The organism is Streptosporangium sp. NPDC001681, assembly GCF_040298085.1.
Classification (GTDB): domain Bacteria; phylum Actinomycetota; class Actinomycetes; order Streptosporangiales; family Streptosporangiaceae; genus Streptosporangium.
The window spans coordinates 1-48,371 of the sequence record NZ_JBEOZN010000021.1 but is presented as its reverse complement, the minus strand read 5'-3'; the positions used below and the strand labels follow the sequence as shown (position 1 = coordinate 48,371).

At 69.0% G+C, this 48,371-nt stretch carries 44 protein-coding genes and 1 pseudogene; 24 read left to right on the top strand and 21 right to left on the bottom strand.

The window, feature by feature from the left end; translation table 11 throughout:
• Positions 1 to 244: 244 nt before the first annotated feature.
• On the top strand, positions 245 to 487 hold the full coding sequence (locus ABT130_RS12770; RefSeq protein ID WP_350955307.1) for a winged helix-turn-helix domain-containing protein: 243 nt from the start codon (positions 245 to 247) through the stop codon (positions 485 to 487).
• Here ABT130_RS12770 and ABT130_RS12765 read toward each other — a convergent pair.
• Complete coding sequence (locus ABT130_RS12765; protein WP_350955305.1) at positions 447 to 926, bottom strand: winged helix-turn-helix transcriptional regulator; 480 nt, start codon at positions 924 to 926, stop codon at positions 447 to 449. The two genes, ABT130_RS12770 and ABT130_RS12765, sit on opposite strands and share 41 nt — an antisense overlap.
• Before the next feature lie 94 nt (positions 927 to 1,020).
• Between ABT130_RS12765 and ABT130_RS12760 the strand changes: the two genes are divergently transcribed.
• A complete protein-coding gene (locus ABT130_RS12760) occupies positions 1,021 to 2,265 on the top strand; it encodes an MFS transporter (RefSeq protein ID WP_350955303.1) in 1,245 nt (414 codons plus the stop codon).
• 758 nt (positions 2,266 to 3,023) lie between these two features.
• Positions 3,024 to 4,457, top strand: coding sequence for a WD40 repeat domain-containing protein (locus ABT130_RS12750; RefSeq protein ID WP_350955301.1), 1,434 nt, complete (start codon positions 3,024 to 3,026; stop codon positions 4,455 to 4,457).
• Between the two features lie 814 nt (positions 4,458 to 5,271).
• On the opposite strand, the gene ABT130_RS12745 is transcribed toward ABT130_RS12750, so the two are convergent.
• Entirely contained in the window at positions 5,272 to 5,859 is a 588-nt protein-coding gene (locus ABT130_RS12745; protein ID WP_350927908.1) for a TetR/AcrR family transcriptional regulator, read from the bottom strand.
• A 73-nt stretch (positions 5,860 to 5,932) separates the two neighbouring features.
• Here ABT130_RS12745 and ABT130_RS12740 point away from each other — a divergent pair, with 73 nt between their 5' ends.
• Both ABT130_RS12740 and ABT130_RS12735 read left to right on the top strand, forming a co-directional pair.
• On the top strand, positions 5,933 to 6,769 hold the full coding sequence (locus ABT130_RS12740; RefSeq protein ID WP_350955299.1) for an SDR family oxidoreductase: 837 nt from the start codon (positions 5,933 to 5,935) through the stop codon (positions 6,767 to 6,769).
• A 35-nt stretch (positions 6,770 to 6,804) separates the two neighbouring features.
• Positions 6,805 to 7,758, top strand: a complete 954-nt coding sequence (locus ABT130_RS12735) for an alpha/beta hydrolase (RefSeq protein ID WP_350955297.1) — start codon at positions 6,805 to 6,807, stop codon at positions 7,756 to 7,758.
• Between the two features lie 115 nt (positions 7,759 to 7,873).
• Here ABT130_RS12735 and ABT130_RS12730 read toward each other — a convergent pair whose 3' ends face one another.
• Entirely contained in the window at positions 7,874 to 9,502 is a 1,629-nt protein-coding gene (locus ABT130_RS12730) for an AMP-binding protein (protein ID WP_350927902.1), read from the bottom strand.
• Positions 9,503 to 9,594: 92 nt separating this feature from the next.
• Here ABT130_RS12730 and ABT130_RS12725 point away from each other — a divergent pair, with 92 nt between their 5' ends.
• Positions 9,595 to 10,455, top strand: a complete 861-nt coding sequence (locus ABT130_RS12725; RefSeq protein WP_350955295.1) for a LuxR C-terminal-related transcriptional regulator — start codon at positions 9,595 to 9,597, stop codon at positions 10,453 to 10,455.
• A gap of 195 nt (positions 10,456 to 10,650) precedes the next feature.
• Here ABT130_RS12725 and ABT130_RS12720 read toward each other — a convergent pair whose 3' ends face one another.
• Positions 10,651 to 12,657 carry a CocE/NonD family hydrolase gene (locus ABT130_RS12720; RefSeq protein ID WP_350927898.1) on the bottom strand — a complete coding sequence of 669 codons (2,007 nt, stop codon included), beginning with the start codon at positions 12,655 to 12,657 and terminating at the stop codon, positions 10,651 to 10,653.
• Between the two features lie 271 nt (positions 12,658 to 12,928).
• A pseudogene (locus tag ABT130_RS12715) lies at positions 12,929 to 13,922 on the bottom strand (IS5 family transposase).
• A 146-nt stretch (positions 13,923 to 14,068) separates the two neighbouring features.
• Here ABT130_RS12715 and ABT130_RS12710 point away from each other — a divergent pair.
• Positions 14,069 to 14,431, top strand: coding sequence for a tyrosine-type recombinase/integrase (locus tag ABT130_RS12710; protein WP_350955293.1), 363 nt, complete (start codon positions 14,069 to 14,071; stop codon positions 14,429 to 14,431).
• Between the two features lie 4 nt (positions 14,432 to 14,435).
• Here ABT130_RS12710 and glnA read toward each other — a convergent pair whose 3' ends face one another.
• Together glnA and ABT130_RS12700 are read right to left on the bottom strand one after the other, a co-directional pair.
• Positions 14,436 to 15,860, bottom strand: coding sequence for a type I glutamate--ammonia ligase (gene glnA, locus ABT130_RS12705; RefSeq protein WP_350927894.1), 1,425 nt, complete (start codon positions 15,858 to 15,860; stop codon positions 14,436 to 14,438).
• 170 nt (positions 15,861 to 16,030) lie between these two features.
• The gene (locus ABT130_RS12700; protein ID WP_350955291.1) at positions 16,031 to 17,053 is read right to left on the bottom strand and encodes a hypothetical protein; all 1,023 of its coding nucleotides are present in this window, start codon (positions 17,051 to 17,053) and stop codon (positions 16,031 to 16,033) included.
• 123 nt (positions 17,054 to 17,176) lie between these two features.
• Here ABT130_RS12700 and ABT130_RS12695 point away from each other — a divergent pair, with 123 nt between their 5' ends.
• The 4 genes from ABT130_RS12695 (at position 17,177) to ABT130_RS12680 (ending at position 20,318) form a co-directional block, all read left to right on the top strand.
• The gene (locus tag ABT130_RS12695; RefSeq protein ID WP_350955289.1) at positions 17,177 to 17,638 is read left to right on the top strand and encodes an RDD family protein; all 462 of its coding nucleotides are present in this window, start codon (positions 17,177 to 17,179) and stop codon (positions 17,636 to 17,638) included.
• A 99-nt stretch (positions 17,639 to 17,737) separates the two neighbouring features.
• On the top strand, positions 17,738 to 18,775 hold the full coding sequence (locus tag ABT130_RS12690) for an RNA polymerase subunit sigma-70 (protein WP_350927888.1): 1,038 nt from the start codon (positions 17,738 to 17,740) through the stop codon (positions 18,773 to 18,775).
• On the top strand, positions 18,772 to 19,074 hold the full coding sequence (locus tag ABT130_RS12685) for a cupin domain-containing protein (protein WP_350955287.1): 303 nt from the start codon (positions 18,772 to 18,774) through the stop codon (positions 19,072 to 19,074). The genes ABT130_RS12690 and ABT130_RS12685 overlap by 4 nt, the downstream gene beginning before the upstream one ends.
• Before the next feature lie 116 nt (positions 19,075 to 19,190).
• On the top strand, positions 19,191 to 20,318 hold the full coding sequence (locus ABT130_RS12680) for a serine hydrolase domain-containing protein (protein WP_350955285.1): 1,128 nt from the start codon (positions 19,191 to 19,193) through the stop codon (positions 20,316 to 20,318).
• A gap of 150 nt (positions 20,319 to 20,468) precedes the next feature.
• Here the strand turns inward: ABT130_RS12680 and ABT130_RS12675 are convergent, their stop codons facing one another.
• The 9 genes from ABT130_RS12675 to ABT130_RS12635 all read right to left on the bottom strand — a co-directional run bounded on the left by ABT130_RS12675 (position 20,469) and on the right by ABT130_RS12635 (position 30,853).
• Positions 20,469 to 21,263: a class I SAM-dependent methyltransferase gene (locus ABT130_RS12675; RefSeq protein WP_350955283.1), complete on the bottom strand. Its 795-nt coding sequence runs from the start codon at positions 21,261 to 21,263 to the stop codon at positions 20,469 to 20,471.
• A complete protein-coding gene (locus ABT130_RS12670) occupies positions 21,263 to 21,943 on the bottom strand; it encodes a DUF4191 domain-containing protein (RefSeq protein ID WP_350927880.1) in 681 nt (226 codons plus the stop codon). Before ABT130_RS12670 ends, ABT130_RS12675 begins: the two co-directional genes overlap by 1 nt.
• Before the next feature lie 506 nt (positions 21,944 to 22,449).
• Positions 22,450 to 23,379, bottom strand: a complete 930-nt coding sequence (gene lipA, locus ABT130_RS12665; protein ID WP_350927878.1) for a lipoyl synthase — start codon at positions 23,377 to 23,379, stop codon at positions 22,450 to 22,452.
• Positions 23,380 to 23,496: 117 nt separating this feature from the next.
• Complete coding sequence (gene lipB / locus ABT130_RS12660; protein WP_350927876.1) at positions 23,497 to 24,174, bottom strand: lipoyl(octanoyl) transferase LipB; 678 nt, start codon at positions 24,172 to 24,174, stop codon at positions 23,497 to 23,499.
• Between the two features lie 28 nt (positions 24,175 to 24,202).
• The gene (locus ABT130_RS12655) at positions 24,203 to 24,940 is read right to left on the bottom strand and encodes a Type 1 glutamine amidotransferase-like domain-containing protein (protein WP_350955281.1); all 738 of its coding nucleotides are present in this window, start codon (positions 24,938 to 24,940) and stop codon (positions 24,203 to 24,205) included.
• A gap of 38 nt (positions 24,941 to 24,978) precedes the next feature.
• On the bottom strand, positions 24,979 to 25,875 hold the full coding sequence (locus ABT130_RS12650) for a TIGR01777 family oxidoreductase (RefSeq protein WP_350955279.1): 897 nt from the start codon (positions 25,873 to 25,875) through the stop codon (positions 24,979 to 24,981).
• A 371-nt stretch (positions 25,876 to 26,246) separates the two neighbouring features.
• Positions 26,247 to 27,695 carry a 2-oxoglutarate dehydrogenase, E2 component, dihydrolipoamide succinyltransferase gene (sucB, locus tag ABT130_RS12645; protein WP_350955277.1) on the bottom strand — a complete coding sequence of 483 codons (1,449 nt, stop codon included), beginning with the start codon at positions 27,693 to 27,695 and terminating at the stop codon, positions 26,247 to 26,249.
• 36 nt (positions 27,696 to 27,731) lie between these two features.
• On the bottom strand, positions 27,732 to 29,111 hold the full coding sequence (gene lpdA, locus ABT130_RS12640) for a dihydrolipoyl dehydrogenase (RefSeq protein ID WP_350955275.1): 1,380 nt from the start codon (positions 29,109 to 29,111) through the stop codon (positions 27,732 to 27,734).
• Between the two features lie 197 nt (positions 29,112 to 29,308).
• Positions 29,309 to 30,853: a leucyl aminopeptidase gene (locus ABT130_RS12635; RefSeq protein ID WP_350955274.1), complete on the bottom strand. Its 1,545-nt coding sequence runs from the start codon at positions 30,851 to 30,853 to the stop codon at positions 29,309 to 29,311.
• Positions 30,854 to 30,943: 90 nt separating this feature from the next.
• Between ABT130_RS12635 and ABT130_RS12630 the strand changes: the two genes are divergently transcribed.
• Genes ABT130_RS12630 through ABT130_RS12620 form a run of 3 tightly spaced genes read left to right on the top strand, consistent with a single transcriptional unit; the run spans position 30,944 to position 33,302 of the window.
• On the top strand, positions 30,944 to 31,291 hold the full coding sequence (locus ABT130_RS12630; protein ID WP_350927863.1) for a GntR family transcriptional regulator: 348 nt from the start codon (positions 30,944 to 30,946) through the stop codon (positions 31,289 to 31,291).
• 37 nt (positions 31,292 to 31,328) lie between these two features.
• A complete protein-coding gene (locus ABT130_RS12625; protein ID WP_350955272.1) occupies positions 31,329 to 32,324 on the top strand; it encodes an SdpI family protein in 996 nt (331 codons plus the stop codon).
• Between the two features lie 54 nt (positions 32,325 to 32,378).
• A complete protein-coding gene (locus tag ABT130_RS12620; RefSeq protein ID WP_350955270.1) occupies positions 32,379 to 33,302 on the top strand; it encodes a CPBP family intramembrane glutamic endopeptidase in 924 nt (307 codons plus the stop codon).
• A gap of 147 nt (positions 33,303 to 33,449) precedes the next feature.
• Here ABT130_RS12620 and ABT130_RS12615 read toward each other — a convergent pair whose 3' ends face one another.
• The gene (locus ABT130_RS12615; protein ID WP_350955268.1) at positions 33,450 to 34,403 is read right to left on the bottom strand and encodes an adenosylcobinamide-GDP ribazoletransferase; all 954 of its coding nucleotides are present in this window, start codon (positions 34,401 to 34,403) and stop codon (positions 33,450 to 33,452) included.
• Positions 34,404 to 34,654: 251 nt separating this feature from the next.
• Positions 34,655 to 35,686: a bifunctional adenosylcobinamide kinase/adenosylcobinamide-phosphate guanylyltransferase gene (locus tag ABT130_RS12610; RefSeq protein ID WP_350955266.1), complete on the bottom strand. Its 1,032-nt coding sequence runs from the start codon at positions 35,684 to 35,686 to the stop codon at positions 34,655 to 34,657.
• Positions 35,687 to 35,895: 209 nt separating this feature from the next.
• Between ABT130_RS12610 and ABT130_RS12605 the strand changes: the two genes are divergently transcribed.
• A complete protein-coding gene (locus ABT130_RS12605; RefSeq protein ID WP_030910294.1) occupies positions 35,896 to 36,102 on the top strand; it encodes a hypothetical protein in 207 nt (68 codons plus the stop codon).
• 144 nt (positions 36,103 to 36,246) lie between these two features.
• Here the strand turns inward: ABT130_RS12605 and ABT130_RS12600 are convergent, their stop codons facing one another.
• The gene (locus ABT130_RS12600) at positions 36,247 to 37,245 is read right to left on the bottom strand and encodes an aldo/keto reductase family protein (RefSeq protein WP_350955264.1); all 999 of its coding nucleotides are present in this window, start codon (positions 37,243 to 37,245) and stop codon (positions 36,247 to 36,249) included.
• 44 nt (positions 37,246 to 37,289) lie between these two features.
• Here ABT130_RS12600 and ABT130_RS12595 point away from each other — a divergent pair, with 44 nt between their 5' ends.
• Positions 37,290 to 38,573, top strand: coding sequence for an SMI1/KNR4 family protein (locus tag ABT130_RS12595; RefSeq protein WP_350955262.1), 1,284 nt, complete (start codon positions 37,290 to 37,292; stop codon positions 38,571 to 38,573).
• A 163-nt stretch (positions 38,574 to 38,736) separates the two neighbouring features.
• Here the strand turns inward: ABT130_RS12595 and ABT130_RS12590 are convergent, their stop codons facing one another.
• Entirely contained in the window at positions 38,737 to 39,345 is a 609-nt protein-coding gene (locus tag ABT130_RS12590; RefSeq protein ID WP_350955260.1) for a DUF3043 domain-containing protein, read from the bottom strand.
• A 147-nt stretch (positions 39,346 to 39,492) separates the two neighbouring features.
• On the opposite strand from ABT130_RS12590, the gene ABT130_RS12585 reads away from it, so the two are divergent.
• From ABT130_RS12585 to ABT130_RS12555, 7 genes are all read left to right on the top strand, one after another.
• Positions 39,493 to 40,314 carry a PspA/IM30 family protein gene (locus ABT130_RS12585; RefSeq protein WP_350955258.1) on the top strand — a complete coding sequence of 274 codons (822 nt, stop codon included), beginning with the start codon at positions 39,493 to 39,495 and terminating at the stop codon, positions 40,312 to 40,314.
• Entirely contained in the window at positions 40,311 to 40,589 is a 279-nt protein-coding gene (gene pspAA / locus ABT130_RS12580) for a PspA-associated protein PspAA (RefSeq protein ID WP_343982922.1), read from the top strand. Before ABT130_RS12585 ends, pspAA begins: the two co-directional genes overlap by 4 nt.
• 9 nt (positions 40,590 to 40,598) lie before the next feature.
• A complete protein-coding gene (htpX, locus tag ABT130_RS12575; RefSeq protein ID WP_350955256.1) occupies positions 40,599 to 41,501 on the top strand; it encodes a zinc metalloprotease HtpX in 903 nt (300 codons plus the stop codon).
• A gap of 62 nt (positions 41,502 to 41,563) precedes the next feature.
• A complete protein-coding gene (gene pspAB / locus ABT130_RS12570; protein ID WP_350955254.1) occupies positions 41,564 to 42,139 on the top strand; it encodes a PspA-associated protein PspAB in 576 nt (191 codons plus the stop codon).
• Positions 42,140 to 42,353: 214 nt separating this feature from the next.
• Positions 42,354 to 44,792, top strand: a complete 2,439-nt coding sequence (locus ABT130_RS12565; protein WP_350955252.1) for a serine/threonine protein kinase — start codon at positions 42,354 to 42,356, stop codon at positions 44,790 to 44,792.
• A gap of 1 nt (position 44,793) precedes the next feature.
• Positions 44,794 to 45,546 carry a maleylpyruvate isomerase family mycothiol-dependent enzyme gene (locus ABT130_RS12560; protein ID WP_350955249.1) on the top strand — a complete coding sequence of 251 codons (753 nt, stop codon included), beginning with the start codon at positions 44,794 to 44,796 and terminating at the stop codon, positions 45,544 to 45,546.
• 100 nt (positions 45,547 to 45,646) lie between these two features.
• Positions 45,647 to 46,360 carry an SIMPL domain-containing protein gene (locus ABT130_RS12555; protein ID WP_350955247.1) on the top strand — a complete coding sequence of 238 codons (714 nt, stop codon included), beginning with the start codon at positions 45,647 to 45,649 and terminating at the stop codon, positions 46,358 to 46,360.
• 104 nt (positions 46,361 to 46,464) lie between these two features.
• Here ABT130_RS12555 and nadA read toward each other — a convergent pair whose 3' ends face one another.
• Positions 46,465 to 47,619: a quinolinate synthase NadA gene (nadA, locus tag ABT130_RS12550; RefSeq protein ID WP_350955245.1), complete on the bottom strand. Its 1,155-nt coding sequence runs from the start codon at positions 47,617 to 47,619 to the stop codon at positions 46,465 to 46,467.
• A 210-nt stretch (positions 47,620 to 47,829) separates the two neighbouring features.
• Here nadA and ABT130_RS12545 point away from each other — a divergent pair, with 210 nt between their 5' ends.
• Entirely contained in the window at positions 47,830 to 48,183 is a 354-nt protein-coding gene (locus ABT130_RS12545) for a HesB/IscA family protein (protein ID WP_030910261.1), read from the top strand.
• The last annotated feature ends 188 nt before the right edge of the window (positions 48,184 to 48,371 follow it).

Sequence of the window (48,371 nt, the reverse complement as noted above, 5' to 3'; positions counted from 1 at the left end):
GCGCGGGAGCGTCGTGAAGCACTGCGGCTTCGGGCGGCGGACATGTTCTCCGGAGGAATCAAACAGCCACGGGTGGCCCAGCTGCTGGGCGTGACGCGTAAGTCCGCCTGTGAGTGGCACCGGGCCTGGCTGAAGGGCGACAAGGCCGCGCCGGTCTCCAAGGGTGCCGCCGGGATCGGCTGCAAGCTCACCGAGGCGCAACCGATGCGGCTGGAGGTGTTCTTGGACGAGGGCGCGATCATGCATGGATGGGACGATCAGCGCTGGACGAGCGCGCGTCGCCGCCCTGATCGCCGAGAGGTTCCACATCCGCTACACGCCGCGTGGGGTGGGCTACCCGATGGAGCGGCTGGGGTGGCCGTTCCAGTCGCCGCCTGGTCGGCGTTATGGCGGTAAGAAGTGGGGCCAGATGGTCGGGGCCGTCGTGCCACGATTGCGGCAGAAGGCTACTCGGACCTTGTCCCGGTCGGCGTTCTGGGCTGATTGACTTTGTTGACGGTGGTGTCCTCGGGGTCGAGTCGTCGCCCATCTGCGGAGCGGACCTCTAGTGCGCGCAGGGGCAGCCCGCGCCGGCGGTCGATCATCTCCGAATGCGGTTCATCGGGCTCGAAGAAGTGTCCTTCGCCCCACTGCCGCAGCGCCACGATGACGGGGAAGAGGTCTTTGCCCTTCGGCGTCAGAACGTACTCGTGGTAGGAACTGCCGTCGGAGGCCGGGACGACGTCCAGGATGCCGCCGGCGACCAAGACGCGCAGACGCGTGGTGAGGATGTTCTTGGCGACGCCGAGGCTGCGTTGGAACTCTCCGAAGCGGCGGCTGCCGTCAAACGCGTCCCGCACGATCAACAAGGACCACCAGTCGCCGATCGCGTCGACTGATCGAGCGACGGGACAGTCGCTGTCATTGAAACGCGTCCGCCTGACCATGACACCCTCCACATTTACATCGGTTGCAACATGCTACCAGAACGACTATCGTCCACCTGGTAGCAAGATGAAACCAATTTCCGAAGGGCGCCGAGTGGCCGGTAACGACGAGATCACGACACCGAGGACTGCGGGCACGAACGAGGGGACTCCCGGCTTCGCGCTGCCCCGAGGCGTCACCCTGCTCTTCGCCATCGCCTGTGGGACCGCGGTGGCCAACGTCTACTTCGCGCAGCCCCTCCTGGTGACACTGGGCCGTGACTTCGCGATCAGCCCGGCGACACTCGGCGCCGTCGTCACCCTCACACAACTTGGTTACGGGCTGGGACTGTTCTTCATCGTGCCGCTGGGCGACCTGGTCGACCGCAGGCGCCTCATCGTGATGCAGCTGCTCCTACTGGCGGCGGCGCTGATGGTGGTCGGCACCGCCGCCATCGCGGCGCTCCTGCTTGCGGGTATGGCCGCTGTGGGACTCCTCGCGGTGGTGGCCCAGACGTTGGTGGCCTTCGCTGCTTCGCTCGCCCCACCGGCGCAACGCGGACGCGTCGTCGGCCTCGTGACCAGCGGTGTGGTCACCGGCATCCTGCTTGCCCGCACCGTATCCGGCCTCCTGGCCGACCTCGCCGGCTGGCGCTCCGTCTACCTCACCTCGGCGGCCCTCACCTGCGTGCTCGCCCTGGCACTGCACCATGCTCTGCCGTCCCGTGACACCGCTGCACCGTCCATGCACTACGGACAGCTCTTGCGCTCCACGCTCTCCCTGTTCGCACAGGAGCGCCTCCTTCGGCTCCGTGCCCTGCTCGCCCTGCTCATCTTCGCCGCCTTCAGCACCCTGTGGAGCTGCATCGCGCTGCCGCTGAGCGCGCCTCCGCTGTCCCTGTCCCACACGGTGATCGGCGCGTTCGGACTGGTGGGAGCCGCAGGCGCCCTGGCTGCGACCGCAGCCGGCCGCCTAAACGATCGTGGGCTCTCCCAGCGGACCACCGGTATCGGCCTGGCCCTGCTCGTCGCCTCGTGGCTACCTCTGACCTTCGCCCGACAGTCACTATGGGCACTGGTGGTCGGCGTGATCGTCCTCGACCTCGCCGTGCAGGCGGTCCACGTCACCAACCAGAGCCTGATCTACACACTTCGCCCGGACGCGGGCAGCCGACTGATCGGCGGCTACATGGTCTTCTACTCGCTCGGCAGCGCCTTCGGAGCCATCGCCTCGACCGCTCTCTATGCGGCGGCCGACTGGGGTGCCGTGTGCGCACTGGGGGCCGCGATCAGCTGCCTCGCGCTCCTGCTATGGGCGGGCACCCGACCCTGTACCCCGACCTCGGCCGCTGCCGACTGAACAGACCGGCCGCGGCCCCCGGTGATATGCATCATCGGTGCCGCCGAGGACGCCCACTTCCCCTTGCCCCTGACACGCTGCTGCGCTCGACGTGCCACGCCACGTGGTGACGTACCTCGCCCGTCTGCTCGCGGCCCACCGCCGGCGGCTCGGAACGCCCAAGGGTTCCTGGGTCCTGGGGCCGTTCCAGCCGGCAGTACCGGTGCTGCGCTGGTTTCACGAACGCCGGCTGTGTCCACTGCCTTGCCCGCGACGCGGGCATCTTCCAGGCCACCGGCTACCGCTATCTCCACGAAGGCATCGATGTGCTCGCCGACCAGGCTCTGGACCTGCACGAAGTCCTGGACCGCTGCCAGCGTGAGGGGATGACACACCTCAATAACCGGGACGGCGGTAAGGCCGAAGATAGATGAATGAGCCCTTTTCATCCCGGGTAGCGGTCGTCTTCGACGGCCTGCAGAACAAGGATCGCTTGCAGGATCATGGTGGCGCGATTAGGGCAGCAACGGAGTCGGACCAGTACTGAGCTGATCCGGCCGCAAAGCGCCCCGATATCGTCCGGGCCTTCTTCGTCGACCCGCACCTGGCCTACATCGGCCAATAATGCCAATAGTCCCAAAACTTATGATCGGCTCAGTATGACTGCGCGATCAGCGCCTTGACCCGCCAGTACGGCCTCGGGGACTGCAGCCCGCATTACGAGCGCGTCATCCGGAAAGAGTACGCACCGCTGTGAGCCGGATGGTTTGGAGGCCGAAGTGAATGACCTGCCAGAAGCCCGCCAAGTGGATCCGCGCGGCGGCGCCCGCTGGAGAATGTCCGCGATCGTGCTTGCCGTGCTCCTGGCCGTCTGCCTGGTCGTCGCGGGACTCGCGTGGAAGCGTGAGCACGACAGGGCCTTGGCTCAGGAGCGCGTCGCGCTGGCTCATGGGCTCGCGCTGCACGCCTCGGACCTGCGCGACACCGACCCCGTCACGGCCCGGAAACTCGGCGTGGCCGCAGTCAAGATCCACTCTGATGGGCAGACCCGGGCGGGGCTGATCGACACGCTGGTCTGGTGGCGCGGCAGGGAGCTCACTCCGGACGCCTCCAGCGAGGTGGTGCTGAGCGGCGACGGGCGGGTCGCCCTGACCGGTGACATCGGCAGCGACGAGGTGAGCGTGTGGGATCTCACGACCTGGCTCGATCCCAAGATCGTCGAGAAATCCGATCGGGTCGCCGCGTTGAAAGTCCACAAGGAGGGCGTGGATGCGGTGGCGCTGTCCTTCGACGGACGGACCGCGCTGACCGGCGACGACGGCGCCACGATCGTGTGGGATCTCACCGATCCGGCCAAGCCGATCCGGGTGGCCACGTTGGCGGGCGAGAGGAAGGCCGACAGCGTGCGAGCGCTGGCGTTGTCGCGCGACGGCCGTACGGCGGTGATCGGCGACGACGCCGGCAACGTGATCGTGTGGAATCTGACCGACAGGTCTCGTTCAGCGCGCCTGTCGGTGACGAGAGCGCACAACTCCTCCGTTCGCGACCTCGGACTCAGCGCGGACGGCGGGATCGCCGTCACCGTGGACAACGATGGGGCGGCTACGGTCTGGGACCTCGCCGACCCCTCGCGTCCGGTCAAGTCGGCCGACCTGACCCCTTCCGCGAAGTCCGCGGCGGTGATGAGCACGGACGGGCGCGTCGTCCTCGTCGGGAACAGTCATCGGGCCGAGGCCGGGCCCGGGCATCAGGTCGAGGTCTGGAACCTCGACGACCGGTCGCGTCCGGCTCGCACGGCGATGTTCGAGGTGCCTCTCGGTTACATGTATGACATGGCCTTGACCCCTGACAGGAAGACCGCCCTGCTCGCCGGACCGAGCGATTCCGCGATGCTCTGGGACCTCTCCAACCCGTCCGGGCCGACCCGGTCGGCCGCGTTGAAGGGATACGCGCGGGAGATCTACTCCGTGGCTCTCGGCGCCGATGGCGGCGTGGCCCTGGCGGCCGGTCCCGGCGGGGTCTCCCTGTGGGATCTCAGCGACCTGGCCGAAGTCGTCGCCGACCCGGAGGAGGCGGCTTGCCACGGTTACAGCAGCGCGGCGCTCAGCAAGGCGGACTGGGCCCGCTACACGGGCGGCGCGGACTGGTCGGACTACGCGGTGGAGGGCATGGACGTCCTTGTCGTCTGCTTCATCAACCCGGACCCCACATGATGACGCCCTTGCCGGGGAGCGCGCGGTAGCGGAGGGCCTTCCCCGGCCACGGGCGGCCGGGGTCACGCATCTGCGCGCACTTCGTGCCATCGGGGGAGGAGCACATGCGAAAGGCCGTCGAGCGTGCCCTCCCGGGAGGGACGGTCGACGGCCTTTCGCGAGACGACTGAGTGTCCTGACCGGTGTTTACCCAGGTCAGAAGCTCAGTAGCTCAGACGTCGTAGATCTGATTGGCTATCCACTCTGACCTGCGAACGCAAGATCGGCTGACCATGAGTATTCGAGGGAATGTTTCACTCTTCGTGGCAAGCATTCTCTGCGTGGCCGGGTGTGCTCGGCAGGCGCACTGGTACGGCATCGAGTCCGCTGCCGTCGCGCCTGACGGGCGCACCATCACCGCCACGATCGTCGTCGGCGCGCCTGGCTCTGACGGGAAGTCGTGCCGGGAGGTCACCGACACCGATGTGGCGGAGTCAGCTGACGAGGTGGTGATCGGCATCGAGGTTCGTAACAACTGCGAACCCATCTTCCCGTGGGAGAAGGCGCCGATGCAGAAGGGCATGGGATACCCGCTGAACGTTCAGCTTCATCTGACGAAACCCCTGGCGGGGCGACGTCTTGTAGATCGAGCAAATCACCGGGAGCTGTCGCCTCCCCCCCGCAGGGCGACGACGAAGGGCCAGACCTTCAGCTCCTGCACAGCACCGCATCCAGCGAGGTCTCCTACACCGCGACCTCACCTTCTGTGCTCGTGGCGCACTTAAAACTCAAGCTAGACGATGGTGGCGACGTCGAACGCTTGTATGGCCACTACTCACGGTGACGCCACGCCGTTCAGTACGACGTCCAGCAGGCCAGTGGCGCGCGCCGCGGTATTGGGATCGCGGGCGAGGACGATGAAGAGGTTGACGCTCAGAAGAACGTCGGCGGCCGCGGCGATGTCGGCGTCGCGACGCACTTGGCCGTCATCCGCGGCGGACAGCAGTCGCTCGATCAGCGCGTGACGACTGATGCTCGTGAACTGGTTGTACAACCGGTGAGAGGCTTCATCGTCCGCTGAGACTGCAGCAGCGAGAGCGCGGACGAGGGCGACCGATTCGGTCGCCTGCATCGCTTCGATGAACTGTCGGAGCCACTCGGTCAGGTCGGCGCGAAGGTCGCCCGTGTTGAGCAGCAATACCTGGGGCAGAGGCATCGTGCCGTCGAGCGCCGCCTCGGCGACGATGGCCGCTTTCGACGGCCACCATCGGTAGAGGGTCTGCTTTCCCACGCCGGCTCGGGCCGCGATCCCTTCCATCGAGAGCGCCTCGTAGCCCCCGATCGACATGAGATCCCCAGCCGCTTCGAGCACGGCGCGGCGTGCTTGCTCGCTCCGTGGGCGTCCGGGACGCGCGTTGGTCATTACACGATCGTATCGATTGGCGCTATCCTCAATTTCGAGACGCACGTCTCGTTAGATGCGAAGGAGGAGGAACATGCCCGATGTTCTCGTGGTGATCGGTATCGGCGGGATGAGTGAAGCGATTGCCCGCCGACTCGGATCGGGTAAGCAGGTCGTGCTCGCGGACTTCAACGAGGAGACGTTGGACCGGGTTGCCGCAACCCTTCGAGCGGACGGCTTCGCCGTCGACGCCCTACAGGTGGATGTCTCATCGAAGCCGTCCGTCCGCGCGCTCGCCGAGGCCGCAGCGGCACTGGGCGATGTCCGGCAAGTGGCTCACACGGCGGGCCTGTCCCCCGTGCAAGCCCCGGCCGATGCGATCTTGCACGTCGACCTGGCCGGCGTCGCCTTCAGCCTCGACGCGTTCGGCGATGTCGTCGCCGATGGTGGCGCAGGTGTGGTGATCGCGAGTATGGCAGGCACGATGGCGGCAGGCCATCTGCCGACGGAGATGGAGGCTGCGCTGGCGCACACACCGTCCGATGACCTTCTCGCTCTGCCCTTCCTACAGGCCGGAGCCGTGCCGGATGCCGGCGCTGCGTACGGGATCGCGAAACGCGCCAACCAGTTGCGCGTCCAGGCGGCGAGTCTCGCCTGGGGTACGCGTGGCGCGCGGGTGAACAGCATCAGCCCGGGTGTCATCTCGACACCGATGGGCCAGGCCGAACTCGACGGCACATCCGGCGCAGCGATGCGGGCAATGGTCGACGGCTCCGGAACCAAGCGCCTCGGGACCCCGAGTGACATCGCGGAGGCCGCGTCATTCCTTCTCGGGTCCAGTTCGTCATTCATCACGGGTACCGACCTTCTGGTGGACGGTGGCGTGGTCGCCGCAGTCCGCTCCGGCGCCATCGCACTCCCGACCGCCTGAAATTTGCACCGCGCATCGATCCCGAGGAGTCAACGATGCCTTTCTCTTTCAACCCGGACCTCATGCCGGTGTTCGCCGCATCGGCCGCGACCGGGGCAGAACCAGTCCACGCCGCACGCGACGACGTCGCTGCCCTTCGCGCGATCGGGGAAGCCGGCCTCACCATGATCCGCAGCACGCAGGATCCGCACGCGGAGGTCGCGCGCACCGACATCTCCCTGCGCACGTTCGACGGCGAGCTGATCGGGGCCCGCTGGTACACGCCCGCGACTCCGAGCGCCAACCCGGGAGGCAGCGTCGTCTACCTGCACGGCGGCGGCATGATCATTGGCTCGGTCGAGTTGTATGACGGCACCGTCGCCGCCTACGTTGCTGACAGCGGCGTGCCCATGCTCGCGATCGGCTACCGGGTCGCTCCGGAACACCCCCATCCCGCACCGGTCGAAGACGCATTCGCCGGACTGGTCTGGCTGCGCGACCACGCCGGGGAGCTCGGTATCGATGCCGACCGCATCGCGGTGATGGGCGACAGCGGGGGCGGGGGCGTCGGTGCCGGTCTCGTTCTCCTGGCCAGGGATCGCGGCGTGGCGGTCGCACGGCAAATCCTCATCTACCCGATGATCGACGATCGCAACACAGTTCCGGATCCGCACCTGGTCCCGTTCGCGGGGTGGAGCTACGACGACAACTACACGGGATGGCACGCACTCCTCGGCGACGCGGTCGGGGGTCCCGACACTCCCGCCACGGCCGCCGCAGCGCGAGCACACGACCTGGCGGGACTGCCTGCCTCCTATCTCGAGGTCGGCGAGCTCGACATCTTCCGCGACGAAACCATCGAGTACGCTCGGCGTCTCGCCAACGCAGGCACGTCGGTCGAGCTGCACGTCCACCCAGGATGCCCGCACGGCTTCGACACGATCGCACCCGACGTCGCCGTCGTGCAGCGGTCCCGTGCGGACCGCATCCGCGTGCTTTCGAGCTTCTAGTCCGCACCCGATGAAACGCGCAAGTGTCTACGTCCAGGTGTCCGCGTTGATCCTGACCGCGAACCCGCCGGATACCTGGCCCTCTACGACTTCCATTTCCAGGTCGGGTGATGAGTCAGCGCGAGGGCACGTCGGACCGCGCACGCAGGCTTGCCTTGGTGACCTTCCCTGTCGCGGTCCGCGGCAGTTGGTCGAGAAAGACCACATGGTCGGGAACCTTGAACCCGGCGATACTGGCACGCGCGTGATTTCGTATGGCCTCCTCGTCGGCATCGTGCCCTGGCCGAAGAAGGACATATGCCTTGGGCCGCTCGCCCCATTTCTCGCTGGAATACCCCACAACCGCCACATCCAGGACAGCAGGATGCGAGCTGATGGCGTTCTCGACCTCGACCGTCGAGATGTTCTCCCCACCCGAGATGATGATGTCCTTGGCGCGATCCTTGATCTCCAGGTAGCCGTCGGCGTGCATCACACCAAGGTCACCGGTGTGGAACCAGCCCCCAGCGAATGCGGCCTCCGTCGCCTCAGGGTCATTGAAGTAGCCAAGCATGACATTGTTCCCCCGAAGGACGACTTCGCCGATGGTGACGCCGTCTCGCGGAGTATCGACCAAGTTCTCATCCACCACTCGCGCCAGATCTGCCTGAACCATCGCCACACCCTGCCGCGCGACCTTCTTCGCCCTGAGTTGCGGGGTCAGCAGATCCCACTCTTCTTGATACTCGCAAACCGTGTACGGCCCGTACACCTCAGTCAGACCGTAAACGTGCACCACCTGGATTCGCAGCGACTCCAGTTGCTCCAACAGCGTCGGTGTCGGTGGGGCGCCGGCAACGGTGAGCCGGAGATCTCGTTCGATCGTGTGGGCTTCCGGTGCGTCGGCGATGGTGCTGCAGACGGTTGGCGAGCCACACAGGTGCGTTGCACCCAGTTCATCGATAGCCCGCCAGATCGGGCCAGACTGCACGGCGCGCAGGCATACGTGTGTTCCCGCTGCCGCGGTCACGGCCCAAGCCATGCACCATCCGTTGCAGTGGAACAGGGGCAGTGTCCACAGGAACACCGAAGCCGAGGTGAGGCCAGTGTGATGGGCCTCGCCCAGGGCATTCAGGTAGGCGCCGCGGTGGGTATACATCACACCCTTGGGAGCGCCGGTCGTGCCCGACGTGTAGTTGATCGAGATCACCGACTGTTCATCATCGACATCCCACAGGAGATCGGTACCGGCATTCGGAGAGGTCACGCCCCGTTCAACGAAAGAGTCGAAGGAAACTTGCCCATATTGGAGTCCACTCTCGGCGAGGCCGAACTCCGGATCCGGGATCTCAACGATCTGTGTGAGCGATGGCAGTTCGGCTGCGTACTCAGCGACGGATCCGGCCAACTGGGCATCGACAAAGAGCACGGCCGCCGCCGAGTGGCTCAGGATCACCTGCACCTCGGTCGCCGCCAGGCGCGAGTTGATCGCAACGAGAACTCCTCCTGCCAGAGGCACCGCGAAATGGGCAATGAGGAGTTCTGGAATGTTGGGGGCGAGGAACGCGACGCGGTCGCCTGGGCGTATCTCTGCGCGAATCGCACGAGCCAAGCGTTCGGTCTCGCGGAGAAAATCGCAATAGCGATATATTCGCCGTCCGTAGATGATGGCATGCTTTTGTGGATACACCTCGGCCGCACGGCGGAGGAAGCCGAGTGGCGTGAGTGGTGTGTAGTTCGCGTGATGTGCGGATGGCGACGTCATTGTGGTCTCCTTGCGTTCTTCCAGCTTCGCGGGATATCAACCACGCTAGGTGAACGCAGTGGTTGCCGCCACCATCCAAAGGAGGTAGGCGAATGTTGCCTTTGACTGCGGACATCGATTACGAGATGCGTCTTTTGGCGCGCGCCGTCACGGCGATGAAGTCGAGAGCTCAATTTGTCGTGGCCTTTGGTGGCATCACTGCAGATGGGCGGGCGCCGCTTTCTTCCTACGCTGGCACTGTTGGAACCAGCGTGCACGGACTTGTGATCGAACCCTGCGAGGGTCTCGGCGGGCAAGCCCTCCAGACTCGCAAGCCGGTGTCCGCAATCGACTACCAGCGAACAAGATCGATCACGCGTCGGTACGAGCGAGAGGTGAACGCCGAGGGAATCGTGACGCTGATGGCGATTCCTGTTCTTGTTGAGGGCGAGGTCCGCGCCGTGCTCTATGGTGGCCATCGGGTCGCCACCCAGTTGGGGAATGACACCGTGAGCTCCGCGATGAAGATTGCCCGGAATCTGAGTTGGGAGATGTCGGTCCACGACGAGGTGAAGCGACGTGTTGAGGCCGCGCAAGGCGAGCGCGTCACCGGCATCGCGCCGTCGGCGGACACCTCGAGTCGAGTACGTGAGATCCGCGAGCAGTATGCGGAACTGAGGGCGATCGCTCAATCGATCGATGACGCCGAACTCCGGCTGCGCATCGAGCAGGTCGGTGCTGTACTGATTGGCCGGCCTGAAAGGCGAGATGAGGCCTTGCCTCGCTTGACGCCGCGAGAGGTCGACGTGCTCGCGATTGTGGCGCTCGGGCAACGTAATGCGCAGGTGGCGCATCGCCTCGACCTCGAGGAGAGCACGGTGAAGGCGTATCTCGCATCGGCAATGCGAAAGCTGGGAGCGAGCAGCCGGTTCGACGCAGTCTTGAAGGCTCGCTCCATACACGCCATTCCCTAGCTGGCTTGCCGAGGGCAGCAAGCGAAGGGCGTGAGTGCGCTGGTCGACTTGACCGCAAGCGTCCACTTGAGTGCGGGAGTCAGCGCGCATCCATTCGGCGGGCGCACTCGCGCTGCGAGCAACAGGCGGCGTGTGGTCGCCGGCTGCCGGATCCTCGGCATTTCACCACCTGGTCGCCCCTTGCCTGTGACCGGCTCAACTGTGGGGGATGACGGGAATGATCAGCCGCGAGGGATGAGCGAGGTCGTGGAAGACTTGCTGCGTCGCTACCACCGGTATTGTCGAATCGTTGAAGGAATTCGCACCCATATTGTTGTTGGGCAGGAAGAGCGGAAAGTTGCTCGACGAAACCTGCAGACGAATGGAATGGCCGGGCTGGAAGAAGTAGCTGGTCGGCGACAGCTCGATGGTCAATCTTTGTACAGAACCCGGTTCAACCAGACCTGGCTGATCCTCGCGAAATCTCAGCCGCGTGACTCCGTCGCAGACGTTGGTCGACGAACCATCGGTGCTAACGTCGGTCATCTTTGCCGTGAAATCCGTGTCAACCGCGGATGTCGAGGCAAACAATTCGACCGCGACCGGGCCTGTCACCTCGACACCATCAACGAATGGTGCGCTGGTGAATACCAGGACATCCCCTCGTGACTCGACCTCCGCCTGGTCGACGATGCCCGGGGTTGAGACGATGCCGAGAAACGTGCCGCCCGCGGAAGGGACCGGATCTGCGGGGTCATATTGGAACGTGTCGGGGACGACATCCGTCGAGGGGCTGTCGACGAGGCGCCCACCCCCGCGCACGGAGTTCGCCGGGGCCTCGGATGTCAGGTAGAGATTGGTCCAGTTGGTTCGCGCGAGGGGCCACTCCCACTCATCCCGCCAGATGTTGGCGCGCTGAATGTAGATACTGATCGGCGCCTCGGATTCGACGCCGTTCGACTCTCCCTTGAGATAGCGGTCGAACCACCGCGTCGTCAGGTCCACCTCGGGCGAGTACGACATCTCCCCGATGGCGAGCGTGTCGTGCACTCCCGCGAGAGGAGGCACCCACTCACCGACGGGTGCAGCAGACCCCATGTGCGTGAACGGCGAGATCACAATGCGCTGAGGTGCAGAACTGTTCTTCCGTGCGGTCACAAAGTTCCGCAGCGCTCCCCGGATGAACAAGTCGTGCCAGCCGATTGTATGGAGACCCGGCACATCCAGCGTCCTCGTCGCGTCCTCGTAGTCGACCAGGGTCCAGAACGGGTCCGACGGGTCATCGTGGGCCGCCCATCGAGTCAGCCATGGCAGGTGTTCCCCGAGCAGCGCCGCTGTCTCAGCGGGGCGGCCGGCCAAGTCGATGAACGCAGTTGCTTGCGCAGCCATGGCGTTCGCCATCGCAACGAACACCTCCATTCGCCGGTCATCGTCGCCGTCTGAAAAGCTCATGAGTTCGGCTACGAGGTCAGCGGAGCCTGGATTTGTCAATTCGAGGAGGGCTGGATCGCTGACTGCTCGGCCGGTCCTCTTCAGCTGATCTGGAAGGATCTGGTTGGCCGCCCAGCCCAAGAGGACATCCGGCTGGACGATCCCTCGCCCGTAATAGCCGAAGCCGTCGAATACGCGCCCCGTCGACCCTGCGAAGATTGCCTTCACCGCAGGGTGGTGGTTCGCGGCCGCGAGCCACGTGGTCATGCCCAGCGCGGAGGTACCGGTCAATCCGACGGCGCCGTTCGACCAGGGCTGCGCGATGAGCCATTCGATCGTGTCCCACGCATCCGCACGATCGTTCTCCGCGAGGGCGAAGATGCCGTCTGAGTCGTGAGAGCCACGGACGTCCTGTATAAGGATCGCGTATCCGGCCTTCGCCGTTGTGAAGCCGAGCTCGTCCAAGGGGGTGAGGCCGCCGCGCGCGCCGTAGGGTGTGCGCATGATGAGCGCAGGCCGAGGCTCGACATCCGCGGGATAGAAGATCAGACTGGCCAATTCGACGCCGTCCCGCATGGGCACACGCAGATACTGCCTCACGACGTCGTCCTGCGTCGTCTCCTCAACGACGCGCGCAGGCCGACCCGAGGGACCGACGACGTCAACATTCGGGTTGAGATCGGTCATGATGTTCTCCTCTTCGTCGAAGACTTGCGTTCTCCTGTGCGGCCGAGTCTGGCGCCGAAAGAACCGGGAGAATACCGACGAAAGGAGGTAGGCCGTCTTGAGCATGCTGACTCCAACAGTGGACGCCGCGTACGCTGAGACGCTCCGCGGCCGGGGCGCCCTGCGAGCTTGACGTCGTTCCCGGCGCCCCACATGCATTCGAGCAGCTCGCCGACGAATTGCCCTTCTCACATTCCTACCTACTCCGCATCGTCGGCTCGCTCGGCCCGCACCCTGATACATAGGGCGGTCCAGCTCACTGTTCTGGGGTCAGGCATCCGTCGATGACGAAGTCTGCGCCTGCGACGCGGCTAGGGCCTGTACGGACTTCGGATCTTCAAACGGGTTGAAGGCTTCGGATCCACAAGATGGCCCCGCGTAGATGAAGGCCGGAGAGGTAGCTCTGGGGGGTCTTGTCAAAAGCGGAAGGCCAGCCCGCGCCATTCTTTGATCCGGTTGATGCAGCGTTCGGCCGTGTTGCGCTGCTTGTAGAGATCTGGATCATGGCTGACCGGGCAGCCACCGCGCGAGCCGCGTTTCTTGCGGTTGGCCGCCTGATCGGTCTTCTCCGGGATGACGGCCTTGATGCGGCGCCGGCGCAGATAGGTGCGGTTGCCGCAGGAGGAATAGGCCTTGTCGGCGGCCACCGCGCCCGGGCGGGTGCGCGGGCGTCCGACGGGCAGGCGGATCTTGATACGGGCCAGGACGGCGCGGAACTGCGGGCTGTCGCCGGCTTGGCCTGGGGTGAGGATGTAGGACAGCGGACGGCATCGCCGGTCGGCCGACAGATGGACCTTGCTGGTCAGCCCGCCCCGCGAGCGGCCCAGCCTGGCCACCTTCAGCCGAATCCGGCGCCGCAGTCGTAACCGCCGGCGTTCGCCCTGATCCCCGTCTTCGTCTCCACCTTCGCCGGGGCTGCCGTCTTGGGGGTTTTGCCCCTTTGGCGCAGCCCCTTTTCCTGTTCGGCGGCCTCTTCCAGCGCCGTGACCAAGTTCGCCGTCCAGGGCCATCCCGGCGGCGTGGTGGTGGGCACGGGCCGTGGTGGAGTCCACGCTGACCAGGTCGAGGTCGGCCTGCCCGCGGGCCGCGGCCTCGGCGATCACGGCCTGCATCAGATGCTCGAAGACGCCCGTCGTGGCCCATGAGCGGAATCTGTCGTAGACGGTGGACCACGGCCCGTACTCGGCGGGCAGATCCCGCCACGGGCTGCCGGTGCGAAACCGCCACATCACGGCGTTGAACCGCTGCCGCAGGTCCGGGATCGGGCCTCGCTCACCCAGGTGAGGCTCGATCAAGGACCATTCCTCGTCGGTGAGGTCTCCACGCGCCATGGCGATGGCCTACCAGGATTGCGGGCCATGCGCAGGCGAATCCCTCTGATCTCAACTCCGTACAGGCCCTAGACCGGCCCCCCACGCGGCACCACCCGCGTCTCACACCTGACCCGACTCGCCACCGATCTCGGCCTGGCCGCCTGATGCGAATCGGCCAACAGAGTCTCGAAGGCGCGGGAGTCATCCCGGTCTGTGAGACGGGCACGCGTCGATGGACCGAGAGCAGGGAGGAGGGGTTTCACGCCCTGCGGCACCATTTCGCGAGCGTTCTCCTGGCGGACGGCGTCGATATCCGCAGCCTCGCCGAGTTCCTCGGCCACGAGGACCCCGGGTTCACACTGCGGACCTACACGCACTTCATGCCGTCGGGGGAGGTAGCGCATGCGAAAGGCCGTCGAGCGTGCCCTCGGCGGAGGGACGGTCAACGGCCTTTCACAAGAGACCTGAGTGCCCTGTATGTGCCCTGGCGGTTCAACCGTCAGCGTTTACGCAGGTCACAGCCTTAACCGATCAGACGTCGTAGTAGAGCTCGAACTCGTGCGGGTGGGGGCGCAGGCGGATCGGGTCGATCTCGTTCTCCCGCTTGTAGGAGATCCAGGTCTCGATCAGGTCCGGCGTGAACACGCCGCCCTCAAGCAGGTACTCGTGGTCGGCCTCCAGGGCCGCGAGCACGTCCGTCAGCGAGCCGGGGACCTGCGGGATGTTACGGGCCTCCTCGGGGGGAAGCTCGTAGAGGTCCTTGTCGACCGGCTCGACCGGCTCGATCTTGTTGCGGATGCCGTCGATGCCGGCCATGAGCTGGGCGGCGAAGGCGAAGTACGGGTTGCACGACGGGTCCGGGACACGGAACTCGATGCGCTTGGCCTTCGGGTTGGAACCCGTGATCGGGATGCGGATGCACGCCGAGCGGTTGCGCTGGGAGTAGACCAGGTTGACCGGGGCCTCGTAGCCGGGCACCAGGCGGTGGTAGGAGTTCACCGTCGGGTTGGTGAAGGCCAGCAGCGACGGGGCGTGCTTGAGCAGGCCGCCGATGTAGTAGCGGGCGGTGTCGGACAGGCCCGCGTAGCCGACCTCGTCGTAGAAGAGCGGCGCGCCGTCCTTCCAGAGCGACTGGTGGCAGTGCATGCCGGAGCCGTTGTCACCGAAGATCGGCTTGGGCATGAAGGTGACCGTGTGGCCGTGCTCCAGGGCCGTGCTCTTGACGATGTACTTGTACAGCATCAGGGTGTCGGCGGCCTTGAGCAGCGTGTTGAACCGGAAGTCGATCTCCGCCTGGCCGGCCGTGCCCACCTCGTGGTGCTGCATCTCGACGTCGATGCCCGCGTCGATAAGGCGGCGCACCATCTCCGAGCGCAGGTCGGTGAAGTGGTCCATCGGCGGGACCGGGAAGTAGCCGCCCTTGAAGCGCGGCTTGTAACCGAGGTTGCCGCCGTCCTGGGCCTTGCCGCTGTTCCAGGCGCCCTCGATCGAGTCGATGTAGTAGTAACTCGCGTGCGCGTTGGTCTCGAACCGCACGTCGTCGAAGATGTAGAACTCGGCCTCGGGGCCGAAGTAGACCGTGTCGGCGATGCCGGTGCCCTTCAGGTACTCCTCCGCCTTGCGGGCGACGTTGCGCGGATCGCGGCTGTAGGCCTCGCCCGTCAGCGGGTCGTGCACGAAGAAGTTGATGTTGAGCGTCTTGTGCTGCCGGAACGGGTCGAGCACGGCCGTGGACGGGTCGGGCAGCAGCAGCATGTCCGACTCGTGGATGGCCTGGAAACCGCGGATCGACGAGCCGTCGAACATGAGACCGTCGGTGAAGACGCCGGCTCCGAAGTTCTCCGAAGGGAACGTGAAGTGGTGCGTCGTCCCCGGCAGGTCGGTGAACCTGACATCGACGAACTGCACCCCTTCGTCCTTGATGAACTTCAGGACGTCGTCGGCGGAGTTGAACACGCGAACCTCCCATGGGGCACGGGCTATCAGAGCGAAAGTATGCCTGCGCCGTTACCGCCCCGTGTCTCGTTTGTTTCACTCGTGTTAAGCGAAAGTCGCCTTCACGCTAGTTCTCGGACCCCGCCTGGGCAGGTATACCGAGCCTTCCTTTGCCCGGTTTTGCCGGATTTTCACGTGTCCGACTCCAGCACCCTGCACTCCTCCGAGGGCTCCTCCTCAAGCGAGTAGGGGTCCACGGGCGGGCCGTCGGGTTTTACTTCGTCGGGGGGCGAGTCCGGGTAGAACGGGTGTACGAAGGCGTCGTCGACGTCGCATCGGGCCGGGGCGACACGCCCGCCGTTCCAGCCGCTGACCCAGAAGCGCAGCCGGCCGCCGTCCCGCCACGCGTCCAGCGCGCCGATGTTGTGCGAGACGAGCCTGGTCAGGGTGTCCGGCCGGCCCGGCCGCTGGATCGCGTACACGAACAGGTAGTTGACCTTGATCCGGACACCCCTGAGACCGTTCTCCCTGAAGGTCGACAGCCGGGCTTTGCCGTGAACCTTGACGGTCTCGCCGACGAGTTCGGCGCTCTTCGGGGCCAGGCTGAGCACCCACCTCCGGCTGTAGTACCCGCGCTTTTCGTCGGGGCGCTTGAGCCCGTTGACGAACGGCTCGCGCTGCTCGGGGTCCAGCAGCCGGATCAGCTTGTTCGGCCTGCCGCCCAGCAGCACCTTCCGGTCCAGGTGTGAGGCCGCCAGGAGCTCTTTCGTGTGCCGCAGGGCCGCGGACACCTCCTTGCGGCTCAGTCCGCCGAGCGCCCGAGGCTCCGGCATGACCAGTCCCTTGGCGCCGTTGGCGTACTTCTGGGCGGGTGAGCCGTCGAAGGGGGAGACCTTCACCGGCTTCACCGGCGCCTTCTCGGTGGCCTCGGTCGTCGGGCCCGCGAGCGGCCCGGCGTCGGAGCCCGCGAACCCCGCGAAGACCGAGGCGCGGATCCGCGCGACGGCGTCGGGCCGGTAGACGACGAATCCCCCGGCCGCCGCCACCAGGACGGCCACCGCGACCGCGGCCCACCGCCGCCTGCGGCGACGCCTGAGGCGGGGCTGCCGTGCCCACTCCTGTTCGGCGATCTTGGTCATCCGCTTGCGTTCCCGCACGCTGATCTGAGCCGTGAGCGTCTTGAACCGCTCGTCGATGTCGTCGTTGTCAGGCACGGGGGCTCCGGGGGGAATGTGCTTGTTGAGATGCCGACACATATGATCTACGGCTTTCGCCCTGTATTGCCAGCCGGTCCGGGCGAGTACGGGGGCGGTACCCGGGGCGGCTACCGTTGGGGCATGAGCAGCAAGCAGCCGCGTTGGACCCAGACCTGGCTCGGTGGCGTCAGGTCGGCCGGAGTCGACCTCGGGTATCCGGGGGAGCGGCTCGGGCTGCCCGCGGAGGGCAGCGGCTCGGTGGCCGGATTCGGCCGCAGGCTCGGCGCCATCGTGGTCGACTGGCTGATCTGCACCTGGGCCATCACCCAGGGGCTCCTGCGGATCGACCCCGCTCATTCGGCCTGGGTCCCGATCCTGGTCCTGGCCACCGAATACCTCCTGCTGGTGGGCACCATGGGGATGACCTTCGGGATGCGCCTGTTCGGCATCAGGGTCGCCGCGCTCGGCGGCGGCCGCCCCGGGTTCGTCTCCGTGCTGGTACGGACCGTCCTGCTCTGCCTGGCCCTGCCCGCCCTCATCTGGGACCGCGACCAGCGGGGCCTGCACGACCGTGCGGCGAACACCGTGGTCGTACGCCTCTGAGGCGTTCCCACGCCCGCAGCCGATTCCTTTTCCCTCCGGCGGCCGTCATAACGGCGGGCGCCCGCGCCGGGCGGGCCGCGGTATGGGAGGAATGTCGTTGTGATCAAGGAAGAGGCGGGCCCGGAGGAGAGCGCGGTCCTGGCCGCCGCGCTGGCGGGTGACGAGCCGGCGTTCGGCACGCTCGTCGAGAGGTACCGGCGGGAGCTGCGGGTGCACTGCTACCGGATGCTCGGCTCCTTCGAGGAGTCGGAGGACCTGGTGCAGGAGACGTTCCTGCGCGCCTGGCGCAAGCGGGAGAGCTTCCAGGGGCGCTCTACCTTCAGGGCCTGGCTCTACCGGATCGCGACCAACGCCTGCCTGGACTTCCTCGACCGCCACCCGCGCCGCCCACGCCCGCGTGAAGCGCCGGTGCTGGCCACTCCAGGCGTGTCCGCACCGTCGCCGACCGAGGTCTTCTGGTTGCGTCCGTACCCGGACCGGCTTCTGGAGCCGCCCGCCCCCGCCGGCGCCGAGCCGGACGCCGAGGTGGTCGCCAAGGAGACGATCGAGCTGGCGTTCCTGGTCGCCATCCAGCACCTGCCTCCCCGGCAGCGGGTGGTGCTGATCCTGCGCGACGTGCTCGGCTGGTCGGCGCAGGAGGCCGCCGCGCTGCTGGAGGTGAGCGTCGCGGCGGTGAAGAGCGCCCTGCAGCGGGCCCGGTCGACGATGCGGGAGCACCTGCCCGCACAGCGCCTGGAGTGGGCGCCCTCCTCGGATCCGACCGAGGAGGAACGCGCGGCGCTGCGACGCTACATGGACGCCGTCGAGCAGGCGGATCCCGAGGTCCTGGCCGGGGTGCTGCGCGCGGACGCCTGGCAGGCCATGCCGCCGGCCCCGATCTGGATCCTGGGCGGGGAGGCGATCGTCGAGGCGTGGCGCCCGGCGATGATCGGCCCCGAGGCGTGGGGCGACTGGCGCGTCCTGCCCACCCGTGCCAACCGGCAACCCGCCGCGGCGGCCTACCTCAGGCGTCCGGGCGAGTCCGAGTACCAGGGCTCGTGGCTCGGCGTCCTGCGGGTCGAGGGCGGGCTGGTGACCCAGATCACCACCTTCGGCGCCGAGGTCTTCCCGGCGTTCGGCCTCCCCTCGACGCTGTGACGGGCGTCGGCGAGGACCCGCCCCTCTCCTTGGCCGGGCGGTTCGGGCCGTCGTTCCGGGTACGGACGGTCGTCGTCGAGCCCGGCGGCTCGCTGGACCGGGCCGAAGCCGAATGGCGGGACGCGATCGTCCTGCTTGAGCGCGGACGGATCGAGCTCGTCTGCTCCGACGGTGATCGCCTGGCCTTCCGGCGCGGCGACGTGCTGTGGCTGGACGGGCTGCCGGTGCGAGCCCTGCACAATCCGGGACGGGAACCCGCCGTCCTGCTCGCGATCTCCCGCAGGCCCGGGCGTCGCTGAGTCCCGGGCTCGGCGGGACAGGGGCCGGACTTCCGAGAACCAACCCCCCGGAGCGATTCCTTTTGCCGCCTCCGGCCGTCGTAACGGTCACACACTGGATCACGGAAGGGAAGATCATGAGCGATATGCAGAAGCTGGTCCAGGAGGCGGCCGACAGGCTCGTGGAGTCCGGGACCGAGCGGGGCCTGCAGGTCGCCGTGTACCGGCACGGCGACCTGGTGGTCGACGTCGTCGCGGGTGTCGCCGACCCGGCCACCGGGCGTCCCGTCACGCCGGACACGCCGTTCTACAGCGCCTCGACCGGCAAGGGCGCCACCTCGACCGTGGTGCACGTGCTCGTGGAGCGGGGCGTTCTCGGCTACGACACGCCGATCGTCGAGCTGTGGCCTGAGTTCGGCGCCCATGGCAAGGAACGTGCGACGGTGCGGCACGCCCTGACCCACTCGACGGGCGTGCCCGGCGTGCCCGCCGGGACCACGCCCGAGGACCTGTGCGACTGGGACGGGATGTGCGCGGCGATCGCCGATGCCAAGCCCTGGTGGGAGCCGGGCACCAAGACCGGCTACCACCCCCAGTCGTTCGGTTACCTCATCGGGGAGATCGTCCGCCGGAGCACCGGCAGGCCGATCTCGCAGGTCCTGCGGGAGGAGGTCGCCGGGCCGCTCGGGGTGGCCGGTGAGCTGTTCTTCGGCGTCCCGGAATCCGAGCTGGGCAGGCTGGCCCGGCTGGAGGACGCGCCGAGCGACTTCGAGTTCGAGATGTCCGCGGAGATGTTCGCCGACATACCGTTCTTCAGGGTGGTGGACGGCTACACGGCGGCGCCGATGGCGGCGATGCCGGATGCCGGTTTCGGCAACCGCGCCGATGTGCTGACCTCCGACATCCCGGCGGGCGGCACCATGTCCGCCCGTGCCGTGGCCCGCATGTACGCCGCTCTGCTGGGCGAGGTGGACGGCGTCAGGCTCGTCTCGCCGGAACGGCTGCGAGAGATCACCGAGGTGGCGATCACCGGGGTGGACGAGGTCACCGGCACTCCGGTCACCAGATCCCTCGGGTACGCCATCGGCGCCACCGAACTGCTCGACGCCCCCACCCTGTTCGGGATGGCAGGCAGCGGTGGCTCGGCCGCCTACGCCGACACGGCCACCGGGATCGCGATCGCCATGACCAAGAACCTGGTCTCCGCCGGTGACTTCGGCACCTTCGATGAGATCGGCCGGATCGTCATGAACGCCGGCCGCTAGGCCCGCGTTCCCGGCCGGTCCGGGACGACCGCCCGCGCATTGGATCTCACCTGGCAGCCGACCTGTGACGATCTCCGGCGTGCGGGAAAGGAGGCCGGGGTGCCATCCGTGTCGCGGGCACACGGGTGCCGCCCCGGCCGCCGGGCGCGGCTACCGGACGCAGGTGAAGATCGCGGTGCCGGGCAGGTGGCGGCCGCGCAGCGGGCTCCAGCCGCCCCACTCGCGGTCGTGGCCCGGCGGCCACTCGGGCTCGGTCAGGTGCCGCAGCACCAGCCCGGAGGCGGTGATGAGGTGGACCCAGTCGGCCATCGTGCGATGGTGCTCGACATAGGACGGACGCCCGTCCTCGCCGATCTCCACGTACGCGGAGCGGTCGAAGTAGGAGCGGTCGGAGGTCAGCCCGGCGGGGCCGGGGTCGTCGGGGAAGGCCCAGCGGACGGGGTGGCTCACCGAGAAGACCAGGCGGCCCCCGGGGCGCAGCACCCGGCGGACCTCGGCGAGGACGGCTCCGGCGTCGGCCACGAACGGCAGCGCGCCGTAGGCCGAGCAGGCCAGGTCGAACGCCCCGTCGGCGAAGGGCAGGACCTCGGCGTCCGCCTGGACCACGGGGAGCGCGGCGCCCGCGTCCAGATCGATCCGGCGCGAATGCTGAAGCTGGCGGAAGGACAGGTCGAAGGCGGCGACCCTGGCGTCCTGGCCGGCCAGCCAGCGCCCGCACTGCCCGGCACCGCAGCCGATCTCCAGCACGTCCTTGCCCGCGACATCGCCCAGCAGGCGGGCGTCGGCCTCGTCCAGCCCCTCAGGACACCAGACGAACCCGGAGTCGCGCAGGAACTCCCCGTGCTCGGCCTGGTACTCGTCGGCGGCGCCGTCCCACCAGCCGCGGTTGGCCCGGGAGGTGGCCGCGGCGTCCACCCGGTGGCGGCCCACCCCGGCGGAGCCCATCAGCGCATCTTCGGGCGGGGCATCTTCGCGCCGCGCGGCAGCGGGCCCTTGGGCATCGGCAGCGTCTGCGGCAGGGCCTTCAGCCGGTTGTTGATCTCGTACAGGGCGGGCTTCTTGAGGTTGCGGGGCAGCTTCATCAGGTGCCGCTGCAGCTTGGCCAGCGGGATCTGCCCCTCGCCGTCACCGGACTGGATGTCGTAGACGGGCACGTCCAGCGCGACTCGCTGGACGCGCTTCTTCTCGGCGACCAGCATCTTCTGCACCCGGCTGCCCGGCCCCTCCGAGACCAGGATGATGCCCGGGTAGCCGACCACGCGGTGCACGATGTCCTGGTCGCGGGTGACCGCGACGGCCGGGGTGACCTCCCAGTTGCCGCGCATGCCCTGCAGGATCGCGGCGGCGGCGCCGACCTGCCCGTGCAGCATGGAGTACTGCGCCTTCTGGGCGAGCTGGCCGAACACCACCAGTCCGACGGTCAGGGCCAGCAGGATCCCGATGAAGAGCAGGTACCAGAACCAGCCCGTGACCAGGCCGATCACCACGAACAGCGCGAGCGTGCCCAGCGCCGAGGCGTAGACGATCGGCATCCCCTTGGGGTTGGCCTCCTTGATGATCTTCGAGATCATACGGAGTTGCTTGATGCGCCCCGGGCGCTCTGAGTCTTCGGGCTTCTTGGCCATGTTCTGAAGGATACAAATCCATGGCTCAAGAAGTGAAAACGTGACCTGCCCGGTGCCGGTTCCGGCACCGGGGCCGAAGGCCGCGGAGTGCCGGAAAGGCCGGTACCGCCGGGAGAGACGATCCTGCCGACTTTTACCTGGACTACCCGGTCACGGTCTTCCCGGTGAGGGTGACGGAGTCGTAGGACCAGTCGGTTTGACGCGCTCCCGGGGCTGAAGCCCGGGGATTCCGCCTGTGCCGCACATGCTCATGCGGCACTGGCGTATGAATGTTCGGCAAACTGCGAGACGACCTGGGCCCCGCCCACTTCGCCGGCGTGGACGGCACGGAGAACCCCGCGCCGTCCTGGTCTCCTACGCCTGGCGGGTCGAGCGGCGACCGGCGGCTCGGGTAGGTCCGGCGGCGGCACCGTTGAAAAAGGCGGGCACCTCCGGCGTCCCAACCGGAGGAACCCCGCTCGCGAGCGGGGTTCCTCCGGTTTCCACAGCCCGTGAGGCCGGGCCGCTCAGGCGTGCTGGCGGGCCTCGACCGCCTGCTTGTACAGGCGGCCCGCCCGGTAGGAGGAGCGAACCAGCGGCCCCGACAGGACCCCGGCGAAACCGATGGCCTCCGCCTCCTTGCCCAGCTCCACGAACTCCTCCGGCTTCACCCAGCGGTCGACGGGGTGGTGGCGCGGGGTGGGCCGCAGGTACTGGGTCACGGTGAGCAGGTCGCACCCGGCCTCGTGCAGGTCGCGCATGGCCTGGACGACCTCCTCGCGATCCTCGCCCATGCCGAGGATCAGGTTGGACTTGGTCACCAGGCCGGCCTGGCGGGCCTTGGTGATCACTTCCAGGGAGCGCTCGTAACGGAAGGCGGGCCGGATGCGCTTGAAGATCCGCGGCACGGTCTCGACGTTGTGCGCGAACACCTCGGGCCTGGCGGAGAAGACCTCCTCCAGCTGGGCCTGGTCGCCGTTGAAGTCGGGCACCAGCAGCTCGACGCCGCAGCCGGGCAGCAGCGCGTGGATCTGCCGCGCGGTCTCCGCGTACAGCCACGCGCCGCCGTCGGGCAGGTCGTCGCGGGCGACACCGGTCACGGTCGCGTAGTTGAGGCCCATCTGCCGCACCGAGTCGGCCACGCGGCGCGGCTCGTCGGTGTCGTACGCCTTGGGCTTGCCGGTGTCGATCTGGCAGAAGTCACACCGCCGGGTGCACTGGTCGCCGCCGATGAGGAAGGTGGCCTCGCGGTCCTCCCAGCACTCGGAGATGTTGGGGCATCCGGCCTCCTGACAGACCGTGTGCAGCCCTTCGCGTTTGACCAGCGCCCGCAGCTCGGTGTGGTTCGGGCCCGTCCTGAACCTGGTCTTGATCCATTCGGGCTTCTTCTCGATGGGGGTCTCGGCGTTGCGGACCTCCAGGCGGAGGAGCTTGCGCCCTTCGGGTGCGACGGTCATGCGAGCTCCTTCGTCGGTCGAGGGACCGAGGTGTTACACGTCGAGGTGGGGTAAATGTCATCACGCTCGCTCACCTGTCCAGCTTATGTCCCACCGCGAGCCGCGAGGCCCCGGGGTTCAGCGCCGGAACAGGTCCTCCTCGGGTAACTCGAAGGCCCGCGCGCCGAGCGCCTCCGCCAGGTGCTTCTCGGCGTACGGCAGGACCTCGTCGACGACGATCCGCCGGCCGGTCTCGGCGGACAGCGAGGAGACCCCGGCGTCGCTGATGCCGCACGGGACGATCCGGTTGTACCAGCTCGGGTCGTTGGAGCAGTTGAGCGCGAACCCGTGCATCGTGACGCCGCTCGAGACCCGGATGCCGATGGCCCCGACCTTCCTGTCCGGCAGGCCGTGCGAGGGGTCTCCGGCCACCCAGACGCCGCCACGCCCCTGGACTCGGCCCGCCTGCACCCCGAAGTCGGCGCAGACGGCCACCAGGGTCTCCTCCAGGAGCCTCACGTAGGCGTTCACGTCGAGCGGGCCGCCGAGCCTGACGATCGGGTAGCCGACCAGCTGGCCGGGACCGTGCCAGGTGATCCGGCCGCCCCGGTCGACCTCGACGACGGGAGTGCCGTCGGAGGGCCGCTCGTGCGGCGCGGTTCGTTTTCCCGCCGTGTAGACCGGTGCGTGCTCGAGCATCAGGCAGGTGTCGGGAATCTCCTCGGCCACGCGGCGTGCGTGGATGCGCCGCTGAAGATCCCAGGCCTGCTCATAGGGGAAGTCAACGCCAAGACGGACGATTGCCAGGTCACTCACGTCTCAAGAGTAGTTGACCCGTTCGTGGTCACGACGTGAGAAGCCGAGGCTCGATGCGGAACTCCTTGGCCCCGCCGGCCCCGTCGTGCTCGACCTTGTAGGCGTAGGCGCCCGGCTGCACGCTGACGGCCTGGATGAACTCGGTGCCCACGTAGTGCAGCGCCACGCCCTCGTCCGCCGCGTAGCCCCCCGGCAACTCGCCTGAGGCCACCGCCTCGTGCAGCAGCGCGCGGCGCTGCGGGTCGGAGTCGTAGTGGACGCCGCACGAGTGGGGCAGCAGGCCCAGGCCGTCGGACCACACCCGCAGCGCCGGGCCGAAGGAGTCGGTGTTGCCGCCCACGTGCCAGCAGAGCGCCCCGGCGCTCTGGCCGCTCAGCACCACGCCGGCCCGCCACGCCTCCTCGAAGATCTCGTCCAGGCCGTGCAGCCGCCACAGGGCCGCCAGGTTGGCCACGCTGCCGCCGCTGACGTAGATGACGTCCTGGCTGAGCACCCACTCGCGCGGATCCTCGACGTTGGGCATCGGGAACACGGTCAGGTGGCTGACCTCGACGTCCCACTCGCGGAAGGCGCCGTACATCTTCAGCAGCCAGTCGGAGTCGTCGCCGGTGGCGGTGGCGAGCAGGCCCAGCTTCGGCCGGTCCTGGCCGGTCAGGTCGAGGGCGTACCGCAGCAGCGCGCTCGCCTCTATGAACCCGTAGCGCTCGGACGGGCGGAACGAACCGCCTCCGATGGCAACGATGTGAGACTGCCCAGAACTACGCATACATGACCTCTTCGACGGCTTTGGCGGAAACAGGGACCCTAGAGTACGGCGGCCAGCGCCTCACTGAGGCGCGTATGCCGGAACGTGTAACCAGACTCCAGAAGGCGCCGGGGCAGCACCCGCTGCCCGGTCAGCACCCCCTCCTCCGCGAACCCCCCGATGGCCGTGCGCAGCGCGAATCCGGGTACGGCGAGCGGCATGGTGGGCCGGTGCAGGGCCTTCCCGAGCGTCCTGGTGAACTCCGCGTTGGTGACCGGCTGCGGCGCGGTGAGGTTGACCGGGCCCGAGATCTCCGGGTCGTCCAGGATGTGCAGTACGGCGTGCACCCAGTCGTCGATCGATATCCAGGACCAGTACTGCTCTCCCGAGCCCAGGGGCGCTCCCAGCCCCAGCTTGAAGATCGGCAGGATCTTCGCCAGCATGCCGCCCGCGCCGCTCAGCACCAGGCCGGTACGGAGCCGGGCCACCCGGATGCCCGCCTCCTCGGCGGGTACCGTCTCGGCCTCCCAGGGCACCACCACCTCCCGTGAGAGGAATCCCTCGCCCGGTGGGGCCGTCTCGTCCACCTCGCGGTCCCCGGTGTCCCCGTAGTAGCCGATCGCGGACGCCGACAGCAGCGTCGGGGGCCTGTCCGGCAGCTCCGTCAGCGCTTTCACCAGCGTCCTGGTCCCCTCGACCCGGCTGCGGACCAGTTCGCGCTTGACGTCGTCGTTCCAGCGCCGGTCGCCGATCCCCGCCCCGGCGAGATGGACCACGGCCCGCGCGCCCTGCAGGGCCGCCGGGTCGATGAGCCCTTTGCCCGGGTTCCAGAACGCCTCGTCGACGCCCTGCGGCGCCCGCCGTACCAACCTGACCACCCGGGTGTCGTCGGCCCGCAGAGCCTTGACCAGAGCCGATCCAAGCAGGCCAGAGGACCCGGTCACGATGATCGCCATGTTGTCCAATCTAGTCGACCTCCCCTGCGATCCTCGGGAGGCCGGGGTCACCGGATGCGTCGGGAGCGAAAGACGGGTGCCGGAGAGCCGCTGAGAGAAAGACGCACGGAGAGGAGCACATGGACTGGGCGCTGCGCGGCGGCAAGGGAGACTTCGGGGGGCACCTTTGATGGAGCCGGCTGGGGCGCTCTCGCTCGTCGCCGCCGTCCTCGCCATGAGACTCTCTCCCGCGGCTCGGTAGCGGCGGCTGGAAACGGCCGTCAACAGCCTGTCTGCCGCCGGCCGGACGCCGGATCTCCGGCGTATCCCGCTCATAAACGGACCGGGCCGGTCCGCGGAGAGCGGACCGGCCCGGGGAGGCGGAACGGTGACTAGGCGTTGAGGCCCAGCTGGTTCTCGAAACGGCCCTCCTCCAGGCGACGCTTGATCGTCGTCAGGAAGCGGGCGGCGTCGGCGCCGTCGACCAGGCGGTGGTCGTAGCTGAGCGCGAGGTAGACCATCGAGCGGACGGCGATGACCTCGCCCTCGGCGGTGTCCAGGACGACCGGGCGCTTGACGACCGCGCCGGTGCCCAGCATGCCGACCTGCGGCTGGTTGAGTATCGGCGTGTCGAACAGCGCGCCCCGGCTGCCGGTGTTGGTCAGCGTGAACGTGCCGCCGCCGAGCTCGTCCGGGCTCACCTTGTTGGTGCGGGTGCGCTCGGCCAGATCGGCGATCTTACGGGCCAGCCCGGCGATGTTGAGGTCGCCCGCGTCCTTGATCACCGGGACGATCAGGCCGCGCTCGGTGTCCGTCGCGAAGGCCAGGTGCTCGGCGTCGAAGTAGGTGACCTCGTTGGTCTCGCTGTTGATCGTGGCGTTCAGCTTCGGGTGCTGCTTGAGCGCCTCGATCGTGGCGAGGGCGAAGAACGGCATGAAGGAGAGCTTGACGCCCTCACGCCGCTGGAACTCGGCCTTCGCGCGGTCGCGCAGCTGCGCGATCTTGGTGACGTCGACTTCGACCACGGTGGTGAGCTGGGCCGAGACCTGCAGCGACTCGACCATGCGCTTGGCGATGGTCTGGCGCAGCCGCGACATCTTCTCGGTGCGCCCGCGCAGCGTGGTGTCCACCGCGACCGGCTCGGGAGCCTGCGCGGGGGCGGCCGCCGGAGCCGGGGCGGCGGCCTGCGGGGCCGGGGCCTGGGCCGCCGCGGCCCGCTCGCGCTGGTCGCGGGCCGCTTCCAGCACGTCCTGCTTGCGGATGCGACCGCCGACGCCGGTGCCGTTCAGCGAGTCGAGGTCGACGCCGTGCTCGCTGGCGAGCTTGCGCACCAGCGGGGTGACGTACGGGCTCTCACCGGCGGGCTCGGCGGCCGGTGCCGTCGCGATCGGGGACGGCGGCGCGGCCGGGGGGGTCTGGACGGCCTGGAGGGCCGGTGCCGGTGCCGGGGCCGGCGCGGGAACGGGGGCCTGCGCCGGGGCGGGGGCCTGCGGGGCGGGCTGCGGGATCGAGGAGACCGGCTGTGCCTGCTGCTGGGGGACCGGCTCGGGCTCGGGCTCCGGCTCGGGGGCCGCCTCCTGCGCCGGGGCGGCGCCCTCGGTGCCGTTCTCGTCGATGACGGCGAGCTCGGCGCCGACCTCGACTGTCTCGTCCTCGGCCACCACGATCTTCGTGAGGATGCCCGCGGCCGGAGACGGGATCTCGGTGTCGACCTTGTCGGTGGAGACTTCGAGAAGCGGCTCGTCGGCCTCGACGCGCTCGCCCTCCTTCTTCAGCCAACGGGTGACGGTGCCCTCCGTGACGCTCTCACCGAGCTGGGGCATCTGTACGGACTTCGGCATTGGTGTCTTCTCTCGCGTTCCGAGTGAGGGCTTACGTTAGTTGTGGACGTGGAGCGGCTTGCCGGCCAGCGCCAGCATCGCCTCGCCGACGGCCTCGGACTGGGTCGGGTGGGCATGGATGAGCTGGGCGACCTCGGAGGGCAGGGCCTCCCAGTTGTAGATCAGCTGCCCCTCGGTCACGAGCTCGCCGATGCGACGGCCGACCATGTGCACGCCGAGCACCGGGCCGTTCTTCGCCGAGATGATCTTGACGGCGCCCTGCGTCTGCAGGATCTGGCTCTTGGGGTTGCCCGCGAGGTCGTAGGTGAACTCGACGATCTCGTGGCCGCGCTCCCTGGCCTGGGCGGAGGTGATGCCCACCGAGGCGACCTCGGGATCGGAGTAGGTGATCCGCGGCACGCCGTCGTAGTCGATCGGCACGGGGTTCAGCCCCGCGATGTGCTCGGCCACCAGGATGCCCTCGGCGAAGCCCGCGTGGGCGAGCTGCAGGGTCGGGATGAGGTCGCCGACCGCGTACACGCCGGGCACGCTGGTCTGGCAGAACTCGTTCACGGTGACGGTGCCGCGCTCGATGGCGACACCCGCCTCCTCGAAGCCCATGCCCGCGGAGACCGCGCCGCGGCCGACCGCGACGAGCAGCAGCTCGGCGTCCAGGGTCTTGCCGTTGGCCAGGCTGACGACCACGCCGGTGTCGGTGGTCTTGACGCCCTCGAAGAAGACGCCCAGCTCCTGCTTGATGCCGCGGCGGCGGAAGGAGCGCTCGAGCAGCTTGGAGCTCGACTCCTCCTCCAGCGGCAGCAGGTGCGGCAGGGCCTCGACGATCGTCACCTCGGCGCCGAAGGAGCGCCAGACGCTGGCGAACTCCACGCCGATGACGCCGCCGCCCAGGACGACCACGGAGGTGGGCACCCGGTCGAGCTTGAGCGCGTGCTCGCTGGTGATGACACGCTCGCCGTCGATCTCCAGGCCGGGAAGGGACTTGGGCGCGGAGCCGGTCGCCAGCACGATGTTGCGGCCCTCGTAGATCTCGGAGCCCACGGCCACCCGGTTCGGGCCCGCGAGACGGCCCTCACCCTCGATGATCGTGATGCCCTTGCTCTTGAGAAGGCCCTGCACGCCCTTCCAGGCGCGATTGACGATCTTGTCCTTGAACGCGTGGACCGCGGGCACGTCGATGCCCTCGAAACGGGCCTTGACGCCGTAGGTCGCGCTTTCCCGCGTCTCGTCGGCGACCTCCGCGGAGTGCAGAAGCGCCTTGGTGGGAATGCACCCCCGGTGCAGGCAGGTACCGCCGATCTTGTCTCTCTCGATCAGCGCGACCGTCTTGCCCAGTTCGGCCGCCCGCAGAGCGCAGGCATACCCGCCGCTACCGCCCCCCAGGACGACGATGTCGTAGGGGCCGCTGCCATCAGCCACAGGAAAGCTCCTTGTCGGATTGGAATACCGTGTTCACGGTCGCGCCCCTTCCGTGCCCTGGCCGGCCGCGCGGATCCTCGATCGCATCCACGCCGCCGGCTGACTCGGCTCGGCGCCCAGTCGGTGCCCGCCCTTGGCCCGGCACCGACAACCGCATCTTTTCATCTGTCTGCGTTGCTTGTGACCCGCATGCGCGGCTACGCCGACGCCTGGGCGGACCCGGTCGCGTAGCGCTCGGCCAGGCCGACGAGCGTCCGGGTGACCGCCCCGGTACCGCCCTTCGGCGTGTAGCCGTGCGGCTCTCCCTTGTTGAAGGCGGGACCGGCCATGTCAATGTGTGCCCAACGGACACCGTCCGGCACGAATTCCCGCAGGAAGATCGCCGCCGTGAGCATCCCGCCGAAACGCTCGGGGTGCAGGTTGGCGATGTCGGCCACGGGCGAGTCGAGCCCCTTGCGGAGCTCGTCGGGCAGGGGCATGGGCCACGCGGCCTCGCCCTGCGCGCCCGCCGTCGCGACGATCTCGGCCCGGAGGTCGTCGTCGTTGGCCATGACGCCCGCCGTCCGCCAGCCCAGCGCGACGATCTGCGCGCCGGTGAGCGTGGCGACGTCGACGATCACGTCGGGGTCGTCCTGACCGGCGCGGGCGATGCCGTCGATCAGGACCAGGCGGCCCTCGGCGTCGGTGTCGAGCACCTCGACCGTCTTGCCCGCGAAGCTGGTGAACACGTCGGAGGGACGCTGCGCGGTGCCGCTCGGCATGTTCTCGGCCAGGCAGAGGTAGCCGACCGCGTTGACCTTCAGGCCCAGCCTCGCGATCGCGAGCATCGCGCCGAGGACGGCGCCCGCGCCGCCCATGTCCGACTTCATCCAGTCCATCGCGGCCGACGGCTTGAGCGACAGGCCGCCCGAGTCGAAGGTGATGCCCTTGCCGACGTAGGCGAGCTTCTTTTCGGCCTCGGGGTGGCTGTAGGCGAGGCGTACCAGGCGGGGCGGGTTCGCCGATCCCTGGCCGACGGCGACGATGCCGCCGTAGCCGCCCTCCTTGAGCGCCTTCTCGTCCAGGACCTCGACCGACAGGCCGGCCTCGCCGCCCACCTGCTCGGCGATCTCGGCGAAGCGCGCGGGCCACAGGTCGGAAGGCGGGGTGTTGACCAGGTCGCGGACGAGCGAGACCGACTCGGCCAGCGTGCCGGCGCGCCCGACCGCGGCCTCGGCGCCCTCGGCGTCGGTCAGCACGGCCAGCTCGGCCACCGGGGCGCTTGGCTCGTCGGCGGTCCGGTACCTGGTGAAGGAGTACGCGCCGAGCAGGCCGCCCAGGGCGACGGCGCCGGCGTGCTCGGCGCTCGTGGTGGGCAGGGCCAGCGCCACCCGGCCGGTGCCGGCCAGGGCGCGGACCGCGGTGCCCGCGGCACGGCGCAGGGCCTCGGCGTCGTAGCCGTTCTCGGGGACGTCGCCCAGGCCGACGACGACCAGCAGGGGTGCGGTCAGCGCGCCGAAAGTGGGGATCTTGGAGATCTCGCCGGGCTTCCCCTTGGCGCCCACACTGCCGAGCGTGGCGGTGAGCCTGCCGCCGAGAGCCTGATCGAGGCCGTCGGCCCCGGGAGCGGGGAGCAGGCCGTCCGGTCCGGTATGGACGCCGACGACCAGTGCGTCGGTTTCGAACGAGACAGCATTGTCAGTTGGGGTCAGCCGCACAGTGGTCACACAAGCCGATGCTAGTCGGGCTTGCGCAGTACTCATAAACGAGGGTTCGTCCTACGAATCGCGTCGTCCGATGGTGCTATCGGGAGTGGCACCATCGAGAGGGATGGTGCTAATGTCACTAGCACTATGTTGCTCACCCTGGATATGAACGATCCTCGGCCACTGCACGAGCAGGTCGCCGAGGCGATCAGACGTGCCGTCGCCGAGGGGTCCTACGCCCGGGGAGACCGGCTCCCGCCGGCGCGCGATCTTGCCGCCGCGCTGGGCATCAACGCCAACACGGTGCTGCGTGCCCTGCGGGATCTGCGTGACGAGGGGGTGCTGGAGTTCCGCCGCGGCCGCGGCGTGAGCGTGCTCAGCCGCCCCAACCCGCGCAGTGTCATCGAGGAGAAGCTGCGCTCCCTGCTCGCCGAGGCGGTCCAGTACGGCTACCGGCACGACGACGTCATCGAGCTCATCAGGGAACTGTCATGACCGGGTCTGGACCCGGTCCTTTGAAGGAGTGATCGATGTGGGCCTGCGAGCCCGTTTCCTTTCCACGGCCGCAGCCTGGTTCGCGCTGGTGGCCGCCACCCTGGTCGTCGCGCCGCTGATGCTCCGGGAGCGGATGCCCGACCCTGTCGCCATGCACTGGGGCCCGTCCGGTGCCCCCGACCGCTCGATGTCGTTCACCGCCTCGCTGCTGTTCGAGGTGGGCATGTGGGTGCTGATCGGGGGCGGGGCCTGCGTGGCCGCGCTCGTCAACGCCACGACGCTCAGGCGCAGGGCGAGCCGCATGGCGCTCGGCGCCCTGTTGGGCGGCACGGGCCTGTTCTTCCTGGGGCTGCAGGCGGTCACGCTGGCGGCCAACCTCGACGCTCCCGACTGGCGGCAGGCCGGTCACCTGGGGTGGACCGCGCTGCTCGCGGTCGCAGGGCTGGTGCTCGGCGGCTGGCTCGGTGGTCTCGCCGCCCGTCCGGGACCCGACGACCAGCCGGAGCGGGCCGCGGCCACCTCCCGGAGGTTCCCGCTCCGCCCTGGCCAGCGCGCTGTGTGGGTCTCCTCCGTGCGCAGCGGACTGCTCGCCGCGATCGGCGGCTCTGTCCTGGCGGTGGGGACGGGTCTCGCGGTCGTCGCCCTGGTCGGCGGCGACGGGATGCTCTGGACCCCCGCGGTGATCACGTTTCTCGCCGGCCTGGTGGCCGTGACCTTCAGTTCGGTGCGGGTGCAGATCACCGAGGAGGGCGTCGTGCTCTTCTACGGGCCGCTCCGCCTGCCCCGCAAGCACATCCCGATCGCGAAAGTGGAGCGGGCCTGGTCGGAGGAACTGTTCCCGTCCAATGTCGGAGGGTGGGGCATCCGGGGCCTGCCGGGGGCTGTGACGGTCATGCTCCGCGGCGGGGAGTGCCTTGTGGTGGGCTACGTCTCCGGCGGTCGCCTCGCCGTCTCGATCGACGACGCCGAGAATGGCGCCGCCTTGCTGAACACCCTCGTGGCCAGGGCGCCCACCGGTCCCGGAGCCCGTTGATCTCCACCTTCGCGGCCCTTGTCCCCCGAAGACCGAGCATTGGAAGTTGGTCTCATGCCCCGCCGATCCACTGATCTGTGGTTGTTTCTGCTCGTCGCGTTCGGCCTGTCCTGGCTGTTCGCCCTTCCCCTCTGGCTGATGGGCGCGCAGATCGGTGCGCCCGTGTTCACGGCGATCGGGGTGGCGATGATGTTCACCCCGACGCTGGGCGTCCTCGCCGTCCGGCTTTGGGGCAGGCGGCTTGGGGAACCCGCCACCACCTGGCGTGAGTGGGCCGGGCGGACCGGCCTGTGGATGGGGGAGCGTCGCGGGCGCACGCTCGCGCTCGTCGCGCTGGCCTGGTTCGGGACCCCTCTGCTGGTAGTCGTCGCGATCGCGCTCAGCGCCGCCCTCGGCCTGCTCTCCGTCGACCTGTGGGGGCTCAGCCTGTTCCGCGAGAACCTGGCGGCGGCCTCTCCGGGCCGATCGCTCCCGGTGGAGCCAGGGGTCCTGGCGGCCGTGCAGGTCGTGTCGATCCTCCTGGTCGCTCCGCTGATCAACTCGATCGCGGCATTCGGAGAGGAGTGGGGGTGGCGGGGCTGGCTGCTGCCCCGTCTGATGACGCTCGGCACCTGGCGGGCGCTCCTGGTCTCCGGGCTGATCTGGGGAGTCTGGCATTTCCCGCTCACCCTGCGCGGATACAACTACCCCGAGCTGGGTGCGTGGGCGGCACCGATGTTCATCGTGTTCTGCGTGGTCTTCGGGGCGCTGCTCGGCTGGCTCCGTCTCTACTCCGGGAGTGTCTGGCCCGCGGTCGTCGGGCACGGCTCCCTGAACGCCTCCGCGGGCCTGAGCCTGCTCGTCGGTAACGCGGCCGATCCGCCCAACCTGGCCGTCGCGGGGATCACCGGGCTGGTCGGCTCGGCGCTGCTGGCCGCGGTCTTCGCGCTGGTGATCAAACGCTGGCCGATCGAGCCACAGCCCCAGGCCGCCGGCTGAGATCTGAGGAGAGGAATGCTCCTGGTGCCCTCACCGATGAGTCTCCGCTGTCAGGTCCACCCGATTCACCGAATCCGGCTGCTCTGGTCAAACCCGCTGGATCAGGCAGGTCCGCAGGATCTGGCACGGCCGGACGAGGCCGGAAGGTCAGCTCACGAGTACCGTGCTCACTAGCAGTGCCGTGACGGTGGTGATCTCGACCAGGGCTCCCAGCACGTCCCCGGTGATGCCGCCGAGCCGGCGCACCGCTCTGCGCCGCACCACCCAGGCCGCCAGCAACCCGAGGAGTACGGCCGCCGGGAGCCCCCAGGAGGCGGAGAGGCTCCCCAGCCCGGGAACAAGGTCGCTGAGGCCGGCCAGTGCGGTTCCCCCGGAGCCGGAGAGCGAGTCGATCCCCGAGGTGAGCCCGTGGTCGTCCTGATAAGGGCCGAGGAGCGGAGAAGAGGGCGACCGGAGGTCGAGGGCGCCGGCGTCACGCGGGAAGAGCAACGCGGCCGACCCCGCGAGCACCAGCACGGTCATGCCCACCGCGACGCTCCGTCGCACGGTGCCCGCGACCATCGCGCCGAGCCCGTCGGGCCGGGCCGGGGGGACACCCGCTCGGCAGGCCCAGGTGAGGGCCAGCCGCCCGGCCGCGCAGGCGGTGACCAGGACGATCGGGCCCAGCCCCGTGTAGGTGAGTTCCGACAGGGCCGCCACCTGGAGTAGCAGGGTGCAGACCAGGGTCGCCACCCCGAACGGGCCGATGTCGGACCGTTTCATGATCTCCAGTGCCCGTTCGGCGGGCTTCCCGCTGCCCAGCCCGTCGGCGAGATCGGCAAGCCCGTCCAGGTGCAGCCCCCTGGTGAGCAGTGCGAGGACCGCCACGGCCAGCACCGATGCCGGAAGCGGCGTCATACCCAGCCAGAGCGCCATCGCCAGCACCAGCCCCGCGACGGCCCCGAGCGCCGCCCCCACCAGCGGGGCCATCGCCATCGCGACACCCCCCGCCCGGCGGTCGACCACCCCGGGCCGGACCGGGAACACACTCAGCGTGCCGATCGCGAGACGCACCCCGTCGGCGAACGTCGACGACCTGTCGGGAGGCGGGGGCGCGGGCATGACCGCAGATCATAGCCCTCCTTCTCCCGGATGCCCGGGGCGCTCCCAGATGGTGAGGGCCGGGCGGAGTGGGAGGCGGTGGTGTTCTTCGATCCGGACCCTTGGAGTTCTCTCATGGAACGCGGGCTCAGGGGGAGAAGCGGCGGTGGTGTTCTTCGATCCGGATCCTCGGGGTTCTTTCAGGGGACGCGGGCTCAGGGGGGAGGAGCGGGGGCCGATGCCGGCCCCCGATTCCCTCGTCGAGCGGAGGCTCAGGAGGGAAGGGGAAGGAGACGGCCGGCGACGACGAGGGTGACGTCCTCGGACTCCGCGGCGAGGCGCTGGTTCAGGCGGCCGAGGACGTCACGGAACATCCGGCCGCTGGCGGTGGCGGGCACCACGCCGAGGCCGACCTCGTCGGAGACCGCCACGACCCGGGCCCGGGTCTGCCGCCAGGCCGCCACCAACTCGTCGCACCGGGCCGTGACCGCGTCCAGGTCGTCCCCGCCCGACCAGGCGTCGCACTCGTCGAAGACGGAGGCGACCCAGGTGCCGAGCCCGTCGATCAGCAGCGGGGTTCCGGCGGACCGCAGCAGTCCGGCCAGGTCCGTGGTCTCGGTGGTCTCCCAGTGGGCGGGCCTGCGGTCACGGTGTGCCCGGACCCGGCGCAGCCACTCGGGATCGCCGTCGCCGGACGGCCCGGTCGCGACATACCGGACCTCGGGTTCGGCCGCCAGCCGCAGTTCGGCCTCCACGGACTTGCCCGACCGGGTCCCGCCGAGCAACAGGGTCCTTCGGGGCGGGGGAGCCGGAGGCGGCGGGGGCTCGCCGATGTCGAGGACCGTGCCATCCGGTACGGCGCGCACCCCCCACAGGTCTGCCCGCCGGGCCAGCTCCGCCTCCGTCGGTACCCGGTGGTCGAGGTCGACGGCCAGCACGTGCGTTCGCTCGCCGACCAGGCCCCGCCGGCGTAGGTCCCCCAGCCGTTCCGGCCGGTCGATCACGTCCAGCAACACCAGGTCCAGCGCCTCTCCCGGACCGGCGGGCTCTCGCTCCTCGTACGGGGGAGCGGTGGGGGCGTAAAGGACGCGCCGGCCGCCGGGGGTGGTGACGGTGAGGCCGTCCGGACCGGGCGAGGCGCGGTAGCCGGGCGGGAGCGGGCCGGTGGGCGGCAGCCGCACGGAGTCGCCGAGCAGCACGGACGTGGGGCGGCGGCCGGGGGCGACCCGGGCGCAGGAGGCGCACCCGCAGCCCGAGGCCGGCCAGCCCGCCGCAGCCGCGGTACCGGAGATCAGGACCTTCACACCCGGCCTCCCATTGGGTTCAAGGAGTTGCGAGCCTCCACCTTCCGGCGGAAGCGGATGACCTCCGCAGCGTACGGGGGGCCAGGGAACAGCCGGGCGACGGGGCGCGAGACCATGATCCTGCCTCCACGCTCGGGGGCATCCTGGAGAGGTAGGGTTCGCTGAGCCGCCGAACGGCACTGGCAGGATCCGTGAGAAGGAGCTATGGCATGACGTGGCGCTGGCGTTATGAAAACGCGAATGGCGGCGAGGTAGTCGAGGGTGTCGCGCCGTCCGACACGTTCCCGAGCCAGGCCGATGCCGAGTCGTGGCTCGGTGAGAACTGGCGTGAGCTGCTGGAGGCGGGGGTCGAGAAGGTCACCCTGCTTGAGGACGAGAAGATCGAGTACGAGGGAATGTCCCTGCGCCCGGAGTGAGGGAAGAGCCCGTCGGGCCCGCTGGATCACCGGGCGGGCGCGAACCGGCGATCACTGAGGAACGGCGAGTGGTGCACCGGTCCCTCGCCCCTCGGTGAAAAGGGGCGAGGGGATCTCCCCGTCCGGTGGTGGCCGGGACAGGCTCTAGGGGCGCCGCTCGGGGCTGACGGTCTTGGCGGGGTCGCGCTCGACGACCGGGCCGAGGACGTCGTCGATCTTCTTGAGCACCTCGGCGTCCAGCCTCACCCCGGAGGCCCTGACGTTGTCGCGGACCTGCTCGGGCCTGCTGGCGCCGACGATGGCCGAGGACACGTTCGGGTTCTGCAGCACCCAGGCCACCGCGAGCTGGGCCATGCTCAGCCCGAGATCGGCGGCGATCGGCTCCAGTCGCTGGACGCGGGTGAGCACGTCGTCGTTGAGCATCCGGGAGATGAAGTTGCCTCCGGTGGGGTCGGTGGCCCGGGAACCGGCGGGGGGCGGCTGCCCCGGCAGGTACTTGCCGGTGAGCACGCCCTGGGCGATGGGAGAGAAGACGATCTGGCCGATGCCCTCCTTCTCGCTCAGCGGCACGACCTCTGCCTCGATGACCCGCCACAGCATGGAGTACTGGGGCTGGTTGGAGATCAGACGGTCGAAGCCCATCTTGTCGGCGATCTTCAGGGCCCGGCCGATCTGCTCGGCGGTCCACTCGCTGACGCCGATGTAGAGGACCTTGCCCTGGCGTACGAGGTCGTCGAAGGTCTTGAGGGTCTCCTCAAGCGGCGTCTCGTAGTCGAAGCGGTGTGCCTGATAAAGGTCGACGTAGTCGGTCTGCAGACGGCGTAGCGAGCCGTGCAGGGACTCGGTGATGTGCTTGCGCGACAGGCCGCGGTCGTTGGGGCCCTGACCGGTCGGCCAGTAGACCTTGGTGAAGATCTCCAGAGACTCGCGGCGGACGCCCGCGAGGGCGCGGCCGAGAACCTCCTCCGCCTTGGTGCCCGCGTACACGTCGGCGGTGTCGAAGGTGGTGATCCCCTCGTCGAGCGCCGCCCGCACGCACTGCTTGGCGGCGTCCTCTTCTACCTGGGAACCGTGGGTGATCCAGTTGCCGTAGCTGATCTCACTGACCATGAGACCACTCCGGCCAAGGTGGCGGAATTCCATGCTCTGACATTAGTGGGTGCCCGATTCGGGATACCCTGCCGGGCGTGTTGCGGTTGATCACTTCGCGGAGGGTATGGCTGGCGCTGGCCGCCGGGGCGCTGGCGGCGGTCGTCGTGGTGGTCGTCCGCCGGTGGCGGAGACCGGAGGACGGCCCCCGGGACGACTCCCCGGTCAAGGGGACGATCGGCTCACCGGCAAAGGAGACGGCCTCCGGAACCGGGCACGCGCCGCGCTGGCCTCCCGCGCCGCTCCTCGGCGTCCCCACCGAGGAGGACCTCGGGCGGTACGCCACCGGTCCCCCTTCCGCCTTCCGATCCGCCGTTGAACGGACGTTCGCGCCCAGGCCGCCGCGCGAGCCGCTGGACGGGGCGGTCAAGAGCCGCCTGGTCCGCTGGGGCGCCGTCGGGGTCGGGCTGTGCCTGCTCGCCTTCGGCACCCAGGTCCTGGAGAACGCGGTCTTCTCGGAGGGGACGCGGGCCGTCGAGGGAATCGCCCTGTGGGGCCCGCCGGATGCGAAGGACGGATGCGGGCCGAGGACGGGGCAGGCGCTGGAGCCGGAGATCCGCTACTCGGCGGAGGAGGGGCAGATGATCCGGGCCACCGGTCCGTGCCTGGTCGACGTCGTGGTCGTTCCGGACTCCGTCGCGGCCGACCCCGTCCCGCCGCCGGACGAGTCCCCCGCGGCGGTTCCCGACGCGGACTGCCGGCCGCAGGTGAGGGGCCCGAGGGTACGGGCGATCGACCCCGGGGTGACCCGGGCGGTGAACCACCAGTGGCGCCGCATCGAGAGGTGGCTGGCGGCCAACGCCCCCGAGAGCCTTCGCACGCTGGGCAGGCCCGCCAGGGCCCGTACGATCGCCATCGCCGAGGCGCAGATGGGCCTGCGTTTCCCCGACGACCTGCGTGCCTCCCTGCTACGGCACGACGGGGCCCGCGTCGTGGGCGACACCTGGCCGTTCGGCTTCATCGGTAGCCGGAACCAGGGGGTTCGCGGGATCCGCGACACCTGGCGGCGGCTCTGCGGGACGGACGGGGAGGACATCGGCGCGACCGGCATCGGCTCGCGGGCGGAATGGTGGGACGGGCGGATGATCCCGTTCGGCGCCAACGGAAGCGGCGACCACCTGGTGATCGACTCCGTGGCGCGCGACGTCGGGCGTACCGATCACGAGGGCCAGATGAGCTTCACCCCTGGCGGCATCCGGATCCGCTCGTACTACGGTCTGCTGAAGGCGACCGCGAACGCCCTGGAGACCGGCGGATCCGTCGGTCACTGGAAGCCGGTGGTGACCGACGGCGAGCTGGACTGGGACGTCGTCGAGTCGTGATCACGGCAGGCCGGGGCGTCGCCGATCCCGGCTTCGGGAGGGAGGGCATGAGTGTCGCTCTCGCCCGCGAGCACGGGCAGCGACTCCCCGCCGCCGGGGCGGGACACGAAGAACCCCGTCCCTCCGGGAGAGGAACGGGGTTCGAAAGCCGATGTGCCGCGAACTACTTCTTCGGCGGGACCGGCCTGCCGCCGGGCAGGACGGTGGGCGGGGGGAAGCGCAGCTTGCGGATCTGCAGCGCGCGCATGGCGGCGTAGAAGCCGACACCCTTGAGGCTCTCGCCGGGGAACTTCTCGGCGGCGAGCTTCTTCACCTTCCAGGACACCCAGATCGAGGTGAGCAGCACGCCGACCATCATGATCGGCCAGCCGATCGTGATCACCGCGACGTAGACGTAACCGCGGACGTCGGTCGGGAAGGGGATCCAGGTGAGCAGCAGGATCAGCAGGGAGAACGGCAGGAAGTACTGGCTCACGACGCGGCGGGAGTCGACCCAGTCGCGCGCGAACTTCCTGACAGGCCCCTTGTCGCGGGCGGGGTAGTAGCGTTCGTCGCCGCGTAGCATCCCCTCGCGCGCCTTGGCGCGGTCGTTCGCCTGGCGCTCGCGGAGCTGCTTGTAGGCCTCTTTACGGTTGTTGGGGGCGTTCACCGGCTGCCGGCGACGGCCTTCGGCGTCCCGTCGCTTGGGTGTGGGACGCCCCTTGCCCGCAGGCTTAGGATCGTTAGCGGAGGCGGGGGAGTCGTCCGCGGTGGTCTGGGTACGTCGGAACACAACGTCAGCCTACCGGGAGTGCAACTTAGTGACGCCCCCGCGCGTTATGCGTAGGGTGAACCCTATGGTGGCTCCGGTGCTTTTCGGGGGGCTGGAATCACTTGGGGTGACCCGAAGCGCACTTGAAGAAGGGGACGGCCGACGCGCATGAGCGTGATGAAGAGACTTTCGCTGATCTTCAGGTCCAAGGCGAACAACGCGTTGGACAAGATGGAAGATCCTCGCGAAACCCTGGACTACTCATATCAGCGCCAGCTGGAGTTGTTGCAGAAGGTACGCCGGGGCGTGGCGGATGTCGCCACCTCGCGCAAGCGCGTGGAGCTTCAGATCAACCAGATCGAGGCGCAGGCGCGCAAGCTTGAGGAGCAGGGCCGCAAGGCGCTCGGGGTCGGTCGCGAGGACCTGGCCCGCGAGGCGCTGACCCGCCGCGGCAGCCTGCAGACCCAGATCGCGGACCTTCGCGTGCAGCACGACAACCTGCAGGCCGAGGAGGAGAAGCTCACCACGGCCTCCCACCGGCTGCAGGCCAAGGTCGACTCCTTCCGTACCAGGAAGGAGACGATCAAGGCGACCTACACCGCGGCCGAGGCGCAGACGCGGATCAACGAGGCCTTCTCCGGCATCTCCGAGGAGATGGGCGACGTCGGTCTGGCGATCCAGCGCGCCGAGGACAAGACGGCCTCCATGCAGGCCCGCGCGGGTGCCATCGACGAGCTGCTGGCCAGCGGCGCGCTCGACGACTTCAGCGGGCAGCGTGGCGACGACATCCAGGCCGAGCTCGACCGCATGGGCGGCGGCCACGACGTGGAGCTGGAGATCGCCCGGATGAAGGCCGAGCTCGGCCAGGGCACCGGGCCCCAGGGCGCGATCACGTCCGGTTCCGGCCAGCAGCAGCCGCAGCAGCAGCCGCAGCAACACCCGCAGTCCAATCAGACGCAGCAGCTGCGCCAGCCTGGGGAGGGCCTGTGATCGTCCGCATCATGGGGGAGGGGCAGATCGACATCGCCCCCGCCGATCTCGACGTGCTCAACACCCTGGACGCCGAGCTGGAGGCCGCCATCGAGGCGGGTGAGGAAGAGGTCTTCCGTACCCGGTTGCACGCCCTGCTGGACAAGGTCCGCCATGTCGGCAAGGCGCTGCCCGACGACAGCCTGGAGTCCTCGGAGCTGATTTTGCCCCCGGCTGACGCTTCCATGGAAGAAGTTCGGGAGATGCTCGGCAACGAGGGCCTGATTCCCGGATAGCCTGGGCATATGGTACAAACCCGGTTCGCCCCGGACCGGGGCCTGACCAGGCGCATGGTGATCACCATGTTCCTGCTCGGATTGCTCTATGTCGTCTTCGTGGCCGTACTGATCGCGTTGGGCGTCCGTGCGGTCGCGGTACTGCTGATCGCCGGCGTCATGCTCCTCGTGCAGTACTTCATGTCCGATCGCATCGCGCTGTTCGCGATGCACGGACGTGTCGTTTCCCCGCAGGAGGCGCCGGAGCTGCACGGCATGATCGACCGGTTGTGCGCTCTGGCCGACATGCCCAAGCCGCGGGTGGCGATCGCCGATTCGGATGTTCCGAACGCGTTCGCCACCGGCCGCAACCAGAAGAACTCCGTGGTCTGCGTGACCACGGGGTTGCTGCGCCGGCTCGACGCCGGTGAGCTGGAGGGCGTGCTGGCCCACGAGATGTCCCACGTGGCGCATCGGGACGTCGCGGTCATGACGATCGCGTCCTTCCTCGGCATAGTCGCCGGGCTCATGACCAGGGTCGCGCTCTACAGCGGCCTGGGACGCGGGCGCGACGACCGGGGCGGACTGCCGATCGGCCTGATCATCATGCTCGTCTCGGTCCTGGTGTACGCGGTCAGTTTCCTGCTCACCCGGGCCCTGTCGCGCTACCGGGAGCTGGCCGCCGACCGCGCGGGAGCGCTGCTCACCCAGCGCCCGTCGGCCCTGTCCAGCGCCCTCGTCAAGATCAGTGGCGAGATGGCGCGCATCCCGACGAGGGACCTGCGCGAGGCTGAGCCGTTCAACGCCTTCTTCTTCGCGCCGGCTCTGTCCGGCAAGGCGAGCCTGAGCGCGCTGCTGGCGACCCACCCGCCGCTGGAGCAGCGCCTTGACCAGCTCGGCAGGATCTCCGCCCAGCTCGGGCAGGGCGGGTGACAGGACTACCGGTGGGCGGCGGGAGCGCCGTTCTGTGGAAGCGGTGAAGGGGAAGAGACCGGATGCGCTGGTGGGATGCTCTGCTGGGCCGAGGTAAACCGGCCAAGGCCGACCTGGACGCGCTGTTCGCGCTGCCCTCGGCCGCGGTGACCCTGCAGGCGGCCACCGATCTGGCGCCGACCGGGCTGGGGGCGGTCTGCTTCCGCTCGGCCGAGGGCGGGGCGTTCGCCGCGCTCGAGCGCGACATCACCCAGTTGCTGGACGCCGGAGGCGGCCCTCCGGTGGAGGTGTCGAAGGACTCCTACGGCTACACATGGCTGCTGGTCCGCCGCACGCCCGACCTGCTCGGCGATCTGGTCACCGACCTGCACGCGGTCAACTCCTCCCTTGAGGCGGCGGGTTTCGGCCCCTCGCTGCTCTGTTCACTGGTCTCCTTCGCCGCCCCCGACGGCCGCGGGCTCGCCATGGTCTACCTCTACAAGCAGGGCACCTTCTACCCGTTCGCCCCGCTGCCCGGACAGGCGGGGCGCCGGGACAACGCGCTGGAGCTGCAGGTACGCGGTGCGATCGGCGGTGAGCTGGAGATCGAGCCGGATCTCGGCCGCTGGTTCCCCCTCTGGGGCGCGCCCGGCCTCTGAGCCGTTCCGCCGGCCGGTCGGGGCCCTGTCCGGTCCGTTCCTCCCCAAGATCGTCTCCGGCTCTCGGGCAAGGCGTTCCGCCCCTTCCGGGGATGCTGAAAGGCCGTCTGGAACGCGCTATCGAGGTCCGTCCGACTTGCGGTTTGATGCACGTCCTGTGACCCTTTGCCCCCACAATGGGTCCGGAAGTTCATCACGGAAGAAGGGTGTGACCATGGCGGACCTCGCGTCCTTGCGGCCCGGGGATCCCGAGCACGTGCGGGAGTACCGGCTCACCGCCCGGCTCGGCGAGGGTGGTCAGGGAACGGTCTACCTGGGAGTCTCCCCGACCGGTGCCCGTGTCGCGGTCAAGCTGCTCCGTGCCGACCTCGCGCAGGACGAGGAGGCGATGGAGCGTTTCGTCCGTGAGGTCAGCACGACCCAGCGGGTCGCTCCCTTCTGCACCGCTGCGGTGATCGACACCGGGGTCGACCAGCATCGCCCGTACATCGTCAGCGAGTACATCGACGGCCCGACGCTCGACGCGGTCCTGGCCACCGAGGGCCCCCGGCATGGCGCGGCCCTGCACCGCCTGGCGATCGGCACGGTCACCGCGCTCGTCGCGATCCACCAGGCGGGAATCGTCCATCGCGATTTCAAGCCCTCCAACGTGCTGCTGGCCCCCGACGGCCCCCGAGTGATCGATTTCGGTATCGCCAAGGCGCTCGACCGCACCTCCACGCTGACCGCGATGGCGATCGGCACCCCCTCCTACATGACCCCCGAGCAGCTGGCGGGAGAGAACGCGGGCTCTCCCGCCGACATGTTCGCCTGGGGCTGCACGATGGTCTTCGCGGCCACCGGGCAGCCGCCGTTCGGTACGGACAGCCTGCCTGCGATCTTCAACCGGATCATGAACCTGGAACCCGATCTGGGGGCGATCACCGATCCGGCGCTGCGCGACCTGGTCGGGCAGTGCCTGTCCAAGGACGCCACCCAGCGGCCCACGGCGGGCGAGGCGCTGCTGCGGCTGCTCGGCCACGCGGGCGGGCCGACCGGCGCCGCACCGCCCACCGCGCCCCGCGGCATCCTCGCCGAGGGTTCGGCGGCCGCGGCGCAGCGGACCGGCCCCGGCCCCGGCGGCTACCCCGCCGGGAGCGAGCCCGTCCCCACCGCGTACGTGCAGCGGCATCCGGGAGGCGACGACCGCGCGCAGCAGGGCTATCCCCATCACCCGGAGCCGCAGCCGTATCTCCAGCACGGGGGTCCCGGAGGGGGATACCCCGCGCAGGGCCCGCAGGGCGGCCCGGTGGGCTACCTCCAGCACTCCGAACCCCGTGGCCACACCCAGCCGTCCGCGTCCCACGGCTACACGCAGCCGTCCGAGTCCCACGGCTACGCCCAGTATCCGCAGCAGGGGCCGGGATACCCGCAGCAGGGATATCAGGGGCCTCCGGGTCCACAGCCCTACGGCGGTCCCGCGCCCCATCCCTCCCATGACGGCGCCCCGTACCAGAACCCCGGATCACCTGGATATCCGGGACAGCCCGCTCCCGCCAGGAGCGGGCGCGGGGTGTGGTTCGCGGTCGTGGGCGGCCTGCTGGCCACCGCCCTCGTGGCCGGGGGCGTCGTGCTGGCGGTACGCGGCGGCAGCACCGAGACGCCGGGCGACCCCCAGGCGGGCGTCACCCAGAGCGACAGCCCGCAGACCGGCGGTACGAAGGAGACGAGCCCCCCCACCTCCGCCGCGACCCCGCCCCCCAACACGTCGACGGTGCCGCAGACGACCAGCAGGATCAAGCTGCCCGGTAGTTCGATCACGCTCCATGAGAGCCCCCAGGACCCGATCAAGCTGAGTTCCTACAGCCTCGACTGGGAGAAGACCCTCTACGTCAGGAAGTACGGGACCAACCGGTTCGCCAAGAACGACAAGTACTTCCATTACACGCTCAACGCCGCGGGCACCCAGGCGCTGGGTACCGACCGGATCTACGACGCGCAGAACTACTCGATCGTGTCGGTCATCGACCAGAGCACCGGCGCGGCGAGCAAGATCAGGATCACCAAGGCGCCGGTCTACCCGACGCTGCCGCAGTGGTCGCCGGACGGCAAACGTGGCCTGGTGACGCTGTACGAGGCCGTGGACAACACCAGCAAGGAGTACGGCTTCGCGATCATCGATGTCGCCACGAAGAAGGCCAGGATCGTCCGGGTGAAGGAGAAGGACGCGGGCCAGTGGAGCTACTTCTGGCGGGGTGACGGCCGCGCCGTCGGCACCTGGGCGCTCACCGGCAAGACCCAGCGCATCCGCTTCTACGACCTGCAGGGCACCGTGCTGCAGACCCTGCTGGACGTGGGAACCCCGATCACCGTCGAGAACGACGACATCTCCCCGTCGGGATCGTCACTGCTCACGTACTGCAAGGAGAGCAAGAAGGAGATCTGCGTCTGGTCCACCGCCTCCGACGCCCCGGCGAAGGTCCGGATCCCGTTCGAGACCGAGCGGCTCATCGGCTGGTACGACGACGAGCACATCGCGGGCTGGCGGCGCAAGGGTTCCGGCTACGAGGCCGTGGTGTTCGACTTCGAGGGGCGGTCGCAGCGGGTGCTGGCCACCACCACCAATGCCAAGGAGTACGAGAAGCAGTTCATGCGTTTCACCCGGGAGGGCTGACATGAGGGAATGGACTCACGCCGAGCATGTCTCGGCGGCCACCGCGGAGGTCGCCCGGATGGCCGATGTCCTGAGGAAGCGCGACATGTCCGTTCCCGTGCTGACCTGTCCTGGCTGGGACTTGGCCAGGCTCGTCACCCACACCGGTGGCATACACCGGTGGGTGGCCACCATGGTCGCCGACCTGGCCGAGCGGCGCTACGACCGCCGCGGGATGGACATGGGCCTGCCGGCCGACGCGAGCGGTTACCCCGCCTGGCTCGGTGCGGGGGCCACCCTGCTGTCCGAGGCGCTGCTGTCGCAGGATCCGCAGGCGCCGATGTGGGCCTGGGGCGGGGATCAGCGGGTGCGGTTCTGGTCCAGGCGCATGCTCCACGAGACCCTGGTGCACCGGATGGACGCCGAGCTCGCGCTGGGCGTTCCGGTCTCGGTCGACGAGGACGTGGCGGCCGACGGAGTCGAGGAGTTCCTCGATGTCCTGCCGTACGCGCTGTGGAATCCGGGGGTGGCCGAGCTGAGGGGCGGGGGCGAGACGATCTCCCTGCAGGCCGACACCGGAGCCGGGTGGGTGATCACCCTCGACCCCGACCGCTTCCACCACCGGCGGTCCCTGCAGCCGGGGAGCGTGACCGTGCGCGCGGCCACGTCGGCGGACCTGCTCCAGGTCGTATGGGGGCGGCGCAGCGTCGACGACTACGCCGTCGAGGGCGACGCGGGGCTGCTGGGCTGGTGGCGGGAGCTCGCCCGGATCTGACCGGCGGAAGATAAATACCCGTCCCGGGATTGGGCCAAGACACGGCAGATCCCCAGGAGGGCTCGCCGCCGAGGCCGCCGCCCCGTGGTGCCATGCCCCTATGATCAAGATGTCTCAGGCAGTGGTCTCGGCCGCACTCGTCTCCGTGGGCCTGTTCGGTGGCACGGCGCTCGCGGACTCCGCACCCTCCACGGCGACGGTACGGGAGGACGACCGGCCACAGATCACGATCGTGGGCGAGGGACGTCTGTCGGTCACCCCCGACGTCATGAAACTGGACGCCGGTGTCGAGGTGGTCCGTTCCACCGCGGGAGAGGCGTTCACCGCCGCCCGCGTCGCCGCCGCCGCGCTGACGAAGGCGCTGCTGGCGGCCGGTATCGCGGCCAAGGACCTGCGGACCAACGAGCTGTCCCTGGGCCCCCAGTACAAGGACTACCCCACGATCTCCGGTTACCGGGCCGCGCAGGGGGTCGAGGCGGTGGTGCGGGACCTGGACACCGCGGACGACGTGATCGACGCGGCGGTCGCGGTCGGCGAGGCGGTCCGGCTGGACAGCGTCTCCTTCGAGGTCTCCGACAACCGCGCGCCGCTCAGGCTGGCGCGCGAGGCCGCCTTCAGGGACGCCAGGACCCGCGCCGCGCAGTACGCCAGGCTCGCGGGGCGCAGGCTCGGCCGTGCGCTGGAGATCAGCGAGGAGAACGTCACCCCGCCGCGGCCGTTCTTCGCCGCCGGCGCGATCGCGGACAAGGCGTCGATCAGCCCCGGCCGCCAGGACGTGTCGGTCAGCGTCAGGGTGGTCTACGAGCTGGATTAGGCCCCGCTCACGCGGTGCTCCCCCGATCCCGGGTACGCGACAGGTTCCCGGCACACGACGGGCCCCGGCGGGTCACCACCCACCGGGGCCCGTCCACCTCGTGGTCAGGGCAGCGCCAGCATCCTGTCCAGGGCGACCCGAGCCCAGTGGGCGGTGTCGTCGTCCACGGTGATCTGGTTGACGACCTGGCCGGCGGCGAGCGACTCCAGCGCCCACACCAGATGCGGCAGGTCGATCCGGTTCATTGTCGAGCAGTAGCAGACGGTCCGGTCCAGGAACGTCACGTCCTTGTCGGGGAACATGGCGCCGAGCCGCTTGACCAGGTTCAGCTCGGTGCCCACCGCCCAGGAGGACCCGGCGGGAGCCGCCTCGATCTTCTTGATGATGTACTCGGTCGAACCGACATGATCGGCCTTGGTGACGACCTCGTGCCTGCACTCGGGGTGGACCAGCACGTTGACGCCGGGGATGCGCGCGCGGACGTCGTCCACGCACTCGGCGCTGAAGCGGCCGTGCACCGAGCAGTGCCCCTTCCAGAGGATCATCTTGGCGCCCGCGAGCTGCTCGGCGGTCAGGCCGCCGTTCGGCCGGTGCGGGTTGTAGACGACGCACTCGTCCAGTGACAGGCCCATCTCCAGCACCGCGGTGTTGCGGCCCAGGTGCTGGTCGGGGAGGAAGAGCACCTTCTCCCCGCGGGAGAAGGCCCACTCCAGGGCGCGCCTGGCGTTGGAGGAGGTGCAGACGGTGCCGCCGTTGCGTCCGCAGAAGGCCTTGATGTCGGCGCTGGAGTTCATGTAGGTGACGGGCACGGTGCGACCGGCGATCCCGGCGTCCTGGAGCACCTCCCAGCACTCCTCGACCTGGTCGAAGGTGGCCATGTCGGCCATCGAGCACCCGGCGGCGAGGTCGGGCAGCACCACCTTCTGGGAGTCGGAGGTGAGGATGTCGGCGGACTCGGCCATGAAGTGCACGCCGCAGAAGACGATGTACTCGGCGTCGGGCCGGGCCGCGGCCTCCTTGGCGAGCTTGAACGAGTCGCCGGTCACGTCGGCGAACTGGATGACCTCGTCACGCTGGTAGTGGTGGCCCAGTACGAAGACCTTGTCGCCGAGCGCCGCCTTCGCCTTCCTGGCGCGTTCCACCAGCGCCGGGTCGGACGCGGCCGGTAGCTCGCCGGGACAGTCGACACCGCGCTCGCTGTGCGGGTCCACGCCCCTGCCCAGGACGAAGAGCGGAAGCCCGATCTCGGTGGTCGTCATGGCCACACCCCCTTATCGTCGAAGTGACGACTAATGATGACACACGCTCTTGGGGCTTTATTCCGTGGGAGGGAGTTTTGTCCGAAGGAGGAGGCGTGCGTCGTCTCAGGAATGTGTAAGGGGGGACGGGTGTTGGTAGCGTCTAAGAAGGACGTCAGAAACAGACAGCCGTTCCCGGGGAGCGGCTGACGCAGACGCGGGAGTCACCACATGTCGGTTGAGAGCAGCGAGACCACGGCGCAGGGCCTGATCCTCAGTTCCGCGGCCGCCGCGAAGGTCAAGAGCCTGCTGGAGCAGCAGGGCGAGGAGGGCCTCCAGCTGCGCGTGGCCGTGCAGCCCGGTGGCTGTTCCGGCCTGCGCTACCAGCTCTTCTTCGACGACCGTTCGATGGACGGTGACGTCGTCTCCGACTTCGACGGCGTGAGCGTGGTCACCGACCGGATGAGCGCGCCCTACCTCGTGGGTGCCACCGTCGACTTCGTCGACACGATCGAGAAGCAGGGCTTCACGATCGACAACCCGAACGCCACGGGTTCGTGCGCCTGCGGAGACTCGTTCAACTAGGAGCTCGCTCGACCGGACGAGACCGGACGAGACACCGAAGGCCCCGCGGGGGGGGGGGGTGGGGGGCGCGGGCGCGCGCGCCGCCCCGGCGTCTCGCGGGGGGGGGGCGGCCGCGGCCGCCGGGGGGGGGGGGCGGCCGGGCCCCGCCGGGGGGGGGCGCCGCACTCATGGCTTGATTCTCTTTCCAG

Coding starts and splice junctions, on each gene's coding strand:
- ABT130_RS12770 (WP_350955307.1), top strand. CDS start 245: ATGGATGGGACGATCAGCGCTGGACGAGCGCGCGTCGCCGCCCTGATC.
- ABT130_RS12765 (WP_350955305.1), bottom strand. CDS start 926: ATGGTCAGGCGGACGCGTTTCAATGACAGCGACTGTCCCGTCGCTCGA.
- ABT130_RS12745 (WP_350927908.1), bottom strand. CDS start 5,859: ATGACCAACGCGCGTCCCGGACGCCCACGGAGCGAGCAAGCACGCCGC.
- ABT130_RS12740 (WP_350955299.1), top strand. CDS start 5,933: ATGCCCGATGTTCTCGTGGTGATCGGTATCGGCGGGATGAGTGAAGCG.
- ABT130_RS12735 (WP_350955297.1), top strand. CDS start 6,805: ATGCCTTTCTCTTTCAACCCGGACCTCATGCCGGTGTTCGCCGCATCG.
- ABT130_RS12730 (WP_350927902.1), bottom strand. CDS start 9,502: ATGACGTCGCCATCCGCACATCACGCGAACTACACACCACTCACGCCA.
- ABT130_RS12725 (WP_350955295.1), top strand. CDS start 9,595: ATGTTGCCTTTGACTGCGGACATCGATTACGAGATGCGTCTTTTGGCG.
- ABT130_RS12720 (WP_350927898.1), bottom strand. CDS start 12,657: ATGCTCAAGACGGCCTACCTCCTTTCGTCGGTATTCTCCCGGTTCTTT.
- ABT130_RS12710 (WP_350955293.1), top strand. CDS start 14,069: ATGCGAATCGGCCAACAGAGTCTCGAAGGCGCGGGAGTCATCCCGGTC.
- ABT130_RS12695 (WP_350955289.1), top strand. CDS start 17,177: ATGAGCAGCAAGCAGCCGCGTTGGACCCAGACCTGGCTCGGTGGCGTC.
- ABT130_RS12680 (WP_350955285.1), top strand. CDS start 19,191: ATGAGCGATATGCAGAAGCTGGTCCAGGAGGCGGCCGACAGGCTCGTG.
- ABT130_RS12675 (WP_350955283.1), bottom strand. CDS start 21,263: ATGGGCTCCGCCGGGGTGGGCCGCCACCGGGTGGACGCCGCGGCCACC.
- ABT130_RS12670 (WP_350927880.1), bottom strand. CDS start 21,943: ATGGCCAAGAAGCCCGAAGACTCAGAGCGCCCGGGGCGCATCAAGCAA.
- lipA (WP_350927878.1), bottom strand. CDS start 23,379: ATGACCGTCGCACCCGAAGGGCGCAAGCTCCTCCGCCTGGAGGTCCGC.
- ABT130_RS12655 (WP_350955281.1), bottom strand. CDS start 24,940: ATGCGTAGTTCTGGGCAGTCTCACATCGTTGCCATCGGAGGCGGTTCG.
- ABT130_RS12650 (WP_350955279.1), bottom strand. CDS start 25,875: ATGGCGATCATCGTGACCGGGTCCTCTGGCCTGCTTGGATCGGCTCTG.
- sucB (WP_350955277.1), bottom strand. CDS start 27,695: ATGCCGAAGTCCGTACAGATGCCCCAGCTCGGTGAGAGCGTCACGGAG.
- ABT130_RS12635 (WP_350955274.1), bottom strand. CDS start 30,853: ATGAGTACTGCGCAAGCCCGACTAGCATCGGCTTGTGTGACCACTGTG.
- ABT130_RS12630 (WP_350927863.1), top strand. CDS start 30,944: ATGTTGCTCACCCTGGATATGAACGATCCTCGGCCACTGCACGAGCAG.
- ABT130_RS12620 (WP_350955270.1), top strand. CDS start 32,379: ATGCCCCGCCGATCCACTGATCTGTGGTTGTTTCTGCTCGTCGCGTTC.
- ABT130_RS12615 (WP_350955268.1), bottom strand. CDS start 34,403: ATGCCCGCGCCCCCGCCTCCCGACAGGTCGTCGACGTTCGCCGACGGG.
- ABT130_RS12605 (WP_030910294.1), top strand. CDS start 35,896: ATGACGTGGCGCTGGCGTTATGAAAACGCGAATGGCGGCGAGGTAGTC.
- ABT130_RS12600 (WP_350955264.1), bottom strand. CDS start 37,245: ATGGAATTCCGCCACCTTGGCCGGAGTGGTCTCATGGTCAGTGAGATC.
- ABT130_RS12585 (WP_350955258.1), top strand. CDS start 39,493: ATGAGCGTGATGAAGAGACTTTCGCTGATCTTCAGGTCCAAGGCGAAC.
- htpX (WP_350955256.1), top strand. CDS start 40,599: ATGGTACAAACCCGGTTCGCCCCGGACCGGGGCCTGACCAGGCGCATG.
- pspAB (WP_350955254.1), top strand. CDS start 41,564: ATGCGCTGGTGGGATGCTCTGCTGGGCCGAGGTAAACCGGCCAAGGCC.
- ABT130_RS12565 (WP_350955252.1), top strand. CDS start 42,354: ATGGCGGACCTCGCGTCCTTGCGGCCCGGGGATCCCGAGCACGTGCGG.
- ABT130_RS12560 (WP_350955249.1), top strand. CDS start 44,794: ATGAGGGAATGGACTCACGCCGAGCATGTCTCGGCGGCCACCGCGGAG.
- ABT130_RS12555 (WP_350955247.1), top strand. CDS start 45,647: ATGATCAAGATGTCTCAGGCAGTGGTCTCGGCCGCACTCGTCTCCGTG.
- nadA (WP_350955245.1), bottom strand. CDS start 47,619: ATGACGACCACCGAGATCGGGCTTCCGCTCTTCGTCCTGGGCAGGGGC.
- ABT130_RS12545 (WP_030910261.1), top strand. CDS start 47,830: ATGTCGGTTGAGAGCAGCGAGACCACGGCGCAGGGCCTGATCCTCAGT.